The following is a 57,671-nucleotide window of genomic DNA, read 5'->3' as shown; positions in this document are numbered from 1 at the left end:
CCCACGAGCCCACCCCCGCCCAGCCCGTCGACGACTCCGTCCGGGCCGAACTCACCCGGCTGCGCGAGAGCATCGACAACATCGACGCGGCGGTCGTGCACATGCTCGCCGAGCGCTTCAAATGCACCCAGCAGGTCGGCGTCCTCAAGGCCGAACACCAGCTGCCGCCCGCCGACCCCGCCCGCGAGGCACGCCAGATCGCCCGGCTGCGGGAACTCGCCGAGAGCGCGAAACTGGACCCGGCCTTCGCGGAGAAACTCCTGAACTTCATCATCGCCGAGGTCATCCGCCACCACGAGACGATTGCGGACGGAGCACGCTGATGGCCCGCGTCACGGTCTTCACCCTCGGAGGGACCATCTCCGCACGAGGCGGTGACGCGGCCCGCATGAGCGGCCAGGAGGTCCTCGCCGAACTCGGCGGAGGCCACGACGTCGTCCTGAACGACTTCCGCCGCGTCCCCAGCTCCACCCTCACCCACCAGGACCTCGCCGCCCTCGCCGCCGAAGTCCGCACCACCGTCGCCGCAGGCTCCGGCGTGGTCGTCGTCCAGGGCACCGACACCCTGGAGGAGACCGCCTTCCTCCTCGACCTGCTCTGCACCACCGAGCAGCCGATCGCCGTCACCGGCGCCATGCGCCGCCCCGACCTGCCCGGCGCCGACGGCCCCGCCAACCTCGCCGCCGCACTCGCCGTCGCCGCCGACCCCGCCTGCCGGAACCTCGGCGTCCTCGTCGTCCTCGCCGACGAGATCCACACCGCCCGCCTCGCCCGCAAGACCCACACCACCTCGACCGCCACCTTCGCCTCACCCGGCGCAGGGCCGATCGGCACCGTCGTCGAGGGCCAACCCCGCATCCTGCTCCGCCCCGCCGTCCCCGCCGCGCTCTGCCCGCTGACGTTCGACCCCGAGGTACGGGTGGCGCTCGTGACCCTCTCCCTCGGCGACCGCGGCGAACTCCTCGAAGCCGTCGACGACCGCTTCCACGGCCTCGTCGTCGCCGCCTTCGGCGCCGGACACGCCCCCGCCTGGCTCGTCCCGCCCCTCGCCGACCTCGCCCGCCGCATCCCCGTCGTCCTGGCCTCCCGCACCGGCGGCGGCACGACCCTCACCGACACGTACCGCAGCCCGGGATCCGAATACGACCTGCTGCACCACGGACTGATCCCGGCCGGCCCCCTCGACCCGCCCAAGGCCCGCATCCTGCTCCACACCCTGCTCTCCAGCGGCGCGGCAGGACCCGCCGGCTACGACCGCCCCCGCATCACCGCCGCCTTCGCCCACCTCGACGGCACCGGCGTCGCCTGAACCCGCGGCAGGAGGCGCCGGCGGGGGCACCCGAAGGGACTCGACCCCACCACCCCTGCCCCGCGCCCCGAGCATCGGGCAGCATAGGGCCATGTCCGTACTGACGCGCGACGAAGCGCAGACCCGTGCCCAGCTCCTCGACGTCCAGCACTACCTGGTCGACCTCGACCTCACCACCGGCGACGACCTCTTCCACTCCCGGAGCCACATCCGGTTCACCGCCCGCACCGCCGGGGACACCTTCGTCGAGCTGAAGCCCGAAACACTGCACTCCGCCCTCCTGGACGGCGAGCCCCTCGACCCCACCACCCTCGAGGAGAACCGGCTCCCGCTCCGCCTCACCGAAGGCGAACACGTCCTGCAGATCAGTACGACCATGCGGTACTCCCGCACCGGCGAAGGCATGCACCGCTTCACCGACCCCACCGACGGCGAGTCGTACGTCTACACCCAGCTCTTCATGGAAGACGTCCAGCGCGTCTTCGCCGCCTTCGACCAGCCCGACCTCAAGGCCGTCTTCGAACTGTCCGTCACCGCCCCCGAAGGCTGGACCATCCTCGCCAACGGCATCACCGCACAACAGCCCGACGGAAGCTGGAAGGCCGCCCCCACCCCGCCGCTCTCCACCTACTTCGTCTGCGTCGCCGCAGGACCCTGGCACTCGATCCGCACCGAACACGCCGGACTCCCCTTCGGCATCCACTGCCGCCGCTCCCTCGCCCCCCACCTCGACGCCGACGCCGACGAGATCCTCACCGTCACCAAGGCCTGCTACGACCGCTTCCACGAGAAGTTCGACGAGCCCTACCCCTTCGACTCCTACGACCAGGCCTTCGTCCCCGAGTTCAACGCCGGCGCCATGGAGAACCCCGGACTCGTCACCTTCCGCGACGAGTTCGTCTTCCGCTCCGCCGTCACCGTCACCGAGCGCCAGACCCGCGCCATGGTCATCGCCCACGAGATGGCCCACATGTGGTTCGGCGACCTCGTCACCCTGCGCTGGTGGGACGACATCTGGCTGAACGAGTCCTTCGCCGAGTACATGGGCTACCAGACCGTCAACGAAGCCTGCGCCGACCTCTTCCCCGACACCTGGGTCGACTTCGGCGTCACCCGCAAGGCCTGGGGATACGAAGCCGACCAGCGGCCCTCCACCCACCCCGTCGCCCCCGACCCGGAAGCCGTCCCCGACACCGCCTCCGCCCTCCTCAACTTCGACGGCATCTCCTACGCCAAGGGCGCCTCCGCCCTCCGCCAGCTCGTCACCTGGCTCGGCGAGAAGGACTTCCTCGCCGGCATCAACATCCACTTCAAGCGCCACAGGTTCGGCAACGCCACCCTCGCCGACTTCATCGACAACCTCGCCGCCGCCACCGACCGCGACGTCCACGCCTGGGCCGACCAGTGGCTGCGCACCACCGGCGTCGACACCCTCACCCCCCGCCTCGAAGGCGAGGGCACCCGCTGGCGGCTCCACGTCGACCGCACCGGCAGCCGCCCCCACCGCGTCGAGGCCGGCGTCTACGACCGGCAGCCCGACGGCGAGCTCACCCGCCGCGAGCGCCTCGTCCTCGACGTCCCGCAGCAGACACCCGCCGAACTGACCGGCCCCCGCCCCGCCCTCGTCGTCCTCAACGACGGCGACCTCACCTACGCCAAGCTCCGCTTCGACGGGGCATCCGAGGAATCCGTCCTCCGCGGCCTCTCCCGCATCCCGGACCCCCTCACCCGGGCCGTGATCTGGAACGCGATGCGCGACATGGTCCGCGACGGCGCCCTCACCCCCGGCGACTACCTGGAGACCGCCCTCGCACACCTCACCGAGGAGACCGAACTCGCCCTCGTCCAAGGCGTCCTGAGCTTCGCACGCACCCAGATCGCCGACCGGTACGTCACCGAGGACCAGCGCCCCGCCGCCCTCTCCACCATCCGGCAGATCGCCCGCGCCCTGCTCCGCCGCACCGAGGACGGCGAGGCACCCGGCCTCCGCCTCACCGCCGTACGCGCCCTGATCGACAGCGCCACCACCCCCGACCAGATCGCCTCCTGGCTCGACGAGGGCACCGTCCACGGCGGCCCCGAACTCGACCCCGAACTGCGCTGGCGCATCCTCGCCCGCCTCGCCGTCCTCGGCGCCACCGACGAGACCGTGATCGCCGCCGAACTGGAACGGGACACCAGCGCCACCGGCCAGGAAGGCGCCGCCCGCTGCCGGGCCTCCCTCCCCGACCCCGAGGCGAAGGCCACCGCCTGGTCGGCCCTCTTCGACTCCGATGACCTCTCCAACTACCTCTTCACCGCCACCGCCCAGGGCTTCTGGCAGCCCGAACAGACCGCGCTCGTCAGCGCGTACGTGCCCCGCTTCTACGAGGCGGCCGTCGCGCTCGGCGACCGCCGGGGCCCCGCGATGGCCGAGGCCGCGGGCCGCTACGCCTTCCCGGCCCACGCCATCGACCAGGAGTCCCTCTCCCTCGGCGAGCGCCACCTGAACGACGACGCCATGATCCCGGCCCTCCACCGCAAACTGGTCGACCAGCTCGACGACCTCCGCCGGGCACTGACGGTCCGCACCGTCTGACCCCGTTGTGGGCAGTCGTCCCGCCCAGCGGGACGACTGCCCACACGGTGGAGGTGCCGGGCCCGGCAAGGCGCCGTCCCTCGTTCGGGTCACAACCCCCAACTCCCCGGACAGCCCCCGCCAGGGCCCGCCACCCTGTCGTCCATGCGTGCCGCACCCCCACCCCTCGCCGGAGGCACCCCCGGCCCCGACGCCCTCCGCCCCCTCCTCGACACCGTCCTCGACGCCCTCCGCACCGGAGCCGAGGAGCGAGGCGGACCACTCCCCGCCGGCGGCCCGGAGACCGTCGCCCACCGGCTGCGGGACGCCCTCGGCGAGGCCCTGCCACACCACGGCACCGACCCCCACGAGGCACTCCGCACCCTGGTCCGGACGCTGGCGGCCGGCGCCGCCGACCCCGCCCACCCCCTCTGCGCCGCCCACCTCCACACCCCACCCCTCGCCCTCGCCGCCGCCGCCGACCTGGCCGCCTCCGCGCTCAACCCGTCCATGGACTCCTGGGACCAGGCACCGGCCGCCTCCGCACTCGAAGCCCAGATCACGGCAGCCCTCGCCGCCGAGATCCACCCGCAGGCCGACCACCCCGACGCACTCGTCACCACCGGCGGCACCGAGTCCAACCAGCTCGCCCTGCTCCTCGCGAGAGAACGCCACGGCCCGGCCCTCCGCACCGTCGTCGGCGCCAACGCCCACCACTCCTTCCACCGCGCCGCCTGGCTCCTCGGCCTCCCCGAGCCGGTCGTCGTGCCCACCCCCCGCGGCACCCTGGACCCCGCCGACCTCCACCAGGCCCTGACCACCCTCACCGGCCCCGGCCCCGTCCTCGTGGCCGCCACCGCAGGCACCACCGACGAAGGCCTCATCGACCCCCTCCCGGCACTCGCCGACACCTGCGAAGCCCACCACGCCGACCTGCACGTCGACGCCGCCTACGGAGGCCCCGTCCTCTTCAGCCGCACCCACCGCCACCTCCTCGACGGCCTCCACCGCGCCCGCACCGTCACCATCGACCTGCACAAACTCGGCTGGCAGCCGGCCGCCGCCGGACTCCTCGCCGTACGCGACACCGCCGACCTCACCGCCCTCGGCCACACCGCCGACTACCTCAACGCCGACGACGACACCGACGCCGGACTCCCCGACCTCCTCGGCCGCTCCCTGCGCACCACCCGCCGCCCCGACATCCTCAAGACGGCCGTCACCCTCCGCGCCCTCGGCCGCACCGGCCTCGGCGCCCTCGTCGACGCCTGCATGGCCCACGCCCAGGACCTCGCCGACCTCGTGGAGAAACGGCCGGGACTCGACCTGCGAGCCCGCCCCACCCTCACCACCGTCCTCTTCCGCCCCACCGACGCCACCGACACCACCGTCGCCGCGATCCGCCGCACCCTCCTCACCCAAGGCCGCGCCGTCCTCGGCCGCGCCCACGCCGACGGCCGCCTCTGGCTCAAGGCCACCCTGCTCAACCCCCACGCCACCCCCGGCGACCTGGCACAGCTCATCACCCTCGTGGAAGGCAGCACGCACCGATGACCGGCACCACTCCTCAGCAGGACCTCGACCAGCCCCACGACCTGGTGGGCATCGGCATCGGCCCCTTCAACCTCTCCCTCGCCGCCCTCGCCCACGGCATCCCCGGCGGCCTCGCCGCCACCTTCTACGAGCAGAAGCCCGCCTTCCAGTGGCACCCCGGCCTCCTCATCGAAGGCGCCACCCTCCAGGTCCCCTTCCTCGCCGACCTGGTCACCCTCGCCGACCCCGCCAGCCCCTGGACCTTCCTCAACTACCTCAAGAGCCGCGAACGGCTCTACCCCTTCTACTTCGCCGAGAAGTTCCACATCCACCGCGCCGAATACGACGCCTACTGCCGCTGGGTCAGCGAGAGACTCCCCGGACTCCACTTCGGCCACCAGGTCGACTCCGTCCGCTGGAACCCCGAACGACGCCTCTTCGAAGTCGACTTCACCCAACTCGACCCCGAAGGCGAAGCCGAAGCCCTCGGCCGCGCCTACACCCGCAACGTCGTCCTCGGCGTCGGCACCGAGCCCTACGTCCCCGAACCCCTCAAACCACTCGCCGACGCCCCCGGCGTCCCCGTCTTCCACTCCGCCGACTACCTCGCCCACCGCGACACCCTCCTCGCCGCCGGACACGTCACCGTCATCGGCTCCGGCCAGTCAGGCGCCGAGATCTTCCTCGACCTGCTCAGAGCCCGCCCCGCCGGAGCCGAGAAGATCCACTGGCTCGCCCGCACCGAGGCCTTCGCCCCCATGGAGTACTCCAAGCTCGGCCTCGAACACTTCACCCCGGACTACACCCGCTACTTCCACGCCCTGCCCGAACCCGTACGCGCCGAACTCGTACCCCGCCAATGGCAACTCCACAAAGGCATCGACACCGACACCATCACCGCCATCCACGACGAGCTCTACCGCCGCACCCTGCACGGCGGCTGGCCCGACGCCGTCCTCACCCCCGGCGTCCGCGTCCGCACCGCGGGCCGCGTCGCCACCACCCAGGTCGAACTGCACCTCGAACACCTCCAGCAGGGCACCCGCTCCCGCCTCACCACCGACGCCGTCGTCCTCGCCACCGGCTACCAGGAACGCCCCGTCGACCGGATGCTCGCCGGCCTCGACCCCTACCTCCGCCACGACTCCGCAGGCCGCGCCCGCGTCGACGAGCGCTACCGGCTCGTCCTCGACCCGTCCGTCACCGGCGCCGTCCACGTCCAGAACGCCGAGAAGCACACCCACGGCGTCGGCGCCCCCGACCTCGGCCTCGCCGCCTGGCGCAGCGCCACCATCCTCAACTCCGTCACCGGCAAGGAGCCCTACCCGCTGCCCCGCCGCACCGCCTTCACCAGCTTCGGCCTGGAGACACGAGAGGCGCCGAGCATCCCGTCCCAGGACCGGAAGCTGACGCCCCTCGTGCAGCACTGACCGACGGGCCGGCTAGAACACCGGCACACCGTCCCGGGTCAGCTTCCAGTCCACCGACGCGAACTGCCCCGGGTCCACCGTCCCCTTAGCCGTCACCCACTGGATGATCGTGTTACGGATCTCGTCCGAGTTCGCCCACAGCTGCTGGGCGTTCGCGACGTGCGGGAACGCGCCGCCACCACTCGCCCGGTAGTTGTTCACCGCGAGGACGAACTTCGCCGCAGGGTCCAGCGGCTTCCCCTCGAAGGACAGGTTCACGATCCGCGACCCCGCCGGCTTCGCGATGTCGATCTCGTACGTGAGCCCCGACACGGCGTCGTAGTTGTAGTCCGGCGTCCCGCCCGCGTTGGTCAGCTTCGCCGTGTCGACCGGCGCCCCCGCCGCGGTCTGGACGTAGTACCTCGCCGAGTACTCCAGGTACTCCTTCAGCTGGGCCCCCGTCATCAGACGCGCCTCCAGCGTGTTCTCGAACGGATACAGACCGGCCGCGTCCTTGATGGTGACCTGACCGGCCGGAATCCGCGCCGTACGCGAGAAGCACGAGGCCTGCGACAGCACCGGCAGGGCCGCGTACGCGCCACCCGCGAGCGCCGCCTTCACCGTCTCCGCCTGCACCACGTTGATCAGATCGATGATCGGCTCGTCCTTCCACGGCGCGTCCGCCGTCGACATGACGGCCGTAGAGGTGCCGATCACCTGGTTGACGTACGCGACGACCTTCTCGTGCTCGTCCGCGAGCAGCCCCGTGATCTCCGGGTCCTCCGCCACCGCGTTCGAGTTCAGGACCTGCGCGGCGACCTTCTCGACCACCCAGCGGCCCTTCTCCCACACCAGGTCGAAGTCGAACAGGGTCAGCCGCTGACCCCACTTCAACGGCTCCGACAGGACGACGTCCTTCCCGGTCTCCTTGTTCTTCACCCGGTACTCAGGGATCTCGGTGTGCGCGTGACCGACGAGTATCGCGTCGATCCCCGGCACCTGCTCGGCCACGAGCCCCGCCGCGTTCTCGATGTGCGGGAGCTGGTCACCGTACGAGGACGTGCCGCTCGAACCGGAATGCGCCGAGACGACCACCACGTCCGCACCCATCGACCGCAGCTTCGGCACCCACTTCGCCGCCTGCTCCTCAAGCCCGGGGAAGACCATCCTGCCGCTGACGTTCGCCTTGTCCCAGATGGCGATGCCCGGGTTGGTCAGACCCAGCACCGCGACCTTCACGTCCTTGCCGTGCGGCGTACGCAGACAGTGCATGCTGTACGGGGGGAACGCCGGCCGGAGCGTCTTGGCGTCCAGCGCGTTCGCACCCAGCAGCGGGAAGTCGCACTGCTCCTCGAACTTCCGCAGCACCGGGATGCCGTAGTTGAACTCGTGGTTGCCGAGCGCGGCGGCGTCGTACCCGATGGCGTTCATCGCCTGGGCCATCGGATGGACCGGGCCCCCGGCCTTCGTGATCGGATCGACCTTGGCGTAGTAGTACGACAGCTGCGTGCCCTGGATCGTGTCGCCGGCGTCGATGAGGAGCGTGTTGCGGCGCCCCTTCGCCGCGCGGACCTGGTCGACAAGCGTCGAGATCTTGGCCAGACCGATGTCGTTGTGCGCCTTGTCGTCGAACTCCCTGTCCGTGAAGTAGTCCCAGTTGAAGACGTTCCCGTGCAGGTCGGTGGTGCCCATCACGGTGAAGGAGTACCGCTTCCGCGGACGCGGGCGGCCGGACCCGTGGGCCTCGGCGGGCACGGCGACGGCTCCGGCGACGGCCACTCCGGCCCCGGCGGCGGCCGAGCGCTCCAGGAACGTCCTGCGGTTCAGCGGCATGTGTTCTCTCCCCTTTGGTTCTGTGACGCCCGCGCCGACCGTGGCGCACAACGCGCGTAGATTCTGACCCGCAGCGGCACGTCGGCAACAGCCCTACCGGGTTACGGAGTGGGAAAGTGTTCGGTGGACGCTCGCCACCGAACACCGAGGAGCCCCGACGTGACACAGGAACACTCGACCCCCGACGCACCCCAGGTGACCGTCCGCGGCGAAGGACGCCTCGAAGTCGACCCCGAGTTCGCCCGCATCTGGCTGACCGTCTCCGCACGAGGCACGGACCGCTCCGCCACCCTCGCGGACCTCACCCGCCGCAACGCCCACGTACTCGACCTGGTCAAGGCACACGGAGACACGGTCCAACGCCTGGAGACCGGCAGGCTCTCGATCTCCCCCGAACTCGGCAGACGCGGCCGCGGGGAACGCGTCCACGCCTACGTCGGACGGGTCCGCGTCACCGCCGAACTCACCGACTTCACCGCACTCGGCGAACTCGTCACCCGCCTCGCCGACCTCGACATGACCAGCGTCGACGGACCCTGGTGGGAACTGCGCCCCGACTCCCCGGCCTACGCCGAGGCCCGACGCCTCGCCGTCACCGAGGCCGTACGACGCGCCCGCGCGTACGCCGAGGCGCTCGGCACCTCGCTCGCCTCACTCCTCGAACTCTCGGACGCCGGCCTCACCGGACCCGGGGCACCGATGCACCCCGCCTTCGCCGGAGCACCGATGGCCTTCGCCACCGAAGGAGCCGGAGAAGCGCCCCCGCTCGACCTCGAACCCCAGCGCCAGACGGTCACCGCCGAGGTCGTCGCACGCTTCACCATGGCACCGCCCGCACTCTGAGACGAGGGCCACGGAGACGCCGAAAACGCTCATCGGAGCACCCCGCCGCACAGATTCAAGTCTTGTCAACAGCCTTTCACGGAAAGGTTGTTGAGTAGTCATGTCACGCCAACTCGCTACCGATGGGTAAGCTCTAGGCTCGACCCATGCGCCGAGCGAAAATCGTCTGCACCCTTGGGCCCGCCACCGAAACATACGACCAGATCAAGGCATTGATCGAGGCCGGAATGGACGTGGCCCGCCTCAACCTCAGCCACGGCACCTACGCCGAACACGAGGAGCGCTACCAGCGCGTACGCAAAGCCTCCGACGAGACCGGCCGCAGCGTCGGCGTCCTCGCCGACCTTCAAGGCCCGAAGATCCGCCTCGGCCGCTTCCGCGAAGGCCCCGTACTCCTTGAACGCGGCGACGAGTTCGCCATCACCGTCGAACCCATGGAAGGCGACCGCACCTGCTGCGGAACCACCTACTCCGGCCTCGCGGGAGACGTCACCGCAGGCGAACGCATCCTCGTCGACGACGGCCGCGTCACCCTCGAAGTCATCTCCGTCGACGGCCCCCGCGTCAACACCCTCGTCATCGAGGGCGGCATGGTCTCCGACAACAAGGGCCTCAACCTCCCCGGCGTCGCCGTCTCCGTCCCCGCCCTCTCCGAAAAGGACATCGAAGACCTCCGCTGGGCCCTGCGCACCGGCGCCGACGTCATCGCCCTCTCCTTCGTCCGCAGCGCCCGCGACATCGTCGACGTCCACCGGATCATGGACGAGGAAGGCCGCCGGCTCCCCGTCATCGCCAAGATCGAGAAGCCCCAGGCCGTCGACAACATCGACGAGATCGTCGCCGCCTTCGACGGCATCATGGTCGCCCGCGGCGACCTCGGCGTCGAAATGCCCCTCGAACAGGTCCCGATCGTCCAGAAGCGCGCCGTCAAACTCGCCAAGCGCAACGCCAAGCCGGTCATCGTCGCCACCCAGATGCTCGACTCGATGATCGACAACTCCCGCCCCACCCGCGCCGAAGCCAGCGACGTCGCCAACGCCGTCATCGACGGCACCGACGCCGTCATGCTCTCCGGCGAGACCAGCGTCGGCCGCTACCCCATCGAGACGGTCCGCACCATGAGCCGCATCGTGGAAGCGGCGGAGGAAGACGTCCTCGCCAAGGGCCTCCCGCCCCTCACCGACCGCAACAAGCCCCGCACCCAGGGCGGCGCCGTCGCCCGAGCCGCCGCCGAGATGGGCGACTTCCTCGGCGCCAAGTTCCTCGTCGCCTTCACCCAGTCCGGCGACACGGTCAAACGCCTCTCCCGCTACCGGTCCCCGATCCCCCTCCTCGCCTTCACCCCGGACCCGGCCACCCGCTCCCAGCTCAACCTGACGTGGGGCGTCGAGACGTTCCTGGGCCCGCACGTGGACTCGACGGACGCGATGGTGGCACAGGTGGACGAGGAACTGCTGAGGATCGGCCGCTGCCGCCCGGGCGACGTCGTCGTCATCACGGCGGGCTCCCCGCCGGGCGTGGCAGGCTCGACGAACCTGGTCAGGGTCCACCACATCGGCGACCCGCTGACGTAGTCAGTGCTTGGGCCCGACGTGCAGATCCATGAGCGCGACGGAGCCCTTGCGGGCGATCGAGATGTTCTGCGCGGTGCGCGACTGGTTCGTGGGCTTCCAGTCGACAGCCACACGGTCGAGGGCGTCGGTGAAGAGCCCGATGATGTCGGCGGACGAGTTGGTGAAGAAGTAGCGGGGGTACTCGTACCGCTTCCGCTCCCCGCCGACGAGCCGCGTCGTCCAGTTCGTGATCCGGCTCCCGTCGGAGTGGATGAGCCCCCGAATGAAGTCCCACGGGTGCGCGTGGACGATGTGCTGCTGCCACTCTTCGAGCACGATGCGCCGCTTGTGTTTCACGCCAGGGCCGTGCTGGGGGAACAGGCATGTGAGGTGAGTCGAGTAGACCTTGATGTCATGGCACCCCGACTTGCGGGCCCGGGAGACCGCGTTGTCGGGGAAAACCGCACGCATGGAGGCCTCGGCCTCGTTCTGAACGCCTGGCCAGAGATCGTCGAGCGTGATCCTCAGGCTCGGCGCCCGATGCTGTGGGGGTTGGCTCACATTGCCATCGCCCAGGTAGAGCCCCAAGAGGTACGCGTACGTGACCTCGTCCAGCTCCCGCCCGTCGCAGCGGGGGCACTTGGGGTTGGGCCGGCCCGGACACTCGCCCCGCTTGGCGCGGTCCATGTGCTTCCACTTGCCGATGGTGCCGCGCGGCACGTTGAGCTCGCGGGCCACGTCCGCGTTCTTGGCGCCGCCGCGCAGTAGCGTGAGCGCCCGCTGTCGCACCTCTGTGCCGTGAAAGTTCATGCGATCACTCTGTGCAAGGAGACATCGCTGTGCGCAGCAAAAAGCGGACATTCACGCGAAGGTGAACGTCCGCTTAGCAAGAGTGCCGGGTATGGGATTCGAACCCACACGTCCTTTCGGACAGAGGTGTTTGAGACCTCAGCGTCAGCCAGTTGCGCCAACCCGGCAGCGTTGCTAGTCGGAGTGTACCCGGTCACCAGTCCGGCCAGCAGCTAGGTAGGCTTCTATGTGCAGCGCACTGCCCCGCAACGAGGAGCCCCCGTGACCGCCCCCGAGTCGCCCCAGCCCGCCGACGACGCCGCCGACACGTCGCACGTCCCGCCGCTGACGACCCGTGTCGTCATCGCCGAGGACGAGGCCCTCATCCGCCTCGACCTCAAAGAGATGCTGGAGGAAGAGGGCTACACGGTCGTCGGCGAGGCCGGAGACGGCCAGACCGCCGTCGAGCTCGCCCGTGAGCACCGTCCCGACCTCGTCATCCTCGACGTGAAGATGCCCATCCTGGACGGCATCTCGGCGGCCGAGAAGATCGCCGGCGAGTCCATCGCCCCGGTCCTGATGCTCACCGCCTTCTCGCAGCGCGAGCTCGTCGAGCGGGCCAGGGACGCCGGTGCCATGGCGTACCTGGTGAAGCCGTTCAGCAAGAGCGACGTGGTGCCGGCCATCGAGATGGCGGTGTCCCGTTTCTCCGAGCTGCGTGCCCTGGAGCAGGAGGTCGCGGACCTCTCGCAGCGCCTGGAGACCCGCAAGCTGGTGGACCGCGCGAAGTCGATCCTGCAGACGCAGTACGGGCTGACGGAGCCGGCCGCGTTCCGCTGGATCCAGAAGACGTCGATGGACCGTCGTATGTCGATGCAGCAGGTCGCCGAGGCGGTCATCGAGGACGCCGAGGAGAAGAAGGCGGCGAAGGGGCAGTAGCCCGTACCCGCACTCCGTACTCCGTACTGAAGAAGGCCCGCCCCACGGCACTGTGGGGCGGGCCTTCGGTTCGTGGTGCTGCTGCTCAGTCCTCGCCGAGGTATGCCTTGCGGACGGACTCGTCGTGGAGCAGGTCCCGGCCGGTGCCGGACAGGACGACCTTGCCGATCTCCATGACGTGACCGTGGTCCGCCAGGGCGAGCGCGGCCTGGGCGTTCTGCTCGACGAGCAGGATGGTGGTGCCCTGGGCCTTCAGCTCGGCGATGGTCGCCATGATCTTCTGCATCATGATCGGGGAGAGGCCCATGGAGGGCTCGTCGAGCATGAGCAGCTTGGGCTGGGACATCAGGGCGCGGCCCATGGCGAGCATCTGCTGTTCGCCGCCGGAGAGGGTGCCTGCGGCCTGCTTGCGACGTTCGCCCAGGATGGGGAAGAGGTCGTAGGCGCGCTGGACGTCCTTGGCGATGCCGGCGGTGTCCTTGCGGAGGAAGGCGCCGAGGAGGAGGTTCTCCTCGATGGTCATGCGGGGGAAGATGTGCCGGCCCTCGGGGGAGTGGGCGAGGCCGAGGGAGACGATCTTGTGTGCGGGGATCTTGCGGAGGGACTTGCCCTCGAACTTGATCTGGCCGCCGACCGGCTTGAGGAGTCCGGAGAGGGTCCGGAGGGTGGTGGTCTTTCCGGCGCCGTTGGTGCCGATGAGGGTGACGACCTCACCGGCGTCGACGGAGAAGGAGATGCCCTTGACGGCCTCGATCTTTCCGTAGGCGACGCGCAGGTCCTCGACTTCGAGCAGTGCGGTCATGCGTCGTTCTCCTTGCCCGAAGCAGGGTCGTGCGGGGTGTCCTCCGAGGCGGGGGTCTCCTCGGAGGCCGGGTCCTCGTCCTCGTCGGCCGGGGACTCGTCGGAGGCGGGGGCCTCGTCGGTCTCCGGGTTCTCGTCGGTCTCCGGGTCCTCGGCAGGCTCCGTGGCCTCGTCGGCCTCGTCGGCCTCGTCGGCCTCGTCGGCCTCGTCGGTCTCCGCGGCGTCCGTCGCAGGCGCGGCCTCCGCAGGCGCGGCCTCCGCCTCGACCGGCTCGCCGAGGTAGGCGGCGATGACGCGCTCGTCGCTCTGGACGGTCTGGCTGTCGCCCTCGATGAGCTTCTGGCCCTGGACGAGTACGGCGACGCGGTCGCAGAGGTTGAAGATGAACCGCATGTCGTGCTCGATGACGAGGACGGCGATGCCCATGTCCCGGATGGCGAAGATGAGTTCCTCGGCGGCCCGCGTCTCCTGCGGGTTCATGCCGGCGGTGGGCTCGTCGAGCAGGATGAGGCCGGGGTCGCTCGCGAGGGCGCGGGCGATCTCCAGCTTGCGCTGCTCTCCGTACGGGAGGTTCTTGGCGAGGTGCTGGGCCTTGTCCTGGAGGCCGATGAACTCCAGGAGTTCCATGGCCCGCTTGGAGGCCTCCGCCTCTGCCCTCTTGAAGGCGGGGAGGCGGAGCAGTGCGGACCAGAGGCCCTGCTTCATCCTGGTGTGGCGTCCGACGAGGACGTTCTCCAGGACGGTCATGTTGTGGAAGAGGCGGATGTTCTGGAAGGTGCGGGCGATGCCGGCGTCGGTGACCTTGTAGGACGTGGGCGGCAGGACCGTGCCCTTGTACCGGACTTCGCCCTCGGTGGGGACGTAGAGGCCGGTGAGGCAGTTGAAGAAGGTGGTCTTGCCGGCGCCGTTGGGGCCGATGAGGCCGACGATCTCGCCGCTGTTGACGGTGAGGTTCACGTCGCGGACGGCGGTGAGGCCGCCGAAGCGCATGGTGACCCCGCGCGCGTCGAGAACGGGCTCGCCGGCGGCCGGCGCGGTGGTGGCGTCGGCGGTCTTCGTGGTGGTCGTCATGGTTAGGCACCTGCCTTGGCGAGCGTGGCGGGCGTCTCGTCCTTCTCGTGGAACTCCAGCTGGTTGCGCCGGTTGGCGATGATGCCCTCCGGGCGGAAGCGCATGAGGAGGATCAGCGCGACGCCGAAGGCGAAGAGCTGGTACTCGCCCATGAACTGGAGCTTGTTCGGGATGAGGAAGAGGAGGGACGCGCCGACCAGGGGTCCGCTCATGGTGCCCATGCCGCCGAGGACGACGGCCGCGAGCAGGAAGGCGGAGTTGGGCGGGATGGGGCCGGCGAAGAGGTACTGCTCGGGGGTCACGGTGTAGGTGACGTGGGCCTGCACGGTGCCGGCGAGGCCGGCGAGGCCGGCGCCGAGGGCGAAGGCGATGAGCTTGACGCGGAAGCCGTTGATGCCCATGGCGAGCGCGGCGGTCTCGTCCTCGCGGATGGCGACCCAGGCGCGGCCGATGCGGGAGTCGCCGCTGCGTCGGAAGACGAGCACGACGACCGCCATGATCAGCAGCATCAGGAAGAAGTAGTTGGCGAAGCGTCCGATGGTGAAGCCGGCGATGGAGTGCGCGGCGCCGAAGTCGAATCCGAGGATGTTGAGGTTCGGGATGGACGAGATGCCGTTGGAGCCGTTGGTGATGTCGGGGCCGGAGGTGCCGTCGGTGTTCATCACCGCGATGCGGAAGATCTCACCGAATCCGAGCGTCACGATGGCGAGGTAGTCGCCGCGCAGTCGCAGGGTCGGGGCGCCGATGAGGACGCCGAAGACCAGGGAGGCTCCGGCGCCGACCAGGATGGCGGCCCAGAAGGGGAGGTGGACGCCGAACGGGGAGCTCGGGGCGCCCGAGACGAGGGCGGCCGCGTAGGCGCCGACGCCGAGGAAGGCGACGTATCCGAGGTCGAGGAGGCCGGCGAGGCCGACGACGATGTTCAGGCCCAGGGCGACCGTGGCGAAGATCAGGATGTAGACGCCGAGCGTCGCGTACTGGTCGTCGGTCTGGGTGAAGGGGAAGAGCGCCGCCGCGGTGAACGCGCCCGCGATGGAGAGGTTCTGGTGCTTGCTGGTGAGCTGCGTGGCCTGGGCCACGAGGCCGGACTTGCTGACGGCGGCGAAGCCGAGGCCGGCCGTGATCAGGAAGCCGAGGAACAGCTCGTCGTACTCGGTGCCGACGCCGTAGGTGAAGACGCCGAGGGCGATGGCGAGGACGCCGGCGATGATCAGGATCTCGACGGAGGAGTGCATCGTCGGGAGCCGGCGTGCGGTGCCGGTGGAGGCGAAGGCGGCCCTGAAGGAGGTCCAGCCGTTGCCGGAGCGGTGCTTGAACTGGTCCCAGGAGGTGTCCTCGGGGTCCACGGGGAGGACCTTGGGCCGCTCGAAGGGGAGGGCGAGGGCGCCGAGGAGGGCGAGGAGGGAGGCGAGTGCGACGACCGCGCCGCCGGGCTCCAGGTTGACGGGGCCGCCGAGCTGGATGCTGATGGCGCCGACGGTGAACCAGGTGATGGCGAAGTTGGCGAGGGCGGCGAGCTTGAGGGCCGCGTCGCCGCCGGCCGGGGTCAGCCAGCGGGTTCCCTTGACGCCGTACGAGGAGAGGGCGAAGAGGGCGGTGAGCGCGCCGGTGACCAGGACCTGCATCTGGAGGCCGGCGGGGGAGCCGTAGTACGTGAGGTCGCCGGGGAAGCGGGGGGTCCAGGTCCAGGCGAGGAAGCAGCTGACGACGGTGAGGACGCCGCCGCCCAGGGTGAGGGCGCGGGCGGCCGTGGCCGGGACGAAGCCGATGAGGCCGGTGGCCTCGGCAGCGGGCTCGGGGGCCGCGGCTGCCTTGGGGTTCTCGGAGATGGTGGTCATGGTGCTCACGCCCTGTCCGCGACGCGCTCGCCGAGGAGGCCTTGCGGCCGGGCGAGGAGTACGACGATGAGGAGTACGAAGGCCCAGACGTCGGCCCAGGACTGGCCGCCGAGCTGCTCCATACCGGGGATGTGGCTGATGTACGCCGTCGCCATGGTCTCGGCGACACCGAGGACGACTCCGCCGAGCATGGCTCCGTAGATGTTGCCGATTCCGCCGAGGACCGCGGCCGTGAAGGCCTTGAGGCCGAGGAGGAAGCCCATCTTGTAGTCGACGACGCCGTACTTGAGGCCGTAGGCGACGGCTCCGATGGCGGCCATCGCGGCACCGAGGGCGAACGCGATCACGATGATCCGGTCGGTGTTGACGCCCATGAGCTTCGCGGTGTCCGGGTCCTGCGCGGTGGCCTGCATGCCGCGGCCGACGCGGGTGCGCATGACGAAGAAGGCGAGGAAGGCCATGCAGATCGGGGCGGCGATGAGGAGGAAGACGTCGCCGGTCTGGATGGTGACCGGGCCGAGCTCGATGGCGCCGCCGGGGATCTGCGGGAAGGTCCGGGCGGACTTGGCCTCCGGGTACCAGACCCATACGGCGTACTGCAGGGCGAGCGAGAGGCCGATGGCCGTGATGAGCGGGGCGAGGCGGGGGCCGCCGCGGAGCGGACGGTAGGCGAACCGTTCCGCCCCGATGGCTATGGTCGTCGCGACGACCACGGCACCGATGATCATGACGGGCAGCGCGACCCACATGCTGGTGCCGCCGGGAAGGATGAGCCAGACCGTCAGGGCCCCGAAGCCGCCGGTCATGAAGATCTCGCCATGGGCGAAGTTGATGAGCTGGACGATGCCGTAGACCATCGTGTAGCCGACGGCGACGAGCCCGTACATGGATCCCAGTAGCAGGCCGTTGACCAGCTGCTGCGGCAGTTCGTTCACCGCATTGTCCTCCGAGACTTTCGACGGATGTGACACCGCGCGGGGCGCCTGGTGCGGCCCCCCGCGCGGTGAAGGTGGTGCGTGAGTGGTGGGGTGGGGATCAGCCGCCGAAGGTGCCGGACTTGACCGGCTTGAACGCGCCGCCCTCGACCTTGTAGACGGTCAGCTGCTTGTTGGTGGTGTCACCGAACTCGTCGAAGGCGACCTTGCCGCTGACGCCCTCGAAGGAGACACCCTGGACGGCCTCGACGACCTTGGCGCGGGCGTCGTCCGGGAGCTTGCCGCCGTTGCCGTCGACGACCTTCTTGACGGCCTCGATGATGGCCCAGGTCGAGTCGTACGAGTAGCCGCCGTAGGCCTCGTAGGCCTCCTTGTAGCCACCGGTCTTGTAGTCGGCCAGGAAGTCCTTGGCCGAGGCGAGGGACTCGATCGGTGCGCCGACGGAGGTGGCGAAGTCGCCCTCGGCCGCCGTGGCGCCCGCCAGCTTCACGTACTCCGGGCTGAAGAGCGCGTCGCCGCCGACGACGACGACCTTCGCGCCGGCTTCCTTGATCTGCTTGGCCAGCGGGCCGGCGGCCGGGTACTCGCCACCGTAGTAGACGACGTCGGCGCCGGAGCTCTTCACCTTGGTCGCGACCGCGGAGAAGTCCTTGGTGTCCGGGTTGATGTGCTCGGTGCCGAGGACCTTGCCGCCGAGCTTCTCGAACTCGCCCTTGAAGGTGCCCGCGAGGCCGGCGCCGTAGGTCTTCTTGTCGTCGATGATGAAGGCCTTGGTCTTCTTGGCCTCGTTGAAGACGTACTGGGCCGCGAACGGGCCCTGGATGGCGTCGGTGGTGGCGGTGCGGAAGTACGACTTGTAGCCGCGCTTCTTGTCGCCGGAGGCCCAGTTGACACCCTGGCTCAGGGCCGGGTTGGTGTTGGCCGGGGAGACCTGCGCCAGCTTCGCGTCGTCGAAGACCTTCTGCATGGCCTCGGCGACACCGGAGTTCAGCGGGCCGACGACGCCGAGGACGGTCTTGTCGGCGACGAACTTGGTCGCGTTCTGCTGGCCGGCGGAGGGCTGGGCCTGGTCGTCCAGGGACTCCAGCTTGAAGGTCACGCCCTTGACGTATTCCTTCTTGTTGGCCGTCTTGACCGCCAGGTCGGCCGAGTTCTTGATGCCGAGACCGAGGGCGGAGAGCTCGCCCGTGAGGGGGGCGTCGAGGCCGATGGTCACGGTGACGTTGCCGCCGTCACCGCCCTTGGCCGCGCCGTCCTTGTCGTCGCGCGAACCACAGGCGGTGAGGGTGAGTGCTCCCGCGGTGACCGCGGTGGTGAGTATGAGCATCGAACGGTTTCGCACGAAGGGTCCTTTCCCTGGCGCGGCCCCCTCGGATGAGGCGGTGCCGTGAAGCTGCGGAGCGAGGGGTGCCGTTTTTGGAACGCCGGGCCGTACTGGGTTGGTACAGGGCCGTGCAGTAGGACGCGCCCGGCGGCGCGGTGACTGGCGGTGACTCTAAGCGCAGGTGGGGAGGGTCGGGGAGCGCCGAGGGAAGGATGTGACTGTCTTGTTATGCCGACGGGGAAAGAGTGTGTTCGGCGGGTGGGAAAACCGGGGCATAGCGGTCTGTAATGCAGTGTTCACATAGTGAGAACGTGCAGTTCCGCTAAGGGGCTTGAGTGAATCTTGCTCCTGTCCGAGGCGTCGGCCGACTCTCCGGATATCGGACAGTGGCAGAAACCTCAGCGGACGGAACGGCTCATCGGTCCTCAACGGATCCCGTCCCTTCCCACCCGCGCGAACGTCACTCAGTGTGAGGGGAGAGGTCAGGGGAGCTGCACGTACGGCTTCAGGAACGCGCGCGCCCCGGGACTGTCCAGTCGGTACGTCACATTGGTGGCGTAGCACGGCGAATCGCCCGTGATCGTGGTGGCCACCAGGGTCAATGTGCCGTTCAGGGTCGCGAAGTTGGGGCCGCCCGAATCGCCGTAACAGGCGCCGCCGTTCCCCTGGGGCGCGGTCATGGCGAGCCGGATCCAGGCGGGGTTCAGCGCGTCGAAGGAGACCGGCGCCTTCATGCGGACGCCGCCGCCGGGGTGGGTGTGCCCGCCCGGGCCGCGCTTCGACTCCTCGGTGCCGTAGCCGGCGACCAGGAAGGGGGTGGTGTTCAGGCCCTGTGCGCCGAGGGCGTCGAGGGCGCCGGCCCGGGGGAGGGTCGCCGGGGTGAAGGACCAGCGGGCCTTCATGGCGGAGGCGGGCACTTCGATCACCGAGATGTCGTGGGTGTCGGAGGCCGGGCCGGGATAGGCGGGGTGGTTGTGGGCGGTGCCCTCGACGGCCACGCTGCGGGCCTGGGCGGCCGGGTCGCCCGGGTGGGCGGCGGCGGCCTTGTCGAGGCCGGCCTGCACGTCCTGGTCGAGCGAGACGTGGAAGCGGACGTTGTCCGGCCAGTCCGTCGTGCAGTGCGCGGCCGTGAGGAAGGTGTTCGCGTCGATCATGGTGCCGGAGCAGACCCAGTCGACGCGGTCCGGTGTGGCGGGGTCGCCGTCGTTGTCCCAGGTCGCGACGAGCGCGCCGACCTCGGTGCGCTCGGGGGCGGGGGCCGCGTTGTACGAGTTGATCGCCGAGGCCGGGATCGCGGTGGCGAGGACGGCGGCGCAGGCGGCGGCGGTGACTGTGGTCAGCGCGTAGGTGGTGCGAACGGCGGTCACGAAGAACCCCTCGGTGTGTGAGTGGATCGGGTGTTCTCCTGTGGGGGAGGTTCGCCAGTGAAGCGGCTGTGGCCGCGTGGGGCAAGAGGGGCCGGGGGTAAGGAAGTTGAAGGGAGCGGAGAGGGGAACGGCGCGGCGCGGGAGGGTCGCCCCGTCCCGCGCCGCGCCGTTTCCTTCGACGTGCTGGCTGTCTGCGTGCCGTCCGTCCGTGTGCCGCTCCGGGGCGGGTCGCCCGCCCGGAGCGGACGGTTCAGGCCCGTCCGGCCTCCGGCAGGTCGCCCGCGTCCTTGGCGGTGATCTCGCGCAGCATGCAGGTCAGCCGGGCGGTGCAGACCCGCTTGTCCTGCTCGTCGGTGATCACGATCTCGTATGTGGCGGTGGAGCGTCCGCGGTGCACCGGGGTCGCGACGCCGGTCACCAGGCCGCTGCGCGCTCCGCGGTGGTGGGTGCAGTTCAGGTCGACGCCGACCGCGATCTTCGAGACTCCGCCGTGCAGCATCGAGCCGATGGACCCGAGGGTCTCGGCGAGCACCGCGGAAGCGCCGCCGTGCAGCAGGCCGTACGGCTGGGTGTTGCCCTCCACCGGCATCGTGCCGACGACCCGCTCGGCCGAGGCCTCCAGGATCTGGACGCCCATCCGGTTCCCGAGGTGCCCGGCGGAGAAGAGCGCCGGGAGGTCGACGCCCAGCGCCGCGTACTCGTCGATGACCTCCTGCGGGAACTTCACGTGCTGCTGTTCACCCATGGCCCGACTCCGTTCAATCTTCGTACGGCTGATCTTCCTGAGCTGCCTGAGCAAACGCTTAGGCGGGAGCGGATTCTTCCAGACGCACGATCACGGACTTGCTGGCGGGGGTGTTGCTGATGTCCGCCGTCGACTCCAGCGGCACGAGGACGTTGGTCTCCGGGTAGTAGGCCGCCGCGCATCCCCGGGGCGTCGGGTAGTGCACCACCCGGAAGCCGGGAGCCCGCCGCTCGCTGCCGTCCGTCCACTCGCTCACCAGATCCGCGTAGTCGCCGTCGGCGAAGCCGAGGGCCGCCGCGTCCTCGGGGTGGACCAGGACGACCCGGCGGCCGCCCTTGATGCCCCGGTAGCGGTCGTCCAGGCCGTAGATCGTGGTGTTGTACTGGTCGTGCGAGCGCAGCGTCTGCAGCAGCAGCCGCCCCTCGGGCACCTTCGGGTACTCGACGGGCGCCGCCGTGAAGTTGGCCTTGCCGGTCTTGGTGGGGAAGCGGCGCTCGTCGCGCGGGCCGTGGGGCAGCGCGAAGCCGCCCGGGTTCGCCGCGAGCCGGGCGTTGAAGTCCTGGAAACCGGGCACCACGCGCGCGATGCGGTCCCGGATCGTGGCGTAGTCCGCCTCGAACTCCTCCCAGGGGGTGGCCGAGCCGGCGCCGAGGACCGCGCGGGCCATCCGTGCCACGATCGCCGGCTCGGACAGCAGGTGCGGACTGGCGGGCGGCAGGTTGCCGCGCGAGGCGTGCACCAGACTCATCGAGTCCTCGACCGTCACGAACTGCTTGCCACTGGCCTGCACGTCCTTGTCGGTGCGGCCCAGGGTCGGCAGGATCAGCGCGCGCGTGCCCGTGACCGCGTGCGAGCGGTTCAGCTTCGTCGACACGTGCACGGTCAGGCGCGCGGTGCGCATCGCGGCCTCGGTGACCTCCGTGTCGGGCGTCGCCGCCACGAAGTTGCCGCCCATCGCGAAGAACACCTTCGCCTCGCCGTCGCGCAGCGCCTGGATCGAACGGACCACGTCGAAGCCGTGGTGGCGCGGCGAGACGATCCCGAACTCCTTGTCCAGGGCGTCGAGGAAGGCGGGCGCGGGCCGCTCGAAGATGCCCATCGTGCGGTCGCCCTGCACGTTGGAATGACCGCGGACCGGGCAGACCCCGGCGCCCGGCCGGCCGATGTTGCCGCGCAGCAGCAGGAAGTTGACCACCTCGCGGATGGTCGGCACGGAGTGCTTGTGCTGGGTGAGGCCCATCGCCCAGCAGACGACGGTCCGCTCCGAGGCGAGCACCATCTCCAGGGCCCGCTCGATCGCGGTCCGGTCGAGTCCGGTGGCGGCGAGCGTCTCGTCCCAGTCGGCCTCCTTCGCCGCCGCCGCGAACTCCTCGAAGCCGTGGGTGTGCTCCCGTACGAACTCCTCGTCGACCGCGCCGGGCGTCTGGAGGACCAGCTTGTTGAGGAGCCGGAACAGGGCCTGGTCGCCGCCGATGCGGATCTGCAGGAAGAGGTCGGTGAGCGCGGCGCCCTTGAGCATGCCCTGCGGGGTCTGCGGGTTCTTGAACTTCTCCAGGCCGGCCTCGGGCAGCGGATTGACCGAGATGATCTTCGCGCCGGCCGTCTTCGCCTTCTCCAGGGCCGAGAGCATCCGCGGATGGTTCGTCCCCGGGTTCTGCCCGGCCACGATGATCAGGTCCGCCCGGTGCAGGTCCTCCAGGGAGACGCTGCCCTTGCCGATGCCGATGGTCTCCGTCAGGGCCGAGCCCGAGGACTCGTGGCACATGTTGGAGCAGTCGGGCAGGTTGTTCGTGCCGAACTCGCGGGCGAAGAGCTGGAGCAGGAACGCCGCCTCGTTGCTGGTCCGTCCCGAGGTGTAGAAGAGCGCCTCGTCGGGGGAGCCGAGCGCCCGGAGCTCCTCGGCGATGATCGCGAAAGCCCGCTCCCAGGTCACCGGCTCGTACCGCTCGCCGCCCTCCGGCGCGCCCCCCTTCCCGCTGCCCTTCTCCAGGAGCATCGGCTGGGTGATCCGGCCCTGCTGGCCCAGCCAGTACCCGCTGCGGGTGGCCAGGTCCGCCACCGGGTGCGCGGCGAAGAACTCCGGGGTCACCCGGCGCAGCGTCGCCTCCTCGGCGACCGCCTTCGCCCCGTTCTCGCAGAACTCCGCCACGTGCCGCTTGTCCGCCTCGGGCCAGGCGCAGCCGGGACAGTCGAAGCCGTCCTTCTGGTTGACCTTCAGGAGGGTCCGGGCGGTGCGCAGCGTCCCCATCTGCTCCTGGGCGATCCGCAGGGTGTGCCCGACGGCGGGCAGGCCCGCCGCGGCGTGCTGGGGCGGCGTGACCTGCGGTGCGTCCTGGACCGGGTCACCGACCGGCGGCTTGCTGACCATCGCGCTCTCCCTTGAGCGGTAATCCTGCGGCGTACGTCTCCGATCCTGTCACGCGGGACGGACAGCCAGGCACCTCCGCCGTGTGGACGGGATTGTCAGTCGTCCGTGGCAGGATCGTGGTGTGGCCGAGACAGCATCGAAGAACCCCGCAGACACCCGCCCCCGCCTGCTCCTCATGGACGGGCACTCGCTCGCGTACCGGGCGTTCTTCGCGCTGCCCGCGGAGAACTTCACGACCGCGACGGGGCAGCCGACGAACGCGATCTACGGCTTCGCGTCGATGCTGGCGAACACGCTCCGCGACGAGGCGCCCACGCACTTCGCGGTCGCCTTCGACGTGTCGCGGAAGACCTGGCGGTCCGAGGAGTTCCCGGAGTACAAGGCGAACCGCTCGAAGACCCCCGACGAGTTCAAGGGGCAGGTCGAGCTGATCGGCGAGCTCCTCGACGCGATGAACGTGCCGCGCTTCGCCATCGACGGCTTCGAGGCGGACGACGTCATCGCGACCCTCACCACCCAGGCCGAGGCCGAGGGCTTCGACGTCCGGATCTTCACCGGTGACCGGGACTCCTTCCAGCTGGTCTCCGACCGCACCACCGTGATCTACCCGACCAAGGGCGTCTCCGAGGTCACCCACTTCACCCCGGAGAAGGTCCAGGAGAAGTACGGCCTCACGCCCGCGCAGTACCCCGACTTCGCCGCCCTGCGCGGCGACCCGTCCGACAACCTGCCGGGCATCCCCGGTGTCGGCGAGAAGACCGCCGCCAAGTGGATCAACCAGTTCGGCTCCTTCGCCGAGCTCGTCGAGCGCGCCGACGAGGTCAAGGGCAAGGCGGGCCAGAACTTCCGCGACCACCTGGAGTCGGTCCGGCTGAACCGCCGGCTGACCGAGATGGTCCGGGACGTCGAGCTGCCGAAGGCCGTGACGGACCTGGCCCGCGAGCCGTACGACCGCGGGGCCGTCGCGCTCGTCCTCGACACCCTGGAGATCCGCAACCCGTCGCTGCGCGAGCGGCTCCTCGCCGTCGACCCGGGCGCCGCGGAGGAAGCCGCCCCGGCGCCCGACGCCGGCGTGGAGATCGACGGCTCCGTCCTCGGCTCCGGAGAGCTCGCCCCCTGGCTCGCCGAGCACGGCACCGAGCCCCTCGGCATCGCCACCGTCGACAGCTGGGCCCTCGGCACGGGGAACGTCAGCGAGATCGCCCTCGCCGCCGCCGGAGGAGCCGCCGCCTGGTTCGAGCCGAGCGCGCTCGACGAGGCCGACGAGCGGGCCTGGTCCACGTGGATCGCCGACCCCGCCCGGCCCAAGGTCATGCACAACGCCAAGGGCGCCATGCGGGTCTTCCCCGAGCACGGCTGGAGCATCGCGGGCGTCACCATGGACACCGCCCTCGCCGCCTACCTCGTCAAGCCCGGCCGCCGCTCCTTCGCGCTCGACGCGCTCTCCGTGGAGTACCTCCACCGTGAGCTGGCCCCCGCGGCCGCCGCCGACGGACAGCTCGCCTTCGGCGCCGACGACACCGCCGAGGCCGAGGCCCTCATGACCCAGGCGCGGGCCGTCCTCGACCTCGCCGGGGCCTTCGACGAGCGGCTCGCCGAGGTCGGCGCCCGCGAACTCCTCCACGAGGTCGAGCTGCCCACCTCGGTGCTCCTCGCCCGGCTGGAGCGGCACGGCATCGCCGCCGACCGCGACCATCTGGAGGCGATGGAGCAGCAGTTCGCCGGCGCCGTGCAGCAGGCCGTGAAGGAGGCGCACGCCTCCGTCGGGCACGAGTTCAACCTCGGCTCGCCCAAGCAGCTCCAGGAGGTCTTCTTCGGCGAGCTGAACCTGCCGAAGACGAAGAAGACCAAGACCGGTTACACCACGGACGCCGACGCGCTCGCCTGGCTCGCCGCCCAGACCGAGCACGACCTGCCCGTGATCATGCTCCGGCACCGTGAGCAGGCGCGGCTGCGCTCCACCGTCGAGGGCCTGATCAAGACGATCGCCGCCGACGGCCGGATCCACACCACCTTCAGCCAGACCGTCGCCGCCACCGGCCGGCTGTCCTCCACCGACCCCAACCTGCAGAACGTGCCGGTGCGGACGGACGAGGGCCGGGCCATCCGGCACGGCTTCGTCGTCGGCGAGGGCTTCGAGGCCCTCATGACCGCCGACTACAGCCAGATCGAGCTGCGCGTCATGGCGCACCTCTCCGAGGACGAGGGCCTCATCGAGGCCTTCACCTCCGGCGAGGACCTCCACACCACCGTCGCCTCCCAGGTCTTCGGCGTCGAGCGGTCCGCCGTCGACGCCGAGATGCGCCGCAAGATCAAGGCCATGTCGTACGGCCTGGCGTACGGACTCTCCGCCTTCGGTCTCTCCCAGCAGCTGAACATCGACCCGGGCGAGGCCCGCGGACTGATGGACACCTACTTCGAGCGCTTCGGCGGGGTGCGGGACTATCTGCGCCGGGTCGTCGACGAGGCCCGCGCCACCGGGTACACGGAGACGATGCTGGGCCGCCGCCGCTACCTGCCGGACCTCAACAGCGACAACCGGCAGCGCCGCGAGTCCGCCGAGCGGATGGCGCTCAACGCCCCCATCCAGGGCACGGCCGCCGACATCGTCAAGGTCGCCATGCTCAACGTGGACAGGGCGCTCACCGAGGCGGGCCTCGCTTCCCGGATGCTCCTCCAGGTCCACGACGAAATCGTGCTCGAACTCGCCCCCGGCGAGCGCGAGCGGGTCGAGGCACTGGTCCGCGAGCAGATGTCCGCGGCGGCCGACCTGCGCGCCCCGCTGGACGTCTCCGTCGGCGTGGGCCACGACTGGGACTCGGCGGCACACTGACGACAGGCCGACGGGCGGGCCCCCTACGGGCCCGCCCACCCGGTTGTTGCCTGGGCCCACCGGGTGCCCGCCATCCCGTTGCGACCCGCCTCTTGCGGGCCGCCGGCCCGTTGCGGGCCACCCACCCCGTTTGGGCCGCGCCCCCCCGTTGTGGGCAATCGTCCCGCTGGGCGGGACGGTTGGGCACAACGGGACGGCGCCCTCTGCCGGGCCTAGGCTTCCGGGCCTGAACCCGCACCCCGGGTCCGGCCCAGGTCGCAGGGGCACCTGCGCCAGGTGGACCAGTCGAGGGGCGGCCTCACGGCCCCGCTCCCGAGACTGGGCGCATGATCACGAGCCGCTCCCGCCTGAGAGCCTGGGTCCTCCTCACCGCCCTCCTCGGGGCGTCCGGCACCGCCTCGCCCGCCAAGGCGCAGGCCCCCGCACCCTGCACCTCCACCCGCGAGCCCGCCCTCGCGGCCCGCCTCTCCCAGGACATCGCGGCCGCCCTCAAGGGCCGCGACGGCACGGTCTCGGTCGCCGTCCACGACGCCCGCCGCGGACTGCGCTGCCGGCTCGGCGACACCCTGGAGTACGACTCGGCCAGCATCGCGAAGGTCCTCATCCTGCAGGCCGTCCTCGGGCGCGCCGAGGAGCTCGGCCGGGAGCCCACCCGGCTCGAGACCCAGCGGATGAAGGCGATGATCACCCGCTCCGACAACACCGCCGCCACCGCCCTGTGGCAGGGGCTCTCCCGCGCCCGGCTGAACAGGGTCCTGCGCGAGGCCGGAGCGCAGGACACGATCCTCGGCCACGACCGCTACTGGGGCCTCACCCGCACCACCGCCCGGGACCAGCTCGCCCTGCTCGCCGCGGTCTCCCGCCGCACCGAGGCGCTGAACCTGATGGGCCAGGTGGTCCGCGAACAGGCCTGGGGTGTCACCGCGGGCGCGCCCCGCACGGTCAAGGTCCACCTCAAGAACGGCTGGCTGACCCGGGCCACCCACGCCTGGCGCGTCCACAGCATCGGCATCGCACGGCCGGCCGCCCCCGCCGCGCCGGCGACCGACTACCGGATCGCCCTCCTCAGTCACGACAACCCCACCATGCGGTACGGCGTCCGCACCCTGGAGGGGATCTCCCTCGTCGTGCACCGCAGACTCTCCGGCGCCGCCGCCGCGCGCGGCTTCACCCCGCCGGAGACGATCAGCGAGCTTCCTGACGGGAGCGCTCCGCCCGGGGATCCCCGGCCTTCTCCTCCGGAGCGGGGAGAGGGGTGGCCGGGACATCCGGCACCGCAGTGGGCGGCCTGGGGAGCAGCCGCGCCACCGCCCCGTACAGCACGAGCCCGACGGCGAGCCCCGCGCCGGCCCCGAAGCAGGCCGTCGGAATGACGTCCAGGGGCGTCTCGATCCGGTCCCAGCCCCAGTACGCGGCCCAGCGCAGCACCCGGTGCGCGACCCCGGCGAGGACACAGCCGCCGATCAGGCAGACCGCGAACAGCCGCCCGCGCCGTCCCGGTACCGGCACCCGGGCCGGCAGCTCCACGCCCGCACCCGCGGAGCGCAGCGCCCGCGCCACGAACCAGCCCAGAAGCCCCAGCGCCAGTGCCGAACCCCCGTACTGCGCATAGAGATAGACCGGGAACCCGGCCACGACGTCGCCGAGGAACGGGATCGCCCGGGTGCCCCAGCGGTCGAGGTGGGTGAAGGAGTCCCACACCACATGGGTCGTCGCGCCGATGATCGCGGAGAGACCGAACCACCCGGCGAGCACCGCCGGATGCCGGTCGCGCCAGACGCCGCCCCGCGCGAGCCCGTACACCCGCCCGCGCCACCGGGCGGGCAGCAGCGCCGCGAGCGGCTCACGCACCATCAGCCACAGCGCCACGAGCGCGGCGGTGATCAGGACGTCGGCGGTGACGATCCCGGCGGGGGAGTGGGTGACGTCCCCGAGGACCATCGCCCCGGGGAACGCCGTGGCGGCGAAATAGGTCATGTCGGGCGCGAAGGAGCCGGCGACGAGAGCCGACGCGACCAGTGGTCCGCGCGCGGTCCCGTTCCGGCGCAATCCGGGCAGCACGGCAGCGGCATGACTCAGCGTGAACGGCAACGGGAGCTCCCCCAGGTTCCGGTGGTGACGGCCGGAGTGTGGCATCGGCCGCAGTGCAAGAGGTGCCCGACGCTCCCCTCGGTTCCCGTCCGTCCCTGGTCGGGGAGCGGCCGAGTGGTGACGAAAGAGTGAAAGCCGGTCAGGCGCCGGTGTTCGACGGGCCGGAGTTGGCATAGGGTCGCCGGAGGTCTCACGCGGGGAGCGCGGGACCGCCGTCGAGGGGGAAGGGACCACGGAGATGTCAGCGCACTTGGGCCGCAGGCTGCGCAGGGGAGCCACCAGCGGTGCGGTGGTGGCCGCGGCGGTCGCCGCGCTCGCCGCCTCGCAGGCACCCGAAGCGATACCGCCGACCGCCGACAACACCGGCGGGGACCGTGCGATCGGCGCCGGGGACACGGCGTCGCCGTCCGGCGACCACTCGGCGACGGGCGATTCCCCGTACTACACCGAGCTGCCGCCGCTGACCACGCCGAACAAGCCCGGCGCGAGCATCAACCTGCCGGTGATCACCGGGCCCGCCGAGGCCGGCATACCCGCGTCCGTGCTCTCCGCCTACAAGCGCGCCGAGCAGTCGATCCGCTCGACCGACCCCGCCTGCAACCTGCCCTGGCAGCTGCTCGCCGGCATCGGCAAGGTCGAGTCGGGACAGGCCCGCGGCGGCCGGGTCGACGCCAACGGCACGACCTTCTCGCCGATCCTCGGCCCCGTCCTCAACGGCGTCGGATTCGCCAACATCTCCGACACCGACGACGGCGCCTACGACAACGACGCCACCCACGACCGCGCCGTGGGCCCGATGCAGTTCATCCCGTCCACCTGGGCGACCTGGGGCCAGGACGCGAACAGCGACGGGAAGAAGGACCCCAACAACATCTACGACGCCGCGCAGGCCGCGGGTCTCTACCTCTGCGCGAACGACCGCAACCTCGCCCTCAAGGCCGACCTCGACCGGGCGATCCTCAGCTACAACCGCTCGCGGGAGTACCTCAACACGGTCCTGTCGTGGTTCGAGTACTACCAGCGCGGCACCCACCAGATCCCGGACGGCACCGGGGTGCTGCCGGTCGACCGCAGCGACGGCCCGCGGGGCAACCGTCCCACCAGCCCGCTCTCGCCCTCCCCGACGTCGCCCGCTCCCCAGCCGTCCACGCCGGGCGCCCCGAGGCCGACCCAGCCGGGCGGGCCCACCGAGGGCGGCACGCCGACGCCGACGCCGACGCCCCCCACCCCGACCACGCCGCCGGTCACCCCGCCGACGAAGCCCCCGACCGTGCCGCCGGCCGTCAGGGTCGCGCGGCTCGCGCCCGTCGCGACGGGACAGCTCACCGCGGTCACCGAGAGCACCTTCGCCAAGTCCGCGGCGGTCGCCGCCCTCGACGCCTCGGGTACGCCGGTCCCCGGTGTGAGCATCCGCTTCGAGGTCACCGGCGCCACCGACACCCGCTTCTCCGGCGGCGCGACGACCGTCACCGTGACCACCGGTTCGAGCGGCATCGCCCACGCCCCCGCACTGCGGGCGGGCGAGAAGGTCGGCTCGTTCACGGTCAACGCCACCGTCTCGGGCCGCACCATGAACGCCACCGTGTTCGCCGCGACCGTCACCGAGCGCCGGGCGGACACCCTCGTCCGTACCGCCGATGACACCCTGTCGGCGACCACCGGCACCGCCTTCACCCCGAAGGTGCAGCTGAAGGCCACCGACAAGGGCGTGCTCGCCCCCGGTGTACTCGTCACCGCCGTGATCGTCGCCTCGGCGACGGGCGAAGCGAGCGCCGACAGCCCGTACTTCAAGGACGCGGTGACGGGCGACACGTTCCGGACGGTCTCCCTCAAGACCGACGCGGACGGCCTGATCACGCTCCCCGAGCTCTTCGCGGGCGACAAGGCCGGCGAGTACGTGATCCGCCTGACCGCGCCGGGTGGCGGCAGCACGGACGTCAAGCTGACGGTCACCGCTCCCACCTCGACGCCGACGCCGACGCCGACCCCGACCCCGGAGCCGAGCCCGGAACCGACGTCGTCCGGCACCGAGTCGCCCGAGGCCTCCCCCTCGCCCTCGGCCTGACCCGGCCGCGCCTCCGCGCCGCGTCTCCCTCCGCGCCGCCTCCCGTCCCCACCGGACGGTGAGGCGGCGCTTCGCGTTCCCGGAGCGAAGGCGGGAGGCGCGGGGTCGCGGTCACGGTGTCGTGGTGGCCCGCGTGGTGCGACGTGTTCTCATCTCGCGGTCGCGTTGCTACGGTGCTCCCCGCCCTGACGACCCATCAGATCGCCTTCCGGGAGGCCGACCATGCGCGCCCTCGTCGCCGCCGCCATCGGACTCGCCCCAGTCCTCCTCTTCGTCCTCCTCGTCTCCGTGGTCGATCTGCCGCCCGACGGCCCCACCTCGCCCAAGCCCCTGCTGACCGCCGATCCCGGCCCCAAGAAGTAGGGGCGGCGACCGTGCGCCGCCGAGCCGGCCTCGTCCTCCTCGCCCTCGCCGTCTTCTGCGCGGCGATGGCCCCGACCCTGCGCTGGTACGCCTTCCCCCGGCTGGCGAGGATCCCGCCGAACCAGTACCAGGAGACCGTCCTTGAGGCGAAGCCCGCCACCCTCCTCAACTACTCCACGCTCCAGGCGGAGAAGGTCGACAAGATCACGATCATCCAGACCCTCAAGGGCAACGTGGAGGAGTCGCGGCGCATCGAACGCGACGCCGGACGCGACGTCGTCGTCTGGGACGCCCTCGCCTACATCACGGGCCCCGACGGCAAGATGGTCTCCAAGGTCCCCGAGCGGTACATCTTCGACGCCCACACCCAGGACCCGGTCCACGCCACCGGCGAGTCCGTCGACGGCGACCCGGTCCGGCGCGAGGGCATCGAGTTCAAGTGGCCCTTCCTCACCGAGAAGCGGGACTACCAGTACTTCGACGCCCAGACCCGCACCTCCGCCCCCATCCACTACAAGGGCACCCGCACCTTCCGGGGCATGGAGGTCTACTACTTCGAGCAGACCGTCCCCTGGACCCGGGTCCCCATGCCCAAGACCATGCCGGTCAAGATCCCCCCGCAGGTCATCGCCGAATCCGGCCTCAGCCGCTGGTACACGACCAAGCGGATGTTCTGGATCGAGCCGGTCACCGGCGCCCCCGTCAACGGCGAGGAGATCCACAAGGAGGAGCTCCGCAACGCCAAGGCGCTGATGGGCCGGGACACCGTCACCGTCTTCGAGGGACACGTGAAGATGCGCGAGGACTACGTCCGAAGCGTCGGCGAGATGGTCTCCTCCAACCGCCTCACGGTTCTCATGCTCGTCTCCTACCTCCCCTGGAGCCTCACCTTCCTCGCGGTCCTCCTCCTCGCCCTCGCCCTCTGGCTGGAGGCCCGTTCCCGCCGCCCGGCACCGGAACCCGACGCCGCCCCGGTCACCCCTCCCGTCTGAGCCGCGCGCTCGTGTGCCGCGTGGGCTCCGCCGTCGACGGATCCTCCGGCCACGGGTGCTTCGGATAGCGCCCCCTCAGCTCGGACCGCACCGCCCGGTAACCGTCCCGCCAGAAGGACGCCAGGTCGGCAGTCACCGCCGCCGGCCGCCCGGCGGGCGAGAGGAGGTGGACGAGCACCGGGACACCCGCCACCCGAGGTGTCTCGGCGAGCCCGAACATCTCCTGGAGCTTCACCGAGAGCACCGGCCGCTCACCCCCGTACTCCACCCGGATCCGCGAACCGCTCGGCACCTCGATCCGCTCCGGCGCCAGCTCTCCCAGCCGGCCCGCCTCGCCCGAGGCCCACGGCAGCAGCCGCCGCAGCGCCTCACCGGCGTCGATCCTCCCCAGATCCGCCCGCCGCGCGGCCCGGGACAGCTCGGGCTCCAGCCACTCCCCGGCCCGGTCGACCAGCGACGCGTCCGCCATGTCCGGCCACGGCTCCCCCAGCTCCCGGTGCAGGAACGCGAGCCGCTCCCGCAGCTCCCCGGCCTCCCGGCTCCACCGCAGCAGACCGAGCCCCTCCCGCCGCAGGCCGTCGAGCAGCGCCTCCCGTACGAGCGCGGGCTCGGCACCGGACCCGAGCGGCCGGACCGTCAGCTCGACCGCGCCCAGCCGGTCCACCGAACGCGCGACCACGTCGCCGTCCTCCCAGCGGACCTCCTCGCCGGTGGACCGCAGATGACCGGCCGCCCGCCGCGCCATGTCCTCGTCCACCACGGCGGCCAGCCGCACCCGTGCCGTGGCGTCCCGAGCCGTACGGTCCGCCACCGCCACGGCCAGCCACGGAGTCGCCCGCAGCGCCGAGCCCTCCGCGAGCCTGGCCCCGCTTCCCGACACCATCAGATAGCCGCCCTGCCCCCGGGCCCTGGCCACCCGCTCGGGAAAGGCCAGCGCCGTCACCAGGCCGGCCACCGCGTCCTCACCCACCGGCGAGCCGCCCCCTGCCGTGCCGCCTCCGCCGCCGACCGATTCGGCCGCCGACCGCTCCAGACGGCGGGCCTCCGCCTTCCACCGGGCGCCGTACCCGTCGGAGCCCCGGCGTGCCGCCCGCCAGGCCGCCGCCAGATCGTCCCCGTAGTCACGCGGCGGCTCCTCGCTGAGCAGCGCCACCACCTCGGCCGCCCGCCGTGCCCCTACCTCCGGCGCGCCGTCCAGCAGGGCACGGCCGAGCCGGGGGTGCAGCCCGAGCCGGGACATCCGTACCCCCCGCTCCGTCGCCCGGCCTGCCGGGTCCACGGCCCCGATCGACCCGAGCACCGACCGGGCCGCCGCCATCGCCCCGGCCGGCGGCGCGTCGAGCAGCGCGAGCCCCTCCGCCGTCGGATCGCCCCAGCAGGCGGCCCTCAGGGCGAAGTCCGCCAGGTCGGCGACCTTGATCTCCGGTGACGGGAAGCGCGGCCTGCCCCCGTCGCTCGCCTCCGCCCAGCAGCGGTACACGAAGCCGAAGGCCTCGCGGCCGGCCCGGCCGAGCCGCTGCGTCGCCGTCGCCTCGGACACCGTCACCGTCGCCAGCGAGCCAAGACCCCGGGCGTGGTCCGTACGCGGCTCGCGGGCGAGCCCCGAGTCCACCACGATCCGCACTCCCGGCACCGTCAGACTGGACTCCGCCACCGAGGTCGCGAGCACCACACGGCGCCGCCCACCGGGTTCCGTGCCGCGCAGCACCGCGTCCTGCACGGCCGCCGGGGCCCGCCCGTGCAGCTGGAGCACCTCCGCGTCCACGCCGGCCAGCATCCCGGCCGTCCGGGCGATCTCCCCCGTGCCCGGCAGGAAGCAGAGGACGTCTCCCTCGTGCCGCTCCATCGCGAGCCGCACCGTCGCGGCCACGTGCCGCAGCAGCGCCGGGTCCACCCAGGTGCCGTGGGCCGGCCGGACCCCCGCGGGGGGCGCCGCGAAGAAGACCCGGCAGCCGTGCCCCTCACCCTTGCTCCACACCACCGGAGCGGGCCCGCCGCCGTCCAGGACCGTGAGGAGATCCGCCCATGCCGCGGCGTCGCTCGTCGCCGACGCGGCGATCAGCTTCAGCTCCGGGCGCAGGGTGGCCCGTACGTCCACGAGGAAGGCCATCGCCGTGTCCGCGTCCAGATGCCGCTCATGGCACTCGTCGAGCAGCACCACGTCCACACCGGCCAGCTCCGGATCGCGCTGGAGCCGCTGGAGCAGGATGCCGGTGGTCACCACCTCGACCCGGGTCGCGGGGCCGGTCCGCCGCTCACCGCGCACGGAGAAGCCGACCGTCCCGCCGACCTCCTCGCCTAGCAGCCACGCCATCCGCCGGGCAGCCGCCCGCACCGCCATCCGGCGGGGCTCCGCCACCAGGACCCGTCGCCGCGGTCCGTCCCCTATGAGACCCGCGAGCGCCAGCGGCACCAGCGTCGTCTTGCCGGTGCCGGGAGGCGCGGACAACACGGCCGTACCGCGCCGGTCGAGCGCGGCCAGCAGCTCGGGGACGGCATGGCGGACGGGGAGACGGTCGAGTGCGTCGTGTCGGATCACGCAGTCAGTCTCGTACGAGACGCGAAAAGGTGGGCCCCGTTGTCCACAGGGCCCACCTGTCAGTACGACAACCGCACCGCGGCTATGCCGTGCGTTCGCAGACGAAGATCGCCGTGCCCGGGATCAGGTTCCCCCGCAGCGGGGACCAGCCACCCCACTCCTGGCTGTTCCACTCGGGCCACTCCGGCTCCACGAGGTCCACCAGGTGGAACCCGCCGGCCACCACGTCCCGCACCCGGTCGCCGATCGTCCGGTGGTGCTCCACGTAGACGGCCCGCCCCTGCTCGTCCTGCTCCACATAAGGGGTGCGGTCGAAATAGGAGGCCGCGATGGACAGGCCCTCCGGGCCCGGCTCGTCGGGGAACGCCCACCGGATCGGATGCGTCACCGAGAAGACCCACCGCCCGCCCGGCCGCAGCACCCGCCGCACCTCCCGGAACACCCGCACCGGGTCGGCGACGAACGGCACCGCCCCGTACGCCGAGCACGCCAGATCGAAGGAGCCGTCCCGGAAGGGCAGCGCTCCTGCGTCGGCCTCCACCAGCGGGACGTCCCCGCCGATCCGCAGCGCGTGCTGGAGCTGCCGGTGCGAGAGGTCGAGGGCCACCGGCCGGGCCCCCTGCGCCGCCAGCCACCGCGAGCACTGCGCGGCGCCCGCCCCGATCTCCAGGACGTCCAGGCCCTTGAGCGAGGAGGCCGGCCCGAGGAGCCCCGCCTCGGCCTCGTCGAGCCCCTCGGGCCCCCACACGAACCGGTCGTCGCCGAGGAAGGAGCCGTGGTCGTTCTGGTACTCGTCGGCGTTCCTGTCCCACCAGCCACGGCTGGCCCGGCTGCTCTCCGCGTCCCCCGCGTCACGCCGGGTCGCCTCCGCCTCGTCCTCCGTCGAGTGGGGAGCAACTTCGTGTTCGTACTCTTGGTTCATCTCGCCCGCCGATGTAGTTTGCGCTCAGTGCCGCCCTCCGGCGGACCTGCCGATGCGGCGCGTGAGGACGCGTAAGGACACGAGTAGTGCCGGAGTTGAGCGGTTCTGCCCCGGGTGCGCGCTTCGCGCATTGACCCTGTCCGGCCGCCCCCGTATGCTAAAGGTTGCGCTGCGGGCCTGCGCGCCTCAGACGGAGCAGGCCGCGCTCGTACCTGTTGTATGTCCCCTCGGTTTTCGAGGCTCCTTCCCGTTCCCGGGAAGGGTGCTTCATTGGCTGTCCGGCTTCTTGGTGCGATACGGGCTCTCGGCGTAGCAGTACCTACGACTTTCTGTCCGTAACCGGAGCCCTTTCCCACATGACGAGCAGCACCGAGACCACCGCCACCAGCACCACCCCGCAGGTTGCGGTCAACGACATCGGTAACGAGGAAGCCTTCCTCGCCGCGATCGACGAGACGATCAAGTACTTCAACGACGGCGACATCGTCGACGGCGTCATCGTGAAGGTCGACCGGGACGAGGTCCTGCTCGACATCGGTTACAAGACCGAAGGTGTGATCCCGAGCCGCGAGCTCTCGATCAAGCACGACGTCGACCCGAACGAGGTCGTCAAGGTCGGCGACGAGATCGAGGCCCTTGTTCTCCAGAAGGAGGACAAGGAAGGCCGCCTCATCCTGTCCAAGAAGCGCGCTCAGTACGAGCGTGCCTGGGGCACGATCGAGAAGATCAAGGAAGAAGACGGCATCGTCACCGGTACCGTCATCGAGGTCGTCAAGGGTGGTCTCATCCTCGACATCGGCCTCCGTGGCTTCCTGCCGGCCTCTCTCGTCGAGATGCGTCGCGTCCGCGACCTCCAGCCCTACGTGGGCAAGGAGCTCGAGGCGAAGATCATCGAGCTGGACAAGAACCGCAACAACGTGGTCCTGTCCCGCCGCGCCTGGCTCGAGCAGACCCAGTCCGAGGTTCGCCAGACCTTCCTCACGACCCTGCAGAAGGGTCAGGTCCGCTCCGGCGTCGTCTCCTCGATCGTCAACTTCGGTGCCTTCGTGGACCTGGGTGGCGTCGACGGCCTCGTGCACGTCTCCGAGCTGTCCTGGAAGCACATCGACCACCCGTCCGAGGTTGTCGAGGTCGGCCAGGAGGTCACCGTCGAGGTTCTCGACGTGGACATGGACCGCGAGCGTGTCTCCCTGTCGCTGAAGGCGACGCAGGAGGACCCGTGGCAGCAGTTCGCCCGGACCCACCAGATCGGTCAGGTCGTCCCGGGTAAGGTCACCAAGCTGGTTCCGTTCGGTGCGTTCGTCCGCGTGGACGAGGGCATCGAGGGTCTGGTCCACATCTCCGAGCTGGCCGAGCGCCACGTGGAGATCCCGGAGCAGGTCGTCCAGGTCAACGACGAGATCTTCGTCAAGGTCATCGACATCGACCTCGAGCGTCGTCGCATCAGCCTCTCGCTGAAGCAGGCCAACGAGTCCTTCGGTGCCGACCCGGCCTCGGTCGAGTTCGACCCGACCCTGTACGGCATGGCCGCGTCCTACGACGACCAGGGCAACTACATCTACCCCGAGGGCTTCGACCCCGAGACCAACGACTGGCTCGAGGGCTTCGAGACCCAGCGCGAGGCCTGGGAGACCCAGTACGCCGAGGCGCAGGCTCGTTTCGAGCAGCACCAGGCTCAGGTCATCAAGTCCCGCGAGGCCGACGAGGCCGCTGCTGCCGAGGGCGCTGCCGCCCCGGCCGCCGGTGGCAACGCCGGTGCGGGTATCTCGGGTGGTTCGTACTCCTCGGAGTCGGACGACACCTCCGGCGCCCTGGCGTCGGACGAGGCGCTTGCCGCCCTGCGCGAGAAGCTGGCCGGCGGCCAGAGCTGAACAGGCTCTCCGCTGAGCGCTAGCCGCTAGCGAATCGAGGCCCGCTCCCCTTCGGGGGAGCGGGCCTCGGTCGTTTTCCGGGCCCGGCTGTCCGCTCTTTCAGGGCGTGACGGGGATGTTCGTCAGGCCGTTCCCGCCCGTCACCGTGTTCGAGGCGTACGCCGTGGTCGGGCAGGAGCCGCTCCGGTTGGTCACGTTGATCGCGAGGCGCTGTGGCCCGGTCGCGCCCGTCAGGTCCGCGTGGTTGTCGCGGAAGACGGTCCCGCAGCCCCAGCCGCTCTGCTGGCTGTGGGTCTCGAAGCCGTTGTTCGTCGTGTTGACGCCGGTGTTCTCCGCCACGAGGACGTTGTTGCCCTTCACGTCGACCCAGGAGTCGTCGTAGTTGGCGCCGGTCAGTCCGCGCCCGTCGAAGGTGTTGCCGACGATCCGCGCCCCGGTCGTGCCCTCCTTGATGTCGACGCTCTCGCCGCCGACGTCCGGCCCGATGACGTTGCCGAGGATCTGCGCGTTGTCGCTCCGGTCGCCGAGCGTGTTCGCGGAGCCGACGTAGATCCCCTCGCCCATGCCCCGGCCGTCGTTCCCCGTGTCGTAGATCCGGGAGTTCCTGATGACGCCGTCCCTGCTGGAGTTGCGGAAGTGCACGCCCTCCATGTCCAGGTCGTGCACGGTCACCCCGTCGATCACCACGCCGTTCGCGGCGTCCGCCATGATCCCCTTCTGGCCGCCGGTCACGGTGAGGCCCGCGACCGTCCAGTACGAGGCGCCGTTGAGGTGCAGTCCATAGCCGCCGCCGGCGGTCAGGACCGCGCGGGAGGAGCCGGTCAGGGTGATCCGGGCCGAGGAGGTCCCCGGGGTCGTGGCCTTGAAGTTCCCGGTGTAGACGCCGTCCGCGAGGCGGATCGTGTCGCCGGGGCGGGCGTTGGTGAGCGCCGTCTTCAGCTGGGCGGCGGTGGAGACGTCGACGGTCGCCGCCGAGGCGGGGCTGGTGACGAGGGGGACGGCGAGGAGCGCCGGGAGGAGGGGGAGGAGCAGCGTCCGGGTGCGCATGGGGATCCCTTCCGTGCGGTGTGGAGAGCGAGGGTGTTCCGGTATGTGCACGATGGCCGAGATGCTGAACGCGATGCTGTCCCGAGACGGTAGGGAGAGGCCGTGGGCATGTCAAGGTCTGGACCAGTGGCCGGAGTTCGCCACGCTCCGCCACGGAAGATCGCGCGGCGCGGGAATGGCGGTGCGGCACGAGACGTTCCCAGAGAGAACACGAGGAGGAGCGGTAATCGTGCTTGATCCCCAGGATTTGTACGAATGGGACGCCAAGGGCCTGGCCGTCGTCGACCTCGCCCTGGCGCAGGAGTCGGCCGGGCTGGTCATGCTGTACCACTTCGACGGCTACATCGACGCGGGTGAGACCGGTGAGCAGATCATCGAGCGCGTGCTCGACACGCTGCCCCACCAGCTGGTCGCCCGCTTCGACCACGACCGGCTCGTGGACTACCGCGCCCGCAGACCGCTGCTGACCTTCCGGCGCGACCGCTGGACGGCGTACGAGACGCCGTCCATCGAGGTCCACCTCGTCCAGGACGCCACCGGCGCGCCCTTCCTCGTCCTCTCCGGCCCCGAGCCGGACGTGGAGTGGGAGCGGTTCGCCGCCGCCGTACGCCAGGTCATCGAGCGTCTCGGAGTGCGCCTCTCCGTCAACTTCCACGGCATCCCCATGGGCGTGCCGCACACCCGTCCCGTGGGTCTCACGCCGCACGGCAGCCGCACCGACCTCATGCCGGGCCACCGCAGCCCGTTCGACGAGGCCCAGGTTCCCGGCAGCGCCGAGTCCCTCCTCGAGTACCGGCTCACCGAGTCCGGCCACGACACCCTCGGTGTCGCCGCGCACGTGCCGCATTACGTCGCCCGGTCCCCGTACCCGGACGCCGCCCTGAGCGTCCTCGAGGCCGTCACGGCCGCCACCGGACTCGTCCTTCCCGCCGTCGCCCACGCCCTGCGGACGGAGGCCCGGCGCACCCAGACCGAGATCGACCGCCAGATCGGCGAGGGCGACGAGGAGCTGGTCGCACTCGTGCAGGGCCTTGAGCACCAGTACGACGCGGTGGCCGGGGCCGAGACCCGTGGCAGCCTGGTCGCCGAGCCGGTCGACCTGCCGTCGGCGGACGAGCTGGGCCGCGAGTTCGAGCGCTTCCTCGCCGAGCGCGAGGGCGACTCCTGACCCGCCCGCAGCACGCCCGTGACATCCCCTAAGCTGCCGCTCATGCTGAAGGTGGGCCTGACCGGCGGGATCGGCGCCGGCAAGAGCGAAGTGTCACGGCTACTGGTTTCGTACGGGGCCGTGCTGATCGACGCGGACCGGATCGCCCGCGAGGTCGTCGAGCCCGGCACCCCGGGGCTCGCGGCCGTCGTCGCGGCCTTCGGGGACGGCGTCCTCACCGAGGGCGGGGCGCTCGACCGGCCGAAGCTCGGCTCCATCGTGTTCGCCGACGCCGAACGCCTCGCCACGCTCAACGCCATCGTGCACCCCCTGGTGGGGGCGCGGTCGGCGGAGCTGGAGAGCGGGGCGGGCACGGGAGACGTCGTCGTCCACGACGTACCCCTGCTCACCGAGAACGGCCTCGCTCCGCTGTACGACCTGGTCGTGGTCGTCGACGCGTCGCAGGAGACCCGGCTCGACCGGCTCGTACGGATGCGCGGTATGGCCGAGTCCGAGGCTCGGGCCCGGATGGCGGCCCAGGCCACGCGCGAGCAGCGGCTGGCCGTGGCCGACCTCGTGATCGACAACGACGGACCCCTCGACGCCCTCGAACCGCAGGTGCGGAAGGTCTGGGACGAGCTGGAGCGCAGGGCCGCGGGCGCCGCCTAGGGCGGGCCGCAGGGCCCGTCGCAGAGCCCGCGGAGGGCTGTCGGTGGAATGCCGGGGTGGGGTCCGGTGTTCAACCACCGGATCGAGGGGAAGGATGCCATGGTGGCCGACAGAAACCCGGAAACGCATGTCATCGACTTCCGCGCCGCCGAGCACCTGTTGGCCGCGCGGGATCCTCGGGGCGCGGTGAAGCTGCTGGACTCCGTGATCGCCGCCCACCCCGAGAACACGGCGGCGCGTCTGCTGCGGGCCCGTGCGTTCTTCGCCGCCGCGCAGCTGCGTCCCGCGCAGCTGGAGTTCGAGCTGGTCCTGGAGCGCGAGCCGGACAACGCCTTCGCGCACTTCGCGCTGGCCCGCACCTTCGAGCGCTCGGGGCAGACGGCCCAGGCCACCCGGCACTTCCGCCTCGCCGCCGCGCTCGACCCGAAGCCGGAGTACCTCCGGGCGGCGGGGTTCGACACGGAGAAGTAGCGGCGAGCGGGGCGCTCAGCGCCGACCCGTGCCCCCGTGGTCCGGTTCGTACGGCGGGATGTTCCGGCCCGGCTGCCAGTGCGGCCCCTGGTGGAGGTGGCGCAGCACCATCGCCAGGTCGCACACCACCACCAGGAAGAGCACCCCGCAGGCCGCGGCCCAGCCGGGGCGGCCCACCAGCGAGAACACGGTCGTGCCGAAGGCGGCCCAGAGCAGTCCCCACACACTCAGCCAGAACCGCAGGCGCAGTGCGCTGCGCGCGGTCGCCGGCTCGTTCCCGGTACGCATGACGGTCACCGTCTCCCGTCGGAGCCTCTGGGGCACTTCCAGGATGGACCCCGGGACGGGGCCGAGGGAACCCGCGCCGGAGGCGGCCGGGCGCGCGCCCTCAGTGGATGACGCTGTAGCTGCGCCAGGGCAGGGCGCCCGGCACGATCTGGTCGCCGCTGCTGGTGGGAATGTACTTGGAATTGCCGCCCTTACAGTCGCGCGTCGGGTACAGCACGATGTCGACCAGGGTGTTGTTCTCGACCTTCGTCGCGCCGCTCGGGGCGAGGCGGTGGCAGCCGTTCACCGAGGGGCTCGTCACCATCACTCCCAGCTCACGCCCGGTCTCGTACTCGATGGTGCCCACGGCGGTGCGGCCGAGACCCGAGCATCCGGCGACGGTGAGGGTGAGCAGCACGGCCCCGGTGGCGGTCGTGAGACGCCGGTGAACGGACATGGCGGATCCTCTTCTGTGGTGGACGCTGAGACGGATTCGGCGGTGGTGCGGTGGCGGGCTCGGGGCTCGTGGTCGGGGGCGGGCTCCGTGGCGGAGGAGTTCCAGGCCACCTTCCCGCCCTCCGCGCCCGGTGTCATCCGCTGCTGGGCCGCCCGGGGGAGCCCGCCTGGCGGCCGTTGTCAGACCCCACCCGTAAGGTCGGAGGTCAGGTCGAGAATCGTCACCCGGTGGGAGGAGCGCGCAGCCGTGACACAGCCCTGGATCGCCGTCGCCGCCGTCTTCCTGCCGGCCGCGCTGCCGCGCGAGGGCCGGGTCGCCTTCTGGGCCCCGGACGGCGCCGCGCTGCCCGATCCCGCGGGGAGCGGAGCGGAGCGCGTCGAGCTGACCGTCGCCCGGCGGCACGGCAGCGGCGCCCGGGGGCGCGCGGTCCCCGCGCTCACGCTGCCCGTCGACGCCGCGCTGCCCCACCTCGTCGCGGCCCGCCACCATCCGGCCGCCCACCCGGCGACCGCCGGCTGGGGCGCCGCCGCCCTGCACGCCCTGCACCTGGCGGCCCGCGGCCGGATGCTTCCGGGGCTGACCGCCGACGACCTGGACGCCTGGCGGGCCGGGCCGCTGGACGCCGACGACATCGCCCATCTGCGGGCCGTCGCCGCCGCCCTGCCGTACGAGGCGCACGCCGTGCCCGTCCCCGGGCCCGGCCCGCTGCGGCTGCCCGACCCCGAGGCGCTCGTGCGCGCCTTCCTCGACGCGGTCGCCGACGTGCTGCCCCGCACCCCGGCCGCCGCGCACGCCGTCGGGGCGCCCTTCGCCTCCCGCGAGCCGCAGCACCTGCCCCGCGCGCGGGCCTGGGCCGCGGAGGCGGCCGCCGGGATGGACGCGGGCGTCCGTGTCTCGCTCCGCCTGGACCTCTCGGCGTACGAACTCTTCGACACGGCCGCCGGTGACGCGGCCGACGAGACCGACCAGACCGCTGGGGCGGGCGGGGCCGGCGGGGCGGACGAGAGGCGGCGCGGTGAGCGCCATGCCGCCGCCGCGCTCCTCCAGGTGCACAGCCTCGCCGACCCGACCCTCGTCATCGACGCCGCGGCCCTGTGGGCGGGGGACGGCGAGCACTTCGGGCCCCGCGCCCGGATCGACGCCGTCCTCGCGCTGCGCCGGGCCGCCCGTGTCTGGGCCCCGCTCGCCCGGCTCCTGGAGCGGGACGTGCCCGATGTCCTCGCCGTCACCGAGGACGAGCTGTACGAGCTGCTCGGCCCCGCCTCCGCCCGGCTCGCCGACGCCGGCGTCGCCGTCCACTGGCCCCGCGAGCTGGCCCGCTCGCTCAGCGCCTCCGCCGTCGTCCGGGCCGGGCACACCGCACCCGGGTCCGCGACCGACGGCACCGCGTTCTTCGACAGCGAGGAACTCCTCCGGTTCAACTGGCAGCTGGCCCTCGACGGCGATCCGCTCACCGAGCGCGAGATGGACCTGCTCGCCGAGGCACACCGCCCCGTCGTGCGCCTGCGCGACCAGTGGGTCGTCGTCGACCCCGACCTCGTCCGCAAGGCGCGCAAGCGGGAGCTGGGCCTGCTCGAACCGGTCGACGCCCTCGCCGTCGCCCTCACCGGCACCGCGGAGGTGGACGGTGAGACCGTGCCCGCCGTCCCCGTCGGGGCGCTGGCGGCGCTCCGCGACCGGCTCCTCGCGGGACCCGAGGAGGTGCAGGCCCCGCCCGGTCTCACGGCCACCCTCCGTGACTACCAGCTGCGCGGTCTCGCCTGGCTCGACCTGATGACCTCGCTCGGTCTCGGCGGCTGCCTCGCCGACGACATGGGACTCGGCAAGACCGTCACCCTCATCGCCCTCCATCTGCGCCGCGCCCGCCGGGCCCCCACCCTCGTCGTCTGCCCCGCCTCCCTGCTGGGCAACTGGCAGCGGGAAGTGGGGAGGTTCGCCCCCGACGTGCCCGTTCGGCGCTTCCACGGGGCCGAACGGGACCTCGACGGCGCCGAGGGCGGCTTCGTCCTCACCACGTACGGCACCCTGCGCACGAGCGCCGCCCAACTGGCCGGGCGGGAGTGGGGGATGGTCGTCGCGGACGAGGCCCAGCACGTCAAGAACCCGTTCTCCGCGACCGCGAAGGCGCTGCGCGAGATCCCCGCGCCCGCACGGGTCGCCCTCACCGGTACCCCCGTGGAGAACAACCTCTCCGAGCTGTGGGCCCTCCTCGACTGGACCACCCCGGGTCTCCTCGGCCCGCTCAAGGCCTTCCGCTCCCGGCACGCCCGCGCCGTGGAGAACCACGAGGAGATCGAGCACGAGGAGGCCGTCGAGCGGCTCGCCCGGCTCGTGCGGCCCTTCCTGCTGCGCCGCCGCAAGTCCGACCCCGGCATCGTCCCGGAACTGCCGCCCAAGACCGAGTCCGACCATCCCGTCTCCCTCACCCGCGAACAGGCCTCGCTCTACGAGGCGGTGGTCCGCGAGACCATGACGCAGATCGAGGAGGCGCGGGGCATGGCCCGCCGGGGTCTCGTCATGAAGCTGCTGACCTCGCTCAAGCAGATCTGCAACCACCCCGCGCAGTACCTGAAGGAGCAGGCGCCGCGCGGCAGCGGCACCGCGCGGCTCGCCGGCCGCTCCGGGAAGCTCGCCCTGCTCGACGAACTCCTCGACACGATCCTCGCCGAGGACGGGTCGGTGCTCGTCTTCACCCAGTACGTGTCGATGGCGCGGCTCCTCGCCGACCATCTGGCCGCGCGCGGCATCCAGACCCAACTCCTCCACGGAGGAACGCCGGTGACCGAGCGGGAGCGGATGGTCGACCGCTTCCAGGCCGGTGAGATCCCCGTCTTCCTGCTCTCCCTCAAGGCCGCGGGCACCGGCCTCAACCTCACCAGGGCCGGTCACGTCGTGCACTACGACCGCTGGTGGAACCCGGCCGTGGAGGAGCAGGCCACCGACCGCGCCTACCGCATCGGGCAGACCCAGCCGGTGCAGGTCCACCGGCTGGTCGCCGAGGGCACGGTCGAGGACCGGATCGCCGAGATGCTGCGTGCCAAGCGGGCCCTCGCCGACGCGGTCCTCGGCTCGGGCGAGGCCGCCCTCACCGAACTGACCGACCGGGAGCTCGCCGACCTGGTGTCCTTGAGGAGGCCCTCGTGAACACGGCAAGGGGCGCGCGCGGAGCCGCTCCCCGCCACGACGACCGCCGCCGCAGCTTCCCGCAGGTCGCGCCCCGCGAGGCGCCCGACGGCAGGTTCGCCGCGACCTGGTGGGGCAACGCCTGGGTGGAGGCGCTGGAGGACACCGCGCTCGACCCGGCGCGCCTCGCCCGCGGCAAGGCGTACGCCGGGCGCGGGCACGTGGACGCGATCACCGTCACCCCGGGCCGCGTCGTCGCCTACGTCCACGGCAGCCGCGCCCGCCCGTACCGCACCGAGATCAGGATGCGGACCCTCGGCGACGACGGCTGGGAGCGGTTCCTCGACGAGGCCACCGCACGCCCCGAGCACATCGCCGCCCTCCTCGACAAGGACGTGCCGCACGCCCTGGAGGCGGTCACCGGACTGCTGCCGGCTCCCGGTGACCTCGTCCCCGACTGCTCGTGCCCGGACGACGGTTACCCCTGCAAGCACGCCGCCGCCCTCTGCTACCAGGCCGCGCGGCTCCTCGACGAGGACCCGTTCGTCCTCTTCCTCATGCGCGGCCGGGGCGAGCAGGAGCTGCTCGCCGAGCTCACCCGGCGCAACGCGGCCCGGTCCGCGGCCGAGACGATCGCCGCCGCCCCCCTGATGCCGACGGTCCCCGCCCGTGCCGTGCTCGACGCGACGGAGCGGCCCGGGCCCCCACTGCCCCCTCCGCTGCCGGTGCCTGACCGGCCCGGCCGCCCCGCGGTGTTCCCGCCCGACCCGGACGCCCCCGATCCGCTCGCGCTCGACCTCCTCGCCGCCGAAGCCGCCGCCCGCGCCCATGTGTTCCTCACCACCGGACACGACCCGGTCGCCTCGCTCACCCCCTGGCAGGACGCCGTCCGCCTCGCCGCGGCGCACCCCGGTTCCGGTCTCACGGCCTCGACCCGCGCGCTCTACCGGGACCTGGCGTACGCGCTCGACCGCACCCCCACGGACCTCGCCAGGGCCGTCGCCGCGTGGCGGCAGGGCGGTGCGGCCGGTCTCGCCGTACTCGAAGAGCCCTGGGACCCGCCGGCGGGTCCGTTCGACCGGGCCAGACCCGCGCTGATCGCCGCCGACTTCCCCGCGTTCCGGCCCTGGCGCAACCGGCTCTCCACCGAGTCCCTGCAGCTCCGGCTCGGCCGTGACGGCCTCTGGTACGGCTACGAGTCGGACGCGGGGCGCGAGGACTGGTGGCCGCGTGGCGCCCCCGACGCCGACCCGGTGGGAGCGCTTACCGATCTCCTGGGGCGCTGACCGACACTCGAACGGAGCCCCACTCGATGGAGTGAAACCCGTCAACGGCTGGATCCGGCACGTGCGTTTGTCGCGTTGATTCCGGTACGGGCACTTGCCCGCACATTTCCGGAAGGCAGGAAGCCATGAGGCAGATTCGCCGAAGTGGTCTGGCCACACTGTTGGTCACGGGTGGAGCGCTCGCGCTCTCGGCGGGCGCCGCGCACGCCGATTCCGGCGCGCAGGGCGCCGCGGTGGGTTCGCCGGGCGTCGGCTCGGGCAACACGGTTCAGCTCCCGGTGCACGTGCCGGTCAACGCCTGCGGGAACACGGTCAATGTCGTCGGCCTGCTCAACCCGGCCTTCGGCAACAGCTGTGCCAACCGCTCCGCCGAGTCCGAGCCCGAGGGGTACGGCTCGGACGAAGGCGGCGGCCGGTCCCACAAGGACCAGCCCGGTACCCCGCGCGGCGGCGAGCAGGCCGGCGGCTCCCACGGAGGCGGCACGCGGGGCGGCTCCTCCAACGGCGGCGGGTCCACCGCAGAGGGCCGCGCCGAGGGTTCGCCCGGCGTCCTCTCAGGGAACGGCCTCCAGCTGCCGATCGACCTGCCGGTGAACGTCAGCGGCAACTCGGTCAACGTGGTCGGCATCCTGAACCCGGTCTTCGGCAACACGGCGGTCAACGGCCCCGCGAAGCCCGCCCAGCCGATCGAGAAGCCGACCCCGCGCCCGCAGACCCCCGTCCGGAACGTGCCGGTCCCGCAGACCGAGACCGAGCGCGAGACGCCCGCCCCGGCTCCCGCGCCGCAGGGTGAGACGAGCCGGACCGCACTGGCCGCCACCGGTTCGGAGAGCCTCGGCTACGCCGCCTCCGCGAGTGCGGCGCTGCTGCTCGGCGGCGCGCTCCTGTACCGTCGCGCGCGCCGCACGGGCGACCAGGCCTGAGGCTCGCGACCTCGCGGTCCGGCCGAGGCGCGCTGACACCCGAGCCGTCAGCCGTCTCCCCGGCCGTGGGCGTCCTCACCGCCGCGACGCCAGGCCCGGAGCACCGCCTCGATGGCGGGTGCGACCCTCGTCCGGGCCTGGTGCCGAGGCACCCCCGCCATCAGCAGCGAGTCGTACGGTGTGTCGACATGGCGTACGGAGGCGCGCACCGCGGCAGTGACGGCGCCGCGGTCGAGCGAGCGGCCCGCGGCCGTGCGCCCCACCCGCCCGCTGCCCTTCGCCGAGGCGTGCACGGCGACCTCCGTGGCCCGGTCCGCCGGGATGGAGGGGAAGAGCCGCAGGACCTCCGCCCGGAGGACCTCGGTGATCTCGGCGTCCCGCGCCGCCCGCCGTACCGAGTCCCTGGCCCGCCGTCTCGCCCGTGCCTCCGCGTCCGCGAGGCAGGCGCGTTCCGCCGCGGCGAGCGCCGCCTCCTCGACGAGGAGGCCCTGACGTTCGTACCGCGTACGGCGCCGGTTGTGCCGTACGACGACGGCCCAGAGGGTGCTCGCCTCCCGGGCACGCCGGGTGAGGGCCGTGTCGCCCCGGCGCAGGAAGACGAGATGCCCGAGGTCGGCGCAGTCCAGACAGACGGGCGCGTCGAACTCGACGATCATCCGCTCCAGCGGCCCCTGCCGGCATTCCGAGCAGCGGGGGCGCCTGAGGGGTTCGACGACGACGGGTGCGACGAGGTCCATGTCCCCCTCCCCGGTCAGCGGACGCCGGGTGCGGCGGCGGCGATGAACACGGCGAGCGCCTCCTTCGCCTGTGCGGAGCGGCGGGCGCGCTCCGCCTCCCCCTCCGCCTCGTGCATGCAGTGGGCCTCCTCGAAGGCGGCCTCCGCCAGTCGGCGGACCTGCGGGTCGTCGCAGACCAACTGGACGCGGAAGAGTGCCTGTCGGGCGGCGGTACGCCGCCGGTAGGAGGCGTGGCGGGACTCCTCCGCCTCCTCGGAACCGGGTTCCTTCATCGCCCGGAACCAGCGGTCGTTCTGGCTGTGCCGGTAGTCGACGACCGCGCCCGCGTAGGCGCTGTAGGTCGCGATCCGCTCCTGGCGGAGCTGTTCGGTCCGGGCGAGCGAGGCGGTGCGCTCGGTGGTCCGCCTCTGGAACCAGTGCGTGGCGACGACGCCCAACAGGGTTCCCGCCACCGCTATCAACGCCACATCCACGACCGCTCGCCCCTCCGTCTCCCTCAGATCTCGGACCTGTAGATCATGACAGCCGAGGGGCGGGACGTCACTGGCGGTAGCCGCTCAGGAAGCGGCCGATGCGGCTGATCGCGGCGTCGAGGTCGTCGACGTACGGCAGGGTCAGGATGCGGAAGTGGTCCGGGCGCGGCCAGTTGAAGCCCGTCCCCTGGACGACCTGGATCTTCTCGCGCAGGAGCAGGTCGAGGACGAACTTCTCGTCGTCGTGGATCTTGTGCACGGCGGGGTCGAGGCGCGGGAAGGCGTAGAGCGCCCCCTTCGGCTTCACGCAGGAGACGCCCGGGATCTCGTTGAGCTTCTCCCAGGCCCGGTCGCGCTGTTCGCGCAGCCGGCCGCCCGGGGCGGTCAGTTCGTCGATCGACTGCCGGCCGCCGAGTGCGGCCTGGATGGCGTACTGGGCGGGCGCGTTGGGGCAGAGCCGCATGGAGGCCAGCATGGTGAGGCCCTCCAGGTAGTTCCTGGCGTGCTGTTTGGGGCCGGTGACGACCAGCCAGCCGGAGCGGAAGCCCGCGACCCGGTACGTCTTGGAGAGCCCGCCGAAGGTGAGGACGACCAGGTCGGGGGCGAGGGAGGCGGCCGGGTGGTGGACGGCGTCGTCGTAGACGATCTGGTCGTAGATCTCGTCGGCGAAGACCATCAGGCCGTGGCGGCGGGCGAGTTCGAAGATGCCGTCCAGGACCTCCTTCGGGTAGACGGCGCCCGTGGGGTTGTTCGGGTTGATGACGACGATGGCCTTGGTGCGGTCGGTGATCTTCGACGCCATGTCGTCGAGGTCGGGATACCAGTCGGCGGACTCGTCGCACAGGTAGTGCACCGGCTTGCCGCCCGCGAGCGTGATCACCGCCGTCCACAGGGGGTAGTCCGGGGCGGGTACCAGGACCTCGTCACCGTCCTCCAGGAGGGCCTGGACGGCCATGGAGATCAGCTCGGACACGCCGTTGCCGAGGAAGACGTCGTCGACGTCCACGTCCGGCAGACCCATGGCCTGGTAGCGCTGGGCCACCGCGCGCCGGGCGGAGAGGATGCCGCGGGAGTCGGTGTACCCGTGGGCCTTGGGGAGCATCCGGATCATGTCCTGGACGATCTCCTCGGGCGCCTCGAAGCCGAAGAGGGCCGGGTTCCCGGTGTTGAGGCGCAGGACGCTGTGGCCCGCCTCCTCCAGCGCGTTGGCGTGTTCGATGACCGGGCCCCGGATCTCGTAACAGACCTCGCTCAGCTTGCTCGACTGCCGGAACTCCATGTCCGACCTCCCCAAGTCCCCGGAATCAGTGTTGCTTGGTTTTACCAAGTTCGAGCTTGGAAAGTCCAACAACTTGTCTAGACTGCGTCGCATGCCACGTCAGCCACGCCGCCGCAGTTACGACCAGCACTGCGCCGCCGCGCGCGCCCTCGACCTGGTCGGGGACCGCTGGACCCTGCTCGTCGTCCGTGAACTCCTCGCCGGGCCGCGCCGCTACACCGACCTCCACGCCGACCTCCCTGGCGTCAGCACGGACATGCTCGCCGGGCGGCTCAAGGACATGGAGGCCGCCGAGCTCGTCACCCGCCGCCGACTGCCCGCACCCGCCTCGTCGTTCGTGTACGAGCTCACCGCGCGCGGCCGCGACCTGCTGCCCGTGCTCCGCACGCTCGCCGCCTGGGGAGCGCCGGACCTGGGCGAGCCGCGGCCCACCGACGCGGTCCGTGCCCACTGGTACGCGATCCCGCTGCTCGGGGTGCTCGCCGAGCTCGGCGCGGGCGTCGTCCAGGTGGCCCTGGACGAGGGCGAGTTCCACGTACGGGTCGGGGACGACGGGAGCGTCGCGTACGGGGACGGGGTGTACGGGGCCGGTACGGCGGCGGTGGCCGACGCGCGACTGAGCACCGACGCGGCGACCTGCCGGGCCCTCGCCGGCGGAGAGCTGACGCTCGCCGAGGCGTTCGGATCGGGCCGCGCCACCCTCGAACGGACGGGGCCGGCCGCGGGGGAGCCTCTGACACCGGTCGCCGGGGTCAGCTGATCCGCTGTTCCGACTCCGCGGCCAGGGAGCGCGCCAGGCGGTCCCGGGCCGCTGTCTGCGCCGCGATCCGCGCGTCGAGGACGGCCAGCCGCTCGCGGGCGATCTCCAGGCCGTGGGCGGACGGCGGGGTCGACGGCATGTCCCCGTCGAGACAGGCCCGGAACGCGGACACGTCGTCGAGGGTGAGCCCCGCGTCAAGCAGGTACCGGATGTTCGACACCCGGACCACCGCGCCCTCCCCGTACACCCGGTAGCCGTTGGCCGCACGGGTCGAGGAGATCAGCCCCGCCGTCTCGTAGTGGCGCAGGGCGCGGGGCGACACCCCTGTCCGCCGGGCCAGTTCACCGATGCGCAAGGGCGCCACCTCCGCACGCAGTCGTATCACGCGACCAGCGCGCCCCCGTCGACGGGCAGGACCGTGCCGGTCAGGAAGCCGGCGTCCGGCGCGGCGAGCGAGGTGATCGCCCAGGCGACCTCCTCGGGCCTGCCGATCCGGCCGAGCGGGGTGTGCGCGAGCTGCCACGCGCGCACCGCCTTCAACTGCTCGGGGGAGAGGCCCATGTGGTCCGCGATCGGTGTCTCGATCGCGCCGGGGGCGACCGCCACCACCCGGACGCCGTCGGGCGCGAGCTCCACCGCCCAGCAGCGGGTCAGGGTCTCCAGGGCGCTCTTGGTGGCGGGGTAGAAGGAGTTGGCGGGCCAGCCGCGCCGGCCGATCGTCGTCGTCACGTTCACCACCACGCCCCGGGAGGCTCGGAGGGCGGGGACGGCGGCCTGGGTGAGCAGGACCGGGGCGACGAGGTTGGTTTCGAGGAGCGGGGTGATCACGGAACGGTCGAGGGTGCCGAGCGGGCCGCCCGCGGCGACGCCCGCGTTGTTGACGAGCACATCGAGTCGGCCGTGATCGGTGAGCGCGGTGCGGACGATCTCCTCGGCCGCGCCCTCCGCCGTGACGTCGGCGACGCACGGACGGATCCCCGGATACCCCTCGGCGGTCTCCCGCAGTGGCTCCTTCCTGCGGCCGACGGCGACGACCGTCGCCCCCTGCCCGGCGAAGGCGCGGGCGGTGGCCCGGCCGATGCCGGTGCCCGCGCCGGTGACGACGACGACCCTGGTGGGTGTGGTGGTGTCCATGAATCCGATGGTGAAACAGTGACGCCAGTGACAAGGTCAAGCCGTGACCTGTGACCTGACCGGTGACGAGCGGGATGAGCGGGATGCGATACGAGGCGATCACCTGGGAACGGCTGGCGGCGACCCTCGCCGGGCACGTCGACGCGGCCACCCCCGGCGACGGCGGCGACTGGCTCAAGGTCGGCATCGACGGGCCGCCCGCCGCACCCGGCGGCGAACTCGCCGCCCTGCTCGCCGAGCAGCTGCGGACGCGCGGGCGCTCCGTCCACGTCGTGGGGACCGGCGGCTTCCTGCGGCCCGCCTCCCTCCGGTACGAGTACGGGAAGCGGGACCCCGACGCGTACTACGACGGGTGGACCGACATCAAGGCCCTGTGGCGGGAGGTCTTCGCTCCCCTGGAACCCGGCGGCACCGGGCGCGTGCTGCCCGACCTGTGGGACCCGGTGCGGGACCGCGCGACCCGCAGCCCGTACGTCACCCTGCCGCCGGGCGGGGTCCTCGTGCTGCACGGGCCCTTCCTGCTGGGCCACTGGTTCCCCTTCGACCTCACCGTGCATCTGCGGCTCTCGGCCGCCGCCCTGGCCCGGCGTACCGAGGAGACCTGGACTCTCCCCGCCTTCGCCCGGTATGAGACGGAGGTCGGCCCCACCGGGACCGCCGACGCCGTCGTCCGCGCCGACGACCCCCGCCACCCGGCCTGGACGGGGCTCGGCTCGTAGGTTCGGACGCCGGTGGGCCCGAAGCCGGTAGGCCGGGACAGCGGCGTCAGGCGCCGGCCGCGAGGGCCGTCGGGGGGCGCTGGAGGCCAGGTGGGCGGCCGCCCACCACGGTGACCGCCTCCGCGCCCGCGCGGCAGCCCGCCTCCGCCGCCCGCGCAGGATCCGCGCCCGCGAGCCGCGCCGCCAGGAACGCCCCGGTGAAGGCGTCACCCGCGCCGGTCGAGTCCACCGGCCGCACCCGGGGCGCCGCCACCCGCGCGGTGACCGCGCCGCCCTCGGCGACCAGTGCGCCCGCCGCCCCGAGGGTGACCACCACCAGCGGGAACCGGCGGCTCAACTCGGCGGCCGCCGAATCCGGTTCACCGCGGCCGGTGAGCGAACGGGCCTCGTCGGCATTGGGCAGCAGGACCTCGGCGCCCTCCGCCGCCGTCAGGAACCGGTCGACCCCCAGCTCCGTCAGGAACCCCGCAGAGGCCGGGTCCACGCTCACCGGAACCCCCGCTTCCCGCGCGTCCCGCAGCGCCCGCCGCGCCGTCTCGCGGCTCGGCGCGGCGAAGAACAGATAGCCGGACAGATGCAGCCGGGCCACGCCGTCGAGCAGGGCGGCGGACCAGTCGCCGGGGGAGAGGCGCAGGGCGGCGCCGCTGTCGGTGAGGAAGGTGCGCTCCGCCGAGGAGTCCACGAGCGCGATCACCGTGGCCGTCGCCGCCTCCGGGTCCGGTACGAGCAAGGGGCGCACGCCCGCGTGCCGCAGGGCCCGCTCGTGCCAGTCCGCCGCGTCCGTGCCCACCCGGCCGAGGAGCCGCACCTCACGGCGACCGGAACGCGCCGCCCAGCAGGCCGCGTTGGCTCCCGCGCCGCCCGGGAGGGTGCGGATCTCCGCCGCCGTGTCCGTGGCCGGGGCGAGCGGGGTCCGGTGCCGGGCGATGACGTCGGTGACGACGTCCCCGACGACGAGCAGCGCACCCGCCGTCCGGCTCACCGGCCGCCCGCGCCGGGCGCCGCCGCGCCGGGTGCCGCCGCCGCGCCGTACGCTCCGGCGATGCTCGCCGCGAGCCGCACATTGCCCCGTACCGCCGCCAGATTGGCCTCCAGCGACGCCCCTTCGGTGTGCACCGTCAGGTATTCGAGCAGGAACGGTGTCACCCCCTGCCCCGTGATCCCCTTCTCCTTCGCCGCCGCCAGGCCTCCCGCGAGCACCCGGTCGTGCAGTGCGGGATCCAACTGCTCCGTCACCGGTACCGGGTTGCCGACGACGAGCGCCGCCCGGGGCCCGCCGAGCCGGTCCTGCGCCCGTATCACCGCGGCCACCTCCTCCGGCGTGCGCAGGGTCCAGTCCACGGTCTCGCCGGAGGAGGAGAGGTAGAAGCCGGGGAAGTGCTCCGTGCCGTACCCGACGACCGTCACCCCCAGGGTCTCCAGGCGCTGGAGCGTCGCGGGCACGTCGAGGATCGACTTGACCCCGGCACAGACGACGGTGATCCCGACCCGGGCGAGCAGCCGCAGGTCGGCGGACTCGTCCTGGGTCTCGGTCCATCCGCGGTGCACGCCGCCGAGCCCGCCGGTCGCGAACACCCGTAGGCCCGCCGCGTCCGCGAGCCAGGCCGTCGCCGACACCGTCGTCGCTCCGGTCGCGCCTGTCGCCAGGGCCGGGGCGAGGTCGCGGTGCCCGAGCTTGCGCACGGCCGGGTCCTCGGCGATCCGGGTCAGGGCCGCCCGGTCCAGGCCGACCCTGGCCGTCCCTTCGACCACGGCGACGGTAGCGGGGACGGCGCCCCCGGCCCGTACCAGCTCCTCCAGCTCCAGGGCCACGGCGAGGTTGCGCGGGCGCGGCAGGCCGTGGGCGATGATCGTCGACTCCAGCGCGACGACGGGACGCCCCTCGCGGAGCGCCTCCCGTACCTCTTCGGACACCTGTGTGGACATGTCCCATTCCTGGCGCGACCACCCGCCCCGCAAACCTCGTCGGCGAGCACCGGCCACACGGAAAACCGTGCCTTCGGAATCCGTCACGGGGTGCCCGGGGCGGTCGCCCGGACGGGCGCGCCGCCCGCCGTACGCCGGGAGGAAGGGCCGGTACGGATTTCGTCGTCGTCGAGGGATACGGGCATCGTGCCTGGTGGGAGGGGAAACGGAGGGCTTTCGTCCAGCCGGTCCCGGCCTCGGGGCGCCCGTGGGCCACCGCTACAGTCACCGCCCATGACGACACATGACCAGCCCTCCTTCGCCGTGCACATCCCGGACGCGGACCTCGAGACGGAGCCGCTCGATCCCGGCCAGATCGTCTCCGGCACGCCGGAGGTCACGGGCAAGGTGCTGTGGGAGTCGGCCGACGGCAAGCAGCTGCGCGGCATCTGGCAGATCACGCCCGGCGTCGTCACCGACACCGAGGCCGACGAGCTCTTCGTGGTGGTCTCCGGCCGGGCCACCGTCGCCGTCGAGGGCGGCGCAACCCTGGAGATCGGGCCGGGCGACGCCTGTGTGCTGCGCGAGGGCGACCGCACGACCTGGACAGTGCACGAGACCCTGCGCAAGGCGTACCACATCAGCCTCTGAAGCCCCTCGGGTCCTGGGTGCCGCGCGGTTCCGGAGTGCCGGAATCCGTGGCACCGAAGGTCTGGTAGGAAACCTTACTGTCGACTAGCATCCCGGGGCAGCGGCTTGGCGCGGCGACCCTCCCCAGGGCGTGACGCGCTCAGTGAGAGCTCTGACCCGGCCGCCGAGCACCACCCCACCGCGTGGCGCCCCGAATCGCCACGGCCGGCCGCCCGTGCCCCATGTCCCGGGGCGCGGGCGAACCGGTCCGCGTCCGCGGCGGCCCGTGGTGCGCCGCACCGGTGTCCAGCTCTCGCCGTCCCCCAGGCCAGGGAGCCCAGGTATGCGCCTGAACGCCTCCGCCCCACCTCGCCCCACCGTCCCCCACCGACTTCCCCTCGTCCTCACCGCCGTGCTCATGCTCGTCGGCGGACTCCTGCTCGCCCTGCCGGACCGGGCGGGAGCCGCCGTCGACGTCCTGATCTCCCAGGGCCGGCCGGCCACGTCCTCATCCGTCGAGGACAGCACGTTCGGCCCGGAGAAGGCCTTCGACGGCGTCTCCACCACCCGCTGGGCCAGCGCCGAAGGCATCGACCCGCAGTGGATCCGGGTCGACCTCGGCCCCTCCGCCACCGTCTCCCGCGTCAAGCTCGTCTGGGAGGTCGCCTACGCCAAGGCGTACCGCGTCGAGATCTCCGCCGACGGCACCACCTGGACCGGCCTCGCCACCGAGACCGCGGGCAACGGCGGCACGGACGACTGGACCGGGCTCACCGGGACCGGCCGCTACCTGCGCGTGTACGGGACCGCCCGCGGCACCCCGTACGGCTACTCGCTCTACACGGTCGAGGTCTACGGCACCGCCGGGACCACGCCCCCGCCCACCGGCGCCTTCACCGTCGTCGCGGCCGGCGACATCGCCGCCCAGTGCACGGCGTCCAGCAGCTCCTGCGCCCACCCCAAGACCGCCGCCCTCGCCCAGCGGATCGCGCCGTCCTTCTACCTGACGATGGGCGACAACCAGTACGACGACGCCCGGCTCTCCGACTTCCGCAACTACTACGACAAGACGTGGGGCGCCTTCAAGGCGCAGACCCGGCCCGTGCCCGGCAACCACGAGTCCTACGACCCGGCCGGCGCGTTCGCCGGCTACAAGTCGTACTTCGGCGCCATCGCCTACCCCCAGGGCAAGCCCTACTACAGCTACGACCAGGGCAACTGGCACTTCATCGCCCTCGACTCCAACTCCTTCGACGACGCCGCGCAGATCCAGTGGCTCAAGGACGACCTCGCGCGGAACACCAAGGGCTGCGTCGCCGCCTACTTCCACCACCCGCTGTACTCCTCCGGCGGCCACGGCAACGACCCCGTCTCCAAGCCCGTGTGGCAGATCCTCTACGGGGCGAAGGCCGACCTGGTGCTCAACGGCCACGACCACCACTACGAGCGGTTCGCCCGGCAGAACCCGAGCGGACAGGCCGCCGCCGACGGCATCGTCGAGATCGTCGGAGGCATGGGCGGCGCCGAGCCGTACGCGATCGAGACGGTCCAGCCCAACAGCCAGAAGCGGATCAGCGGTCCGTACGGCGTCCTGAAACTGGACTTCACCGACACGACGTACACCTGGCAGTACGTCGGCGTCGACAACCTGGTCAAGGACACCGGCCCGACCTACACCTGCCACTGATGTACCTCGCGACCACCGGTCGCCGCGGCGCGCCGCCCACCCCCTCGGGGGTCCGGCGGCGCGTCCCCGGCACCGTCCTCGCCCTGGGCGCGGTCAGCCTGGTCACCGACGTGTCCTCGGAGATGGTGACTGCCGTCCTGCCGCTCTACCTGGTCCTCGGACTCGGCCTCTCCCCGCTCCAGTTCGGGCTGCTCGACGGCCTCTCCACCGGCGCCACCGCGCTCGTACGGCTCCTCGGCGGCACCGCCGCCGACCGGGGCGGCCGCCACAAACAGATCGGCGGCCTCGGCTACGCCCTGTCCGCCTGCTCACGGCTCGGCCTCCTCCTGGCGGGCGGCGCGGCGGGCTGGATCGCCACCGCCATCGCCGCCGACCGGCTCGGCAAGGGCGTCCGCACGGCCCCGCGCGACGCCCTGATCACGCTGCACAGCCCCCCTGAGGACCTGGGCCGCGCCTTCGGCACCCACCGCGCCATGGACACCGTCGGCGCCCTCCTCGGGCCCCTGGCCGCCTTCGCCCTGCTGTGGGCGACGGCCGACGCGTACGACGCCGTCTTCGCCGTCAGCTTCTGCGTGGGGGCGTTCGGCGTCCTGCTGTGGGTGCTGCTCGTCCCCGGACGGACGCGGGAGGGGCCGGGAGGGGTTTCGACGAAGCCGGCCGCCGAACCGGCGGCGCCACGCGCGCGTGGCGGGCTTCTCGCCGGACCGCGCTCGCCCGCGTACCGACGGATCGTGCTCTGCGCCGGACTCCTCGGCGCCGCCACCGTCGGCGACTCCTTCCTCTACCTGCTGCTCCAGCGGCGGCTCGCCTTCGACGCCGTCTGGTTCCCGTTCCTGCCCCTCGCCGCCGCCGGCGTCTTCCTGCTGCTCGCGGTCCCCGCCGGACGCCTCGCCGACCGGATCGGGCGGCGCGCACCGTTCCTGTACGGGCACGTGGCCCTGCTCCTCGCCTACGGGCTGCTCCTGGCCCCGCTGCCCGACACGGCGGTCCTCCTGAGCGTCCTCGTCCTGCTCGGCGTCTTCTACGCCGCCACCGACGGCGTCCTGATGGCCCTGACCGGCCCCTTCCTCGCCGAGGGGCGGCAGGCAGGCGGCCTCGCGCTCGTCCAGACCGCCCAGGCGCTCGCCCGGGTGGGGGCCGCCGTCGCGTTCGGCGCCGTCTGGACCGCGAGCGGACCCGGGACCGCGCTCGTGGCGGCGCTCCTGGCCCTCACGGCAGCCCTCTGCTGCGCCGCGCGCCTGCTGCCCGACACCCCCGCGGACGGCAGGGCCCCGAGGCCCTCGGCGGCCGCCGCCGTCCCCGAGCCCTCCGAGAGGACCGACTGACCCATGCCCGTCCCGACCGGTGCCCGCCCGTCCACCCGCACGCGCGTGTGGATCCTCGTCCTCGCCCTCCTGCTGCTCGGCGGCGGAGCCACCGCCTACACCCTGAGCGCGGCCTCAGGCCGGGAGGCCGCGACCACCGGCGCCGCCGACCCCGGCTTCACCCTCGACGGGGTCACCGGCGCGCTCTACGCCCGGGACACCGCGACCGGCCGCGTCGCGCGCCTGGACCCGTCCGCGCCCGGCGGCCGGGTGGTGGGCGGCCCCTCCTGCGACCGCTTCCACGCGGCCGGCGGGACCGCCCTCTGCCTCCAGCGCAGGCCGGGCGTACCGGCCCGCTCGTACGCCCTCGTGCTCGACCGGAGGCTGCGCGAGGTGCGGCGCATCGGCCTGCCGGGCATCCCCAGCCGGGCCCGGGTCTCGGCCTCGGGGAACATGCTGTCCTGGACGATGTTCGCGACCGGCGACTCCTACGCGCGCTCGTCCTTCTCCACCCGCACCTCCATCCTCGATCTGCGCACCGGCTACCTGGTGAAGAACATGGAGCAGATCCCCCTCACCCTCGGCGGCAGCCGCCACCACGCCCCCGACGTCAACTACTGGGGTGTCAGCTTCGCCGCGGACGACAACCGCTTCTACGCCACCGTCTCGACGGCCGGCCGCACCCACCTCGTCGAGGGCGACATGCGGAACTGGTCGGCCAGAACCCTGCGGGAGAACGTCGAATGCCCGTCGCTCTCCCCGG

General features: G+C 72.1%; 48 protein-coding genes, 1 tRNA gene and 1 pseudogene (2 of these 50 running past the window's edge). 26 read left to right on the top strand and 24 right to left on the bottom strand.

Annotation, left to right across the window (positions count from 1 at the left end; all coding sequences use genetic code 11):
- The 5 genes from ACIA8N_RS01065 to ACIA8N_RS01045 form a co-directional block, all read left to right on the top strand.
- A protein-coding gene (locus tag ACIA8N_RS01065) for a chorismate mutase (RefSeq protein ID WP_365776838.1) crosses the window boundary here: on the top strand, nt 1–323 show its 3' portion. The gene continues 19 nt to the left of window position 1, outside the view; only the last 323 of its 342 coding nucleotides appear in the window; its start codon lies off the left edge, out of view; it ends in the stop codon at nt 321–323.
- The gene (locus ACIA8N_RS01060) at nt 323–1,309 is read left to right on the top strand and encodes an asparaginase (RefSeq protein WP_365776836.1); all 987 of its coding nucleotides are present in this window, start codon (nt 323–325) and stop codon (nt 1,307–1,309) included. Before ACIA8N_RS01065 ends, ACIA8N_RS01060 begins: the two co-directional genes overlap by 1 nt.
- Nucleotides 1,310–1,400: 91 nt before the next feature.
- Nucleotides 1,401–3,887: an aminopeptidase N gene (gene pepN, locus ACIA8N_RS01055; protein WP_365776834.1), complete on the top strand. Its 2,487-nt coding sequence runs from the start codon at nt 1,401–1,403 to the stop codon at nt 3,885–3,887.
- Nucleotides 3,888–4,031: 144 nt separating this feature from the next.
- Nucleotides 4,032–5,420, top strand: a complete 1,389-nt coding sequence (locus tag ACIA8N_RS01050) for an aminotransferase class V-fold PLP-dependent enzyme (protein ID WP_365785336.1) — start codon at nt 4,032–4,034, stop codon at nt 5,418–5,420.
- A complete protein-coding gene (locus ACIA8N_RS01045) occupies nt 5,417–6,829 on the top strand; it encodes a SidA/IucD/PvdA family monooxygenase (protein ID WP_365785338.1) in 1,413 nt (470 codons plus the stop codon). Before ACIA8N_RS01050 ends, ACIA8N_RS01045 begins: the two co-directional genes overlap by 4 nt.
- A 12-nt stretch (nt 6,830–6,841) precedes the next feature.
- Here the strand turns inward: ACIA8N_RS01045 and ACIA8N_RS01040 are convergent, their stop codons facing one another.
- On the bottom strand, nt 6,842–8,641 hold the full coding sequence (locus ACIA8N_RS01040; RefSeq protein ID WP_365785340.1) for a 5'-nucleotidase C-terminal domain-containing protein: 1,800 nt from the start codon (nt 8,639–8,641) through the stop codon (nt 6,842–6,844).
- 159 nt (nt 8,642–8,800) lie between these two features.
- Here ACIA8N_RS01040 and ACIA8N_RS01035 point away from each other — a divergent pair, with 159 nt between their 5' ends.
- Entirely contained in the window at nt 8,801–9,484 is a 684-nt protein-coding gene (locus tag ACIA8N_RS01035) for an SIMPL domain-containing protein (protein WP_365785342.1), read from the top strand.
- Between the two features lie 146 nt (nt 9,485–9,630).
- Complete coding sequence (pyk, locus tag ACIA8N_RS01030; protein WP_365785344.1) at nt 9,631–11,058, top strand: pyruvate kinase; 1,428 nt, start codon at nt 9,631–9,633, stop codon at nt 11,056–11,058.
- Here the strand turns inward: pyk and ACIA8N_RS01025 are convergent, their stop codons facing one another.
- Complete coding sequence (locus tag ACIA8N_RS01025) at nt 11,059–11,847, bottom strand: helix-turn-helix domain-containing protein (protein WP_365785346.1); 789 nt, start codon at nt 11,845–11,847, stop codon at nt 11,059–11,061.
- 83 nt (nt 11,848–11,930) lie between these two features.
- Nucleotides 11,931–12,014 (bottom strand) — tRNA-Leu (locus ACIA8N_RS01020).
- Nucleotides 12,015–12,108: 94 nt separating this feature from the next.
- On the opposite strand from ACIA8N_RS01020, the gene ACIA8N_RS01015 reads away from it, so the two are divergent.
- Complete coding sequence (locus ACIA8N_RS01015; RefSeq protein ID WP_030547198.1) at nt 12,109–12,765, top strand: ANTAR domain-containing response regulator; 657 nt, start codon at nt 12,109–12,111, stop codon at nt 12,763–12,765.
- 85 nt (nt 12,766–12,850) lie between these two features.
- Here ACIA8N_RS01015 and ACIA8N_RS01010 read toward each other — a convergent pair whose 3' ends face one another.
- From ACIA8N_RS01010 to ACIA8N_RS00975, 8 genes are all read right to left on the bottom strand, one after another.
- Nucleotides 12,851–13,567, bottom strand: coding sequence for an ABC transporter ATP-binding protein (locus ACIA8N_RS01010; protein WP_361849479.1), 717 nt, complete (start codon nt 13,565–13,567; stop codon nt 12,851–12,853).
- Nucleotides 13,564–14,637, bottom strand: coding sequence for an ABC transporter ATP-binding protein (locus ACIA8N_RS01005; protein WP_365785349.1), 1,074 nt, complete (start codon nt 14,635–14,637; stop codon nt 13,564–13,566). The genes ACIA8N_RS01010 and ACIA8N_RS01005 overlap by 4 nt, the downstream gene beginning before the upstream one ends.
- Before the next feature lie 2 nt (nt 14,638–14,639).
- Complete coding sequence (locus ACIA8N_RS01000; protein WP_365785351.1) at nt 14,640–16,475, bottom strand: branched-chain amino acid ABC transporter permease; 1,836 nt, start codon at nt 16,473–16,475, stop codon at nt 14,640–14,642.
- Nucleotides 16,476–16,480: 5 nt separating this feature from the next.
- Complete coding sequence (locus tag ACIA8N_RS00995; RefSeq protein WP_365785353.1) at nt 16,481–17,410, bottom strand: branched-chain amino acid ABC transporter permease; 930 nt, start codon at nt 17,408–17,410, stop codon at nt 16,481–16,483.
- A gap of 100 nt (nt 17,411–17,510) precedes the next feature.
- Nucleotides 17,511–18,737, bottom strand: coding sequence for a branched-chain amino acid ABC transporter substrate-binding protein (locus ACIA8N_RS00990; RefSeq protein WP_399415740.1), 1,227 nt, complete (start codon nt 18,735–18,737; stop codon nt 17,511–17,513).
- Between the two features lie 479 nt (nt 18,738–19,216).
- Nucleotides 19,217–20,101, bottom strand: a complete 885-nt coding sequence (locus tag ACIA8N_RS00985) for a trypsin-like serine protease (protein WP_365785357.1) — start codon at nt 20,099–20,101, stop codon at nt 19,217–19,219.
- A 250-nt stretch (nt 20,102–20,351) separates the two neighbouring features.
- Nucleotides 20,352–20,846 (bottom strand): hotdog fold thioesterase, encoded by a 495-nt coding sequence (locus ACIA8N_RS00980; RefSeq protein WP_030206147.1) that lies wholly within the window; start codon nt 20,844–20,846, stop codon nt 20,352–20,354.
- Between the two features lie 58 nt (nt 20,847–20,904).
- On the bottom strand, nt 20,905–23,214 hold the full coding sequence (locus ACIA8N_RS00975) for an FdhF/YdeP family oxidoreductase (protein ID WP_365785360.1): 2,310 nt from the start codon (nt 23,212–23,214) through the stop codon (nt 20,905–20,907).
- Nucleotides 23,215–23,335: 121 nt separating this feature from the next.
- On the opposite strand from ACIA8N_RS00975, the gene polA reads away from it, so the two are divergent.
- The gene (gene polA, locus ACIA8N_RS00970) at nt 23,336–26,047 is read left to right on the top strand and encodes a DNA polymerase I (RefSeq protein ID WP_365785362.1); all 2,712 of its coding nucleotides are present in this window, start codon (nt 23,336–23,338) and stop codon (nt 26,045–26,047) included.
- 326 nt (nt 26,048–26,373) lie between these two features.
- A pseudogene (locus tag ACIA8N_RS00965) lies at nt 26,374–27,021 on the top strand (serine hydrolase); the annotation flags it as partial.
- A 211-nt stretch (nt 27,022–27,232) separates the two neighbouring features.
- On the opposite strand, the gene ACIA8N_RS00960 reads toward ACIA8N_RS00965, so the two are convergent.
- Nucleotides 27,233–28,138, bottom strand: coding sequence for a DUF4184 family protein (locus tag ACIA8N_RS00960; protein WP_365785364.1), 906 nt, complete (start codon nt 28,136–28,138; stop codon nt 27,233–27,235).
- Nucleotides 28,139–28,376: 238 nt separating this feature from the next.
- On the opposite strand from ACIA8N_RS00960, the gene ACIA8N_RS00955 reads away from it, so the two are divergent.
- From ACIA8N_RS00955 to ACIA8N_RS00945, 3 genes are all read left to right on the top strand, one after another.
- Complete coding sequence (locus tag ACIA8N_RS00955; RefSeq protein ID WP_365785366.1) at nt 28,377–30,203, top strand: lytic transglycosylase domain-containing protein; 1,827 nt, start codon at nt 28,377–28,379, stop codon at nt 30,201–30,203.
- Between the two features lie 222 nt (nt 30,204–30,425).
- A complete protein-coding gene (locus ACIA8N_RS00950; RefSeq protein ID WP_106975990.1) occupies nt 30,426–30,566 on the top strand; it encodes an SPW_0924 family protein in 141 nt (46 codons plus the stop codon).
- A gap of 11 nt (nt 30,567–30,577) precedes the next feature.
- Nucleotides 30,578–31,558 (top strand): DUF3068 domain-containing protein, encoded by a 981-nt coding sequence (locus ACIA8N_RS00945; RefSeq protein WP_365785368.1) that lies wholly within the window; start codon nt 30,578–30,580, stop codon nt 31,556–31,558.
- On the opposite strand, the gene hrpB is transcribed toward ACIA8N_RS00945, so the two are convergent.
- On the bottom strand, nt 31,542–34,097 hold the full coding sequence (hrpB, locus tag ACIA8N_RS00940) for an ATP-dependent helicase HrpB (RefSeq protein ID WP_365785370.1): 2,556 nt from the start codon (nt 34,095–34,097) through the stop codon (nt 31,542–31,544). The two genes, ACIA8N_RS00945 and hrpB, sit on opposite strands and share 17 nt — an antisense overlap.
- 82 nt (nt 34,098–34,179) lie before the next feature.
- On the bottom strand, nt 34,180–35,019 hold the full coding sequence (locus ACIA8N_RS00935) for a methyltransferase domain-containing protein (RefSeq protein WP_359209636.1): 840 nt from the start codon (nt 35,017–35,019) through the stop codon (nt 34,180–34,182).
- Between the two features lie 356 nt (nt 35,020–35,375).
- On the opposite strand from ACIA8N_RS00935, the gene rpsA reads away from it, so the two are divergent.
- A complete protein-coding gene (gene rpsA, locus ACIA8N_RS00930) occupies nt 35,376–36,890 on the top strand; it encodes a 30S ribosomal protein S1 (RefSeq protein WP_030547172.1) in 1,515 nt (504 codons plus the stop codon).
- Nucleotides 36,891–36,989: 99 nt separating this feature from the next.
- On the opposite strand, the gene ACIA8N_RS00925 is transcribed toward rpsA, so the two are convergent.
- Nucleotides 36,990–37,937: a right-handed parallel beta-helix repeat-containing protein gene (locus tag ACIA8N_RS00925; RefSeq protein WP_365785373.1), complete on the bottom strand. Its 948-nt coding sequence runs from the start codon at nt 37,935–37,937 to the stop codon at nt 36,990–36,992.
- 229 nt (nt 37,938–38,166) lie between these two features.
- Here ACIA8N_RS00925 and ACIA8N_RS00920 point away from each other — a divergent pair, with 229 nt between their 5' ends.
- The 3 genes from ACIA8N_RS00920 (at nt 38,167) to ACIA8N_RS00910 (ending at nt 40,224) form a co-directional block, all read left to right on the top strand.
- Entirely contained in the window at nt 38,167–39,105 is a 939-nt protein-coding gene (locus ACIA8N_RS00920) for a PAC2 family protein (protein WP_365785375.1), read from the top strand.
- Between the two features lie 42 nt (nt 39,106–39,147).
- Nucleotides 39,148–39,753 (top strand): dephospho-CoA kinase, encoded by a 606-nt coding sequence (gene coaE, locus ACIA8N_RS00915; protein WP_365785377.1) that lies wholly within the window; start codon nt 39,148–39,150, stop codon nt 39,751–39,753.
- A 102-nt stretch (nt 39,754–39,855) separates the two neighbouring features.
- Entirely contained in the window at nt 39,856–40,224 is a 369-nt protein-coding gene (locus ACIA8N_RS00910; protein ID WP_365785421.1) for a tetratricopeptide repeat protein, read from the top strand.
- A gap of 15 nt (nt 40,225–40,239) precedes the next feature.
- On the opposite strand, the gene ACIA8N_RS00905 is transcribed toward ACIA8N_RS00910, so the two are convergent.
- Entirely contained in the window at nt 40,240–40,512 is a 273-nt protein-coding gene (locus tag ACIA8N_RS00905; protein WP_030206108.1) for a DUF6343 family protein, read from the bottom strand.
- Between the two features lie 100 nt (nt 40,513–40,612).
- Nucleotides 40,613–40,948, bottom strand: a complete 336-nt coding sequence (locus ACIA8N_RS00900; protein WP_365785379.1) for a hypothetical protein — start codon at nt 40,946–40,948, stop codon at nt 40,613–40,615.
- A 246-nt stretch (nt 40,949–41,194) separates the two neighbouring features.
- Between ACIA8N_RS00900 and ACIA8N_RS00895 the strand changes: the two genes are divergently transcribed.
- From ACIA8N_RS00895 to ACIA8N_RS00885, 3 genes are all read left to right on the top strand, one after another.
- The gene (locus ACIA8N_RS00895) at nt 41,195–44,092 is read left to right on the top strand and encodes a DEAD/DEAH box helicase (RefSeq protein ID WP_365785381.1); all 2,898 of its coding nucleotides are present in this window, start codon (nt 41,195–41,197) and stop codon (nt 44,090–44,092) included.
- Entirely contained in the window at nt 44,089–45,357 is a 1,269-nt protein-coding gene (locus ACIA8N_RS00890; protein WP_365785383.1) for an SWIM zinc finger family protein, read from the top strand. Before ACIA8N_RS00895 ends, ACIA8N_RS00890 begins: the two co-directional genes overlap by 4 nt.
- A 125-nt stretch (nt 45,358–45,482) precedes the next feature.
- Nucleotides 45,483–46,280 (top strand): chaplin family protein, encoded by a 798-nt coding sequence (locus tag ACIA8N_RS00885; RefSeq protein WP_365785385.1) that lies wholly within the window; start codon nt 45,483–45,485, stop codon nt 46,278–46,280.
- Nucleotides 46,281–46,327: 47 nt separating this feature from the next.
- Here ACIA8N_RS00885 and ACIA8N_RS00880 read toward each other — a convergent pair whose 3' ends face one another.
- From ACIA8N_RS00880 to ACIA8N_RS00870, 3 genes are all read right to left on the bottom strand, one after another.
- A complete protein-coding gene (locus ACIA8N_RS00880; RefSeq protein WP_365785387.1) occupies nt 46,328–47,017 on the bottom strand; it encodes a DUF2293 domain-containing protein in 690 nt (229 codons plus the stop codon).
- Between the two features lie 14 nt (nt 47,018–47,031).
- Entirely contained in the window at nt 47,032–47,490 is a 459-nt protein-coding gene (locus ACIA8N_RS00875) for a hypothetical protein (protein ID WP_365785389.1), read from the bottom strand.
- A 67-nt stretch (nt 47,491–47,557) separates the two neighbouring features.
- On the bottom strand, nt 47,558–48,769 hold the full coding sequence (locus tag ACIA8N_RS00870; RefSeq protein WP_365785391.1) for a pyridoxal phosphate-dependent aminotransferase: 1,212 nt from the start codon (nt 48,767–48,769) through the stop codon (nt 47,558–47,560).
- Nucleotides 48,770–48,860: 91 nt separating this feature from the next.
- On the opposite strand from ACIA8N_RS00870, the gene ACIA8N_RS00865 reads away from it, so the two are divergent.
- The gene (locus ACIA8N_RS00865; protein WP_365785393.1) at nt 48,861–49,529 is read left to right on the top strand and encodes a helix-turn-helix domain-containing protein; all 669 of its coding nucleotides are present in this window, start codon (nt 48,861–48,863) and stop codon (nt 49,527–49,529) included.
- On the opposite strand, the gene ACIA8N_RS00860 is transcribed toward ACIA8N_RS00865, so the two are convergent.
- Nucleotides 49,522–49,884, bottom strand: coding sequence for a MerR family transcriptional regulator (locus ACIA8N_RS00860; RefSeq protein ID WP_365785395.1), 363 nt, complete (start codon nt 49,882–49,884; stop codon nt 49,522–49,524). The genes ACIA8N_RS00865 and ACIA8N_RS00860 overlap by 8 nt on opposite strands.
- Before the next feature lie 26 nt (nt 49,885–49,910).
- Complete coding sequence (locus ACIA8N_RS00855; RefSeq protein WP_365785397.1) at nt 49,911–50,663, bottom strand: SDR family oxidoreductase; 753 nt, start codon at nt 50,661–50,663, stop codon at nt 49,911–49,913.
- Nucleotides 50,664–50,746: 83 nt separating this feature from the next.
- Between ACIA8N_RS00855 and ACIA8N_RS00850 the strand changes: the two genes are divergently transcribed.
- Nucleotides 50,747–51,382 (top strand): uridine kinase, encoded by a 636-nt coding sequence (locus ACIA8N_RS00850; RefSeq protein ID WP_365785423.1) that lies wholly within the window; start codon nt 50,747–50,749, stop codon nt 51,380–51,382.
- A 46-nt stretch (nt 51,383–51,428) separates the two neighbouring features.
- Here ACIA8N_RS00850 and ACIA8N_RS00845 read toward each other — a convergent pair whose 3' ends face one another.
- Both ACIA8N_RS00845 and ACIA8N_RS00840 read right to left on the bottom strand, forming a co-directional pair.
- Nucleotides 51,429–52,364 carry a PfkB family carbohydrate kinase gene (locus ACIA8N_RS00845; protein ID WP_365785399.1) on the bottom strand — a complete coding sequence of 312 codons (936 nt, stop codon included), beginning with the start codon at nt 52,362–52,364 and terminating at the stop codon, nt 51,429–51,431.
- Nucleotides 52,361–53,308 carry a pseudouridine-5'-phosphate glycosidase gene (locus ACIA8N_RS00840; protein WP_365785401.1) on the bottom strand — a complete coding sequence of 316 codons (948 nt, stop codon included), beginning with the start codon at nt 53,306–53,308 and terminating at the stop codon, nt 52,361–52,363. Before ACIA8N_RS00840 ends, ACIA8N_RS00845 begins: the two co-directional genes overlap by 4 nt.
- Nucleotides 53,309–53,581: 273 nt before the next feature.
- On the opposite strand from ACIA8N_RS00840, the gene ACIA8N_RS00835 reads away from it, so the two are divergent.
- From ACIA8N_RS00835 to ACIA8N_RS00820, 4 genes are all read left to right on the top strand, one after another.
- Entirely contained in the window at nt 53,582–53,938 is a 357-nt protein-coding gene (locus ACIA8N_RS00835; protein ID WP_365785403.1) for a cupin domain-containing protein, read from the top strand.
- 322 nt (nt 53,939–54,260) lie between these two features.
- Entirely contained in the window at nt 54,261–55,604 is a 1,344-nt protein-coding gene (locus tag ACIA8N_RS00830; RefSeq protein WP_365785405.1) for a discoidin domain-containing protein, read from the top strand.
- A complete protein-coding gene (locus ACIA8N_RS00825; RefSeq protein WP_365785407.1) occupies nt 55,604–56,929 on the top strand; it encodes an MFS transporter in 1,326 nt (441 codons plus the stop codon). Before ACIA8N_RS00830 ends, ACIA8N_RS00825 begins: the two co-directional genes overlap by 1 nt.
- 3 nt (nt 56,930–56,932) lie before the next feature.
- Nucleotides 56,933–57,671: the 5' portion of a hypothetical protein gene (locus ACIA8N_RS00820; protein ID WP_365785409.1), read on the top strand. 263 nt of this gene lie beyond the right edge of the window; 739 of the gene's 1,002 nt are visible here — the first part of the coding sequence; the start codon lies at nt 56,933–56,935; its stop codon lies beyond the right edge, outside the window.

The sequence above is a fragment of the Streptomyces sp. NPDC051822 genome, from assembly GCF_044452745.1.
Classification (GTDB): Bacteria; Actinomycetota; Actinomycetes; order Streptomycetales; family Streptomycetaceae; genus Streptomyces.
The sequence above is the reverse complement of the archived record's forward strand: the minus strand, read 5'-3'. Positions and strand labels throughout refer to the sequence as shown.

Bases quoted from the DNA above. Each gene is read 5' to 3' on its own strand.
- ACIA8N_RS00980 (WP_030206147.1), bottom strand. From the start codon at position 20,846: ATGGGTGAACAGCAGCACGTGAAGTTCCCGCAGGAGGTCATCGACGAG.
- ACIA8N_RS01025 (WP_365785346.1), bottom strand. From the start codon at position 11,847: ATGAACTTTCACGGCACAGAGGTGCGACAGCGGGCGCTCACGCTACTG.
- ACIA8N_RS00925 (WP_365785373.1), bottom strand. From the start codon at position 37,937: ATGCGCACCCGGACGCTGCTCCTCCCCCTCCTCCCGGCGCTCCTCGCC.
- ACIA8N_RS00830 (WP_365785405.1), top strand. From the start codon at position 54,261: ATGCGCCTGAACGCCTCCGCCCCACCTCGCCCCACCGTCCCCCACCGA.
- ACIA8N_RS00990 (WP_399415740.1), bottom strand. From the start codon at position 18,737: ATGCTCATACTCACCACCGCGGTCACCGCGGGAGCACTCACCCTCACC.
- ACIA8N_RS00905 (WP_030206108.1), bottom strand. From the start codon at position 40,512: ATGCGTACCGGGAACGAGCCGGCGACCGCGCGCAGCGCACTGCGCCTG.
- ACIA8N_RS01050 (WP_365785336.1), top strand. From the start codon at position 4,032: ATGCGTGCCGCACCCCCACCCCTCGCCGGAGGCACCCCCGGCCCCGAC.
- pyk (WP_365785344.1), top strand. From the start codon at position 9,631: ATGCGCCGAGCGAAAATCGTCTGCACCCTTGGGCCCGCCACCGAAACA.
- ACIA8N_RS00865 (WP_365785393.1), top strand. From the start codon at position 48,861: ATGCCACGTCAGCCACGCCGCCGCAGTTACGACCAGCACTGCGCCGCC.
- ACIA8N_RS01045 (WP_365785338.1), top strand. From the start codon at position 5,417: ATGACCGGCACCACTCCTCAGCAGGACCTCGACCAGCCCCACGACCTG.
- rpsA (WP_030547172.1), top strand. From the start codon at position 35,376: ATGACGAGCAGCACCGAGACCACCGCCACCAGCACCACCCCGCAGGTT.
- ACIA8N_RS01005 (WP_365785349.1), bottom strand. From the start codon at position 14,637: ATGACGACCACCACGAAGACCGCCGACGCCACCACCGCGCCGGCCGCC.
- ACIA8N_RS00825 (WP_365785407.1), top strand. From the start codon at position 55,604: ATGTACCTCGCGACCACCGGTCGCCGCGGCGCGCCGCCCACCCCCTCG.
- ACIA8N_RS00855 (WP_365785397.1), bottom strand. From the start codon at position 50,663: ATGGACACCACCACACCCACCAGGGTCGTCGTCGTCACCGGCGCGGGC.
- ACIA8N_RS00950 (WP_106975990.1), top strand. From the start codon at position 30,426: ATGCGCGCCCTCGTCGCCGCCGCCATCGGACTCGCCCCAGTCCTCCTC.
- ACIA8N_RS00885 (WP_365785385.1), top strand. From the start codon at position 45,483: ATGAGGCAGATTCGCCGAAGTGGTCTGGCCACACTGTTGGTCACGGGT.
- ACIA8N_RS00850 (WP_365785423.1), top strand. From the start codon at position 50,747: ATGCGATACGAGGCGATCACCTGGGAACGGCTGGCGGCGACCCTCGCC.
- ACIA8N_RS01060 (WP_365776836.1), top strand. From the start codon at position 323: ATGGCCCGCGTCACGGTCTTCACCCTCGGAGGGACCATCTCCGCACGA.
- ACIA8N_RS00935 (WP_359209636.1), bottom strand. From the start codon at position 35,019: ATGAACCAAGAGTACGAACACGAAGTTGCTCCCCACTCGACGGAGGAC.
- ACIA8N_RS00955 (WP_365785366.1), top strand. From the start codon at position 28,377: ATGTCAGCGCACTTGGGCCGCAGGCTGCGCAGGGGAGCCACCAGCGGT.
- ACIA8N_RS01000 (WP_365785351.1), bottom strand. From the start codon at position 16,475: ATGACCACCATCTCCGAGAACCCCAAGGCAGCCGCGGCCCCCGAGCCC.
- ACIA8N_RS01010 (WP_361849479.1), bottom strand. From the start codon at position 13,567: ATGACCGCACTGCTCGAAGTCGAGGACCTGCGCGTCGCCTACGGAAAG.
- coaE (WP_365785377.1), top strand. From the start codon at position 39,148: ATGCTGAAGGTGGGCCTGACCGGCGGGATCGGCGCCGGCAAGAGCGAA.
- ACIA8N_RS00835 (WP_365785403.1), top strand. From the start codon at position 53,582: ATGACGACACATGACCAGCCCTCCTTCGCCGTGCACATCCCGGACGCG.
- ACIA8N_RS00975 (WP_365785360.1), bottom strand. From the start codon at position 23,214: ATGGTCAGCAAGCCGCCGGTCGGTGACCCGGTCCAGGACGCACCGCAG.
- ACIA8N_RS00840 (WP_365785401.1), bottom strand. From the start codon at position 53,308: ATGTCCACACAGGTGTCCGAAGAGGTACGGGAGGCGCTCCGCGAGGGG.
- pepN (WP_365776834.1), top strand. From the start codon at position 1,401: ATGTCCGTACTGACGCGCGACGAAGCGCAGACCCGTGCCCAGCTCCTC.
- ACIA8N_RS00900 (WP_365785379.1), bottom strand. From the start codon at position 40,948: ATGTCCGTTCACCGGCGTCTCACGACCGCCACCGGGGCCGTGCTGCTC.
- ACIA8N_RS00880 (WP_365785387.1), bottom strand. From the start codon at position 47,017: ATGGACCTCGTCGCACCCGTCGTCGTCGAACCCCTCAGGCGCCCCCGC.
- ACIA8N_RS00870 (WP_365785391.1), bottom strand. From the start codon at position 48,769: ATGGAGTTCCGGCAGTCGAGCAAGCTGAGCGAGGTCTGTTACGAGATC.
- ACIA8N_RS01040 (WP_365785340.1), bottom strand. From the start codon at position 8,641: ATGCCGCTGAACCGCAGGACGTTCCTGGAGCGCTCGGCCGCCGCCGGG.